At 71.4% G+C, this 57,671-nt stretch carries 51 protein-coding genes, 1 tRNA gene and 1 pseudogene (2 of these 53 cut by a window edge); 27 read left to right on the top strand and 26 right to left on the bottom strand.

Annotated features, from left to right (window positions below; all coding sequences use genetic code 11):
* From pulA to ABT369_RS40100, 7 genes are all read left to right on the top strand, one after another.
* Positions 1-5,375, top strand: the 3' portion of a protein-coding gene (gene pulA / locus ABT369_RS40070) for a pullulanase-type alpha-1,6-glucosidase (protein WP_350620537.1). 364 nt of this gene lie to the left of the window's left edge; only the last 5,375 of its 5,739 coding nucleotides appear in the window; its start codon lies off the left edge, out of view; it ends in the stop codon at positions 5,373-5,375.
* 29 nt (positions 5,376-5,404) lie between these two features.
* Positions 5,405-5,632: a hypothetical protein gene (locus ABT369_RS40075; RefSeq protein WP_350620538.1), complete on the top strand. Its 228-nt coding sequence runs from the start codon at positions 5,405-5,407 to the stop codon at positions 5,630-5,632.
* Positions 5,633-5,700: 68 nt separating this feature from the next.
* On the top strand, positions 5,701-6,102 hold the full coding sequence (locus ABT369_RS40080; protein ID WP_350620539.1) for a hypothetical protein: 402 nt from the start codon (positions 5,701-5,703) through the stop codon (positions 6,100-6,102).
* 251 nt (positions 6,103-6,353) lie between these two features.
* Positions 6,354-8,984 carry a sensor histidine kinase gene (locus tag ABT369_RS40085; RefSeq protein ID WP_350620540.1) on the top strand — a complete coding sequence of 877 codons (2,631 nt, stop codon included), beginning with the start codon at positions 6,354-6,356 and terminating at the stop codon, positions 8,982-8,984.
* Positions 8,981-9,394, top strand: coding sequence for a roadblock/LC7 domain-containing protein (locus tag ABT369_RS40090; RefSeq protein WP_350620541.1), 414 nt, complete (start codon positions 8,981-8,983; stop codon positions 9,392-9,394). Before ABT369_RS40085 ends, ABT369_RS40090 begins: the two co-directional genes overlap by 4 nt.
* 60 nt (positions 9,395-9,454) lie before the next feature.
* Positions 9,455-10,426: a TAXI family TRAP transporter solute-binding subunit gene (locus tag ABT369_RS40095; protein WP_350620542.1), complete on the top strand. Its 972-nt coding sequence runs from the start codon at positions 9,455-9,457 to the stop codon at positions 10,424-10,426.
* A 79-nt stretch (positions 10,427-10,505) separates the two neighbouring features.
* Positions 10,506-11,462 carry a threonine ammonia-lyase gene (locus ABT369_RS40100; protein ID WP_350620544.1) on the top strand — a complete coding sequence of 319 codons (957 nt, stop codon included), beginning with the start codon at positions 10,506-10,508 and terminating at the stop codon, positions 11,460-11,462.
* Positions 11,463-11,607: 145 nt separating this feature from the next.
* On the opposite strand, the gene ABT369_RS40105 is transcribed toward ABT369_RS40100, so the two are convergent.
* Positions 11,608-13,686 (bottom strand): S9 family peptidase, encoded by a 2,079-nt coding sequence (locus tag ABT369_RS40105; RefSeq protein WP_350620546.1) that lies wholly within the window; start codon positions 13,684-13,686, stop codon positions 11,608-11,610.
* 335 nt (positions 13,687-14,021) lie between these two features.
* On the opposite strand from ABT369_RS40105, the gene ABT369_RS40110 reads away from it, so the two are divergent.
* Both ABT369_RS40110 and ABT369_RS40115 read left to right on the top strand, forming a co-directional pair.
* Positions 14,022-14,828, top strand: coding sequence for an alpha/beta hydrolase family protein (locus ABT369_RS40110; RefSeq protein ID WP_350620548.1), 807 nt, complete (start codon positions 14,022-14,024; stop codon positions 14,826-14,828).
* A gap of 191 nt (positions 14,829-15,019) precedes the next feature.
* Positions 15,020-16,246: an FAD-binding oxidoreductase gene (locus tag ABT369_RS40115; protein ID WP_350620550.1), complete on the top strand. Its 1,227-nt coding sequence runs from the start codon at positions 15,020-15,022 to the stop codon at positions 16,244-16,246.
* Here ABT369_RS40115 and ABT369_RS40120 read toward each other — a convergent pair.
* Genes ABT369_RS40120 through ABT369_RS40130 form a run of 3 tightly spaced genes read right to left on the bottom strand, consistent with a single transcriptional unit; the run spans position 16,243 to position 18,548 of the window.
* The gene (locus ABT369_RS40120) at positions 16,243-17,502 is read right to left on the bottom strand and encodes a hypothetical protein (RefSeq protein WP_350620552.1); all 1,260 of its coding nucleotides are present in this window, start codon (positions 17,500-17,502) and stop codon (positions 16,243-16,245) included. The two genes, ABT369_RS40115 and ABT369_RS40120, sit on opposite strands and share 4 nt — an antisense overlap.
* Before the next feature lies 1 nt (position 17,503).
* Entirely contained in the window at positions 17,504-17,998 is a 495-nt protein-coding gene (locus tag ABT369_RS40125) for a SigE family RNA polymerase sigma factor (RefSeq protein ID WP_350620554.1), read from the bottom strand.
* Positions 17,999-18,047: 49 nt separating this feature from the next.
* Positions 18,048-18,548: a GNAT family N-acetyltransferase gene (locus ABT369_RS40130; protein WP_350620556.1), complete on the bottom strand. Its 501-nt coding sequence runs from the start codon at positions 18,546-18,548 to the stop codon at positions 18,048-18,050.
* Positions 18,549-18,638: 90 nt separating this feature from the next.
* Between ABT369_RS40130 and ABT369_RS40135 the strand changes: the two genes are divergently transcribed.
* From ABT369_RS40135 to ABT369_RS40165, 7 genes are all read left to right on the top strand, one after another.
* Positions 18,639-18,884: an acyl carrier protein gene (locus ABT369_RS40135; protein ID WP_350620558.1), complete on the top strand. Its 246-nt coding sequence runs from the start codon at positions 18,639-18,641 to the stop codon at positions 18,882-18,884.
* Complete coding sequence (locus ABT369_RS40140) at positions 18,868-19,608, top strand: SDR family NAD(P)-dependent oxidoreductase (RefSeq protein ID WP_350620560.1); 741 nt, start codon at positions 18,868-18,870, stop codon at positions 19,606-19,608. Before ABT369_RS40135 ends, ABT369_RS40140 begins: the two co-directional genes overlap by 17 nt.
* Entirely contained in the window at positions 19,605-20,957 is a 1,353-nt protein-coding gene (locus ABT369_RS40145) for an AMP-binding protein (protein ID WP_350620562.1), read from the top strand. The genes ABT369_RS40140 and ABT369_RS40145 overlap by 4 nt, the downstream gene beginning before the upstream one ends.
* Complete coding sequence (locus ABT369_RS40150; protein ID WP_350620564.1) at positions 20,954-22,003, top strand: LuxE/PaaK family acyltransferase; 1,050 nt, start codon at positions 20,954-20,956, stop codon at positions 22,001-22,003. The genes ABT369_RS40145 and ABT369_RS40150 overlap by 4 nt, the downstream gene beginning before the upstream one ends.
* Positions 22,004-22,014: 11 nt before the next feature.
* A complete protein-coding gene (locus ABT369_RS40155; RefSeq protein WP_502891878.1) occupies positions 22,015-23,235 on the top strand; it encodes an acyl-CoA reductase in 1,221 nt (406 codons plus the stop codon).
* A 15-nt stretch (positions 23,236-23,250) separates the two neighbouring features.
* Complete coding sequence (locus ABT369_RS40160) at positions 23,251-24,180, top strand: glycosyltransferase family 2 protein (RefSeq protein WP_350620566.1); 930 nt, start codon at positions 23,251-23,253, stop codon at positions 24,178-24,180.
* A 202-nt stretch (positions 24,181-24,382) separates the two neighbouring features.
* Positions 24,383-24,610, top strand: a complete 228-nt coding sequence (locus ABT369_RS40165) for a hypothetical protein (protein ID WP_350620568.1) — start codon at positions 24,383-24,385, stop codon at positions 24,608-24,610.
* An 18-nt stretch (positions 24,611-24,628) separates the two neighbouring features.
* Here ABT369_RS40165 and ABT369_RS40170 read toward each other — a convergent pair whose 3' ends face one another.
* The 7 genes and pseudogenes from ABT369_RS40170 to ABT369_RS40200 form a co-directional block, all read right to left on the bottom strand.
* Complete coding sequence (locus tag ABT369_RS40170; RefSeq protein WP_350620569.1) at positions 24,629-25,390, bottom strand: 2-phosphosulfolactate phosphatase; 762 nt, start codon at positions 25,388-25,390, stop codon at positions 24,629-24,631.
* 6 nt (positions 25,391-25,396) lie between these two features.
* A pseudogene (purL, locus tag ABT369_RS40175) lies at positions 25,397-27,757 on the bottom strand (phosphoribosylformylglycinamidine synthase subunit PurL); the annotation flags it as partial.
* 14 nt (positions 27,758-27,771) lie between these two features.
* Positions 27,772-28,452 carry a phosphoribosylformylglycinamidine synthase subunit PurQ gene (gene purQ, locus ABT369_RS40180; RefSeq protein WP_350620571.1) on the bottom strand — a complete coding sequence of 227 codons (681 nt, stop codon included), beginning with the start codon at positions 28,450-28,452 and terminating at the stop codon, positions 27,772-27,774.
* Complete coding sequence (gene purS, locus ABT369_RS40185; RefSeq protein ID WP_350620573.1) at positions 28,449-28,715, bottom strand: phosphoribosylformylglycinamidine synthase subunit PurS; 267 nt, start codon at positions 28,713-28,715, stop codon at positions 28,449-28,451. The genes purQ and purS overlap by 4 nt, the downstream gene beginning before the upstream one ends.
* 177 nt (positions 28,716-28,892) lie before the next feature.
* Positions 28,893-30,323 carry an adenylosuccinate lyase gene (purB, locus tag ABT369_RS40190; protein WP_350620575.1) on the bottom strand — a complete coding sequence of 477 codons (1,431 nt, stop codon included), beginning with the start codon at positions 30,321-30,323 and terminating at the stop codon, positions 28,893-28,895.
* Positions 30,324-30,336: 13 nt separating this feature from the next.
* Positions 30,337-31,920 (bottom strand): hypothetical protein, encoded by a 1,584-nt coding sequence (locus ABT369_RS40195; protein WP_350620577.1) that lies wholly within the window; start codon positions 31,918-31,920, stop codon positions 30,337-30,339.
* 29 nt (positions 31,921-31,949) lie between these two features.
* Positions 31,950-33,248 (bottom strand): acetyl-CoA C-acetyltransferase, encoded by a 1,299-nt coding sequence (locus tag ABT369_RS40200; RefSeq protein ID WP_350620579.1) that lies wholly within the window; start codon positions 33,246-33,248, stop codon positions 31,950-31,952.
* Between the two features lie 91 nt (positions 33,249-33,339).
* Here ABT369_RS40200 and ABT369_RS40205 point away from each other — a divergent pair, with 91 nt between their 5' ends.
* Genes ABT369_RS40205 through ABT369_RS40225 form a run of 5 tightly spaced genes read left to right on the top strand, consistent with a single transcriptional unit; the run spans position 33,340 to position 39,329 of the window.
* Positions 33,340-34,653 (top strand): 3-oxoacyl-ACP reductase, encoded by a 1,314-nt coding sequence (locus tag ABT369_RS40205; protein ID WP_350620581.1) that lies wholly within the window; start codon positions 33,340-33,342, stop codon positions 34,651-34,653.
* Positions 34,653-35,510: a MaoC family dehydratase gene (locus tag ABT369_RS40210; protein WP_350620583.1), complete on the top strand. Its 858-nt coding sequence runs from the start codon at positions 34,653-34,655 to the stop codon at positions 35,508-35,510. The genes ABT369_RS40205 and ABT369_RS40210 overlap by 1 nt, the downstream gene beginning before the upstream one ends.
* 4 nt (positions 35,511-35,514) lie before the next feature.
* Positions 35,515-37,731, top strand: a complete 2,217-nt coding sequence (locus ABT369_RS40215) for a hypothetical protein (RefSeq protein WP_350620585.1) — start codon at positions 35,515-35,517, stop codon at positions 37,729-37,731.
* Between the two features lie 15 nt (positions 37,732-37,746).
* Complete coding sequence (rffA, locus tag ABT369_RS40220; RefSeq protein ID WP_350620587.1) at positions 37,747-38,931, top strand: dTDP-4-amino-4,6-dideoxygalactose transaminase; 1,185 nt, start codon at positions 37,747-37,749, stop codon at positions 38,929-38,931.
* Positions 38,928-39,329: a GtrA family protein gene (locus tag ABT369_RS40225; RefSeq protein ID WP_350620589.1), complete on the top strand. Its 402-nt coding sequence runs from the start codon at positions 38,928-38,930 to the stop codon at positions 39,327-39,329. The genes rffA and ABT369_RS40225 overlap by 4 nt, the downstream gene beginning before the upstream one ends.
* On the opposite strand, the gene ABT369_RS40230 is transcribed toward ABT369_RS40225, so the two are convergent.
* From ABT369_RS40230 to ABT369_RS40240, 3 genes are all read right to left on the bottom strand, one after another.
* Entirely contained in the window at positions 39,326-40,033 is a 708-nt protein-coding gene (locus ABT369_RS40230) for a hypothetical protein (RefSeq protein ID WP_350620591.1), read from the bottom strand. The genes ABT369_RS40225 and ABT369_RS40230 overlap by 4 nt on opposite strands.
* 916 nt (positions 40,034-40,949) lie before the next feature.
* Positions 40,950-41,501 carry a helix-turn-helix domain-containing protein gene (locus ABT369_RS40235; RefSeq protein ID WP_350620593.1) on the bottom strand — a complete coding sequence of 184 codons (552 nt, stop codon included), beginning with the start codon at positions 41,499-41,501 and terminating at the stop codon, positions 40,950-40,952.
* 311 nt (positions 41,502-41,812) lie between these two features.
* Positions 41,813-41,903, bottom strand: a tRNA-Ser gene (locus ABT369_RS40240).
* A gap of 181 nt (positions 41,904-42,084) precedes the next feature.
* Here ABT369_RS40240 and ABT369_RS40245 point away from each other — a divergent pair.
* Positions 42,085-42,648 (top strand): hypothetical protein, encoded by a 564-nt coding sequence (locus ABT369_RS40245; protein WP_350620595.1) that lies wholly within the window; start codon positions 42,085-42,087, stop codon positions 42,646-42,648.
* A 7-nt stretch (positions 42,649-42,655) separates the two neighbouring features.
* On the top strand, positions 42,656-43,609 hold the full coding sequence (locus ABT369_RS40250; protein WP_350620597.1) for an NAD(P)H-quinone oxidoreductase: 954 nt from the start codon (positions 42,656-42,658) through the stop codon (positions 43,607-43,609).
* Here ABT369_RS40250 and soxR read toward each other — a convergent pair.
* The gene (gene soxR / locus ABT369_RS40255) at positions 43,606-44,031 is read right to left on the bottom strand and encodes a redox-sensitive transcriptional activator SoxR (RefSeq protein WP_350620667.1); all 426 of its coding nucleotides are present in this window, start codon (positions 44,029-44,031) and stop codon (positions 43,606-43,608) included. The genes ABT369_RS40250 and soxR overlap by 4 nt on opposite strands.
* Complete coding sequence (locus ABT369_RS40260; protein WP_350620599.1) at positions 44,028-44,735, bottom strand: glycosyltransferase family 2 protein; 708 nt, start codon at positions 44,733-44,735, stop codon at positions 44,028-44,030. Before ABT369_RS40260 ends, soxR begins: the two co-directional genes overlap by 4 nt.
* 102 nt (positions 44,736-44,837) lie before the next feature.
* Between ABT369_RS40260 and ABT369_RS40265 the strand changes: the two genes are divergently transcribed.
* The gene (locus tag ABT369_RS40265) at positions 44,838-45,215 is read left to right on the top strand and encodes a PPOX class F420-dependent oxidoreductase (RefSeq protein ID WP_350620601.1); all 378 of its coding nucleotides are present in this window, start codon (positions 44,838-44,840) and stop codon (positions 45,213-45,215) included.
* A 109-nt stretch (positions 45,216-45,324) separates the two neighbouring features.
* On the opposite strand, the gene ABT369_RS40270 is transcribed toward ABT369_RS40265, so the two are convergent.
* Positions 45,325-45,534, bottom strand: coding sequence for a BldC family transcriptional regulator (locus ABT369_RS40270; protein ID WP_223099768.1), 210 nt, complete (start codon positions 45,532-45,534; stop codon positions 45,325-45,327).
* A gap of 574 nt (positions 45,535-46,108) precedes the next feature.
* A complete protein-coding gene (locus ABT369_RS40275; RefSeq protein WP_350620603.1) occupies positions 46,109-46,948 on the bottom strand; it encodes a DUF8083 family protein in 840 nt (279 codons plus the stop codon).
* A 146-nt stretch (positions 46,949-47,094) separates the two neighbouring features.
* On the opposite strand from ABT369_RS40275, the gene ABT369_RS40280 reads away from it, so the two are divergent.
* Positions 47,095-48,153, top strand: coding sequence for a Glu/Leu/Phe/Val dehydrogenase dimerization domain-containing protein (locus ABT369_RS40280; RefSeq protein WP_350620605.1), 1,059 nt, complete (start codon positions 47,095-47,097; stop codon positions 48,151-48,153).
* 230 nt (positions 48,154-48,383) lie between these two features.
* Positions 48,384-48,608, top strand: coding sequence for a DUF3073 domain-containing protein (locus tag ABT369_RS40285; RefSeq protein ID WP_350620607.1), 225 nt, complete (start codon positions 48,384-48,386; stop codon positions 48,606-48,608).
* Between the two features lie 305 nt (positions 48,609-48,913).
* Here ABT369_RS40285 and amcA read toward each other — a convergent pair whose 3' ends face one another.
* The 5 genes from amcA to ABT369_RS40310 all read right to left on the bottom strand — a co-directional run bounded on the left by amcA (position 48,914) and on the right by ABT369_RS40310 (position 53,725).
* A complete protein-coding gene (gene amcA / locus ABT369_RS40290; RefSeq protein WP_350620609.1) occupies positions 48,914-49,123 on the bottom strand; it encodes a multiple cyclophane-containing RiPP AmcA in 210 nt (69 codons plus the stop codon).
* On the bottom strand, positions 49,107-50,213 hold the full coding sequence (gene amcB / locus ABT369_RS40295; RefSeq protein WP_502891879.1) for a cyclophane-forming radical SAM peptide maturase AmcB: 1,107 nt from the start codon (positions 50,211-50,213) through the stop codon (positions 49,107-49,109). The genes amcA and amcB overlap by 17 nt, the downstream gene beginning before the upstream one ends.
* A gap of 167 nt (positions 50,214-50,380) precedes the next feature.
* Positions 50,381-51,535 (bottom strand): phosphoribosylformylglycinamidine cyclo-ligase, encoded by a 1,155-nt coding sequence (gene purM, locus ABT369_RS40300; RefSeq protein ID WP_350620611.1) that lies wholly within the window; start codon positions 51,533-51,535, stop codon positions 50,381-50,383.
* Positions 51,536-51,582: 47 nt separating this feature from the next.
* Positions 51,583-53,145, bottom strand: coding sequence for an amidophosphoribosyltransferase (gene purF, locus ABT369_RS40305; protein ID WP_350620613.1), 1,563 nt, complete (start codon positions 53,143-53,145; stop codon positions 51,583-51,585).
* A gap of 226 nt (positions 53,146-53,371) precedes the next feature.
* Positions 53,372-53,725, bottom strand: a complete 354-nt coding sequence (locus tag ABT369_RS40310) for a sterol carrier family protein (RefSeq protein ID WP_350620614.1) — start codon at positions 53,723-53,725, stop codon at positions 53,372-53,374.
* Positions 53,726-54,039: 314 nt separating this feature from the next.
* Here ABT369_RS40310 and ABT369_RS40315 point away from each other — a divergent pair, with 314 nt between their 5' ends.
* Positions 54,040-56,214 carry a carboxypeptidase-like regulatory domain-containing protein gene (locus ABT369_RS40315; protein ID WP_350620616.1) on the top strand — a complete coding sequence of 725 codons (2,175 nt, stop codon included), beginning with the start codon at positions 54,040-54,042 and terminating at the stop codon, positions 56,212-56,214.
* 52 nt (positions 56,215-56,266) lie between these two features.
* Here ABT369_RS40315 and ABT369_RS40320 read toward each other — a convergent pair whose 3' ends face one another.
* From ABT369_RS40320 to ABT369_RS40330, 3 genes are all read right to left on the bottom strand, one after another.
* Positions 56,267-56,431 (bottom strand): hypothetical protein, encoded by a 165-nt coding sequence (locus tag ABT369_RS40320; protein ID WP_350620617.1) that lies wholly within the window; start codon positions 56,429-56,431, stop codon positions 56,267-56,269.
* Between the two features lie 18 nt (positions 56,432-56,449).
* Positions 56,450-56,623, bottom strand: a complete 174-nt coding sequence (locus ABT369_RS40325; RefSeq protein WP_350620619.1) for a hypothetical protein — start codon at positions 56,621-56,623, stop codon at positions 56,450-56,452.
* Between the two features lie 411 nt (positions 56,624-57,034).
* On the bottom strand, positions 57,035-57,671 hold the 3' portion of the coding sequence (locus ABT369_RS40330; protein ID WP_350620621.1) for an anti-sigma factor RsbA family regulatory protein. 287 nt of this gene lie beyond the right edge of the window; 637 of the gene's 924 nt are visible here — the last part of the coding sequence; its start codon lies beyond the right edge, outside the window; it ends in the stop codon at positions 57,035-57,037.

Below are 57,671 nucleotides of genomic sequence, written 5' to 3' on the forward strand. Positions count from 1 at the left end.
TCCAGGGCCTCGGCACCACCGCGATCTGGCTCGCGCCGGTGTTCAAGAACCGTCCGGTGCAGGGCAGCGGGGCGGACGTCTCGGCCGGATACCACGGCTACTGGATCACCGACTTCACCGCGATCGACCCGCACTTCGGCACGAAGGACGACCTGAAGGTCCTGACGAAGAAGGCGCACGACCGCGGGATCAAGATCTATCTCGACGTCATCACCAACCACACGGCCGACGTCATCCGCTACGCGCAGAACCAGACCACGTACCGCGACAAGACCGACTACCCGTACAAGGACGCCGCTGGCAACAAGTTCGACGATCGCAACTACGCCGACGGCACGCACGGGTTCCCGCCGGTCAACGCGCAGTCGTTCCCGTACACGCCGGTGTTCCCGAGCGCGGCCGACCAGAGCGCGAAGAAGCCGGCGTGGCTCAACGACCCGACGATGTACCACAACCGCGGCGACTCGACGTTCAGCGGGGAGAACGCGGAGTACGGCGACTTCTTCGGCCTCGACGACCTGTGGACCGAGCGGCCCGAGGTCGTCAAGGGCATGACGAAGATCTACTCGGACTGGGTCAAGGACAGCGGCATCGACGGCTACCGCATCGACACCGCCAAGCACGTCGACATGCAGTTCTGGCCGCAGTTCGTCCAGGGGGTCGACGCCGCGGCCGACAAGGCCGGGAAGCCGGACTTCTTCATGTTCGGCGAGGTGTACGACGCGAATCCGGCGTTCGACTCGCGGTACGTGCGCCAGGGCCGGCTGCCGGCGACGCTGGACTTCCCGTTCCAGCAGGCCGCGGCCGACTTCGTGGCCAAGGGCGGCTCGGGCCAGGAGCTCGCCGACATGTACGCCCAGGACGACATGTACACGTCGGCCGGCACGAGCGCGCAGTACCTGCCGACCTTCCTCGGCAACCACGACATGGGCCGCATCGGGTACTTCGTCGCGACCGGCGGCACCGACCCGGCCACGCACCTGCGCCGCGACGAGCTCGGGCACGAGCTGATGTTCCTCACGCGCGGCCAGCCGGTCGTCTACTCCGGCGACGAGCAGGGCTTCACCGGCGCCGGCGGGGACAAGGACGCGCGGCAGGACATGTTCGCCACGAAGACCGCGGACTACCTCGACGACGACCTGCTCGGCACCGACACCACCCACGCCGTGTCGCACTACGACACCAGCCACCCGATCTACCGGACCATCGCGAGCCTGGCCGACCTGCGGGAGCACAACCCGGGGCTGCGCCAGGGCGCGCAGGTGACGCGGTACGCCGACCAGAACGTCTTCGCCTTCTCCCGCATCGACCCGGATCAGCGGGTCGAGTACGTGGTGGCGAGCAACAACGGGGCGGGCACGAAGACGGTCACGATCCCGACGTACATGGCGAGCACCACGTTCGACCAGATCTACCCGAGCACCGGCCCGATCGCCGCGACCGCGGGCAACGGCGCCCTGCAGGTGAGCATTCCGCCGCTGAGCACGCTGGTGTTCAAGGCCCGCGGCCGGCTCGCGAAGCCGGCCGCCAAGCCGCAGGTCACGCTCGCCGTGGACCCCGCGCCGGCCGGCGTCGCGCAGGTCAGGGCGAGCGTCACCGGCGACCCGCTGGCGAGCGTCACGTTCGCGGCCCGGGTCGGCGACGGCGCCTGGCAGCTGCTCGGCACCGATCAGGCCGGCCCGTACGCGGCTTACCACGACCTCGACGGGCTCGCGGCGGGCACGAAGCTCGAGTACAAGGCGGTGGTTCGCGACGGCTCCGGCCGTACCGCCGAATCGAAGATCACCACCAAGGTCGGCACGCCGCCGAGCGCCACGACGCCCGACTACGCCGTCGTGCACTACCAGCGACCGGCGGGCGGCTACGACGACTGGAGCCTGTACGCCTGGGGCGACATCCAGGATCCGATGACCTGGCCGGCCGGTGCCCCATTTGCGGGAGAGGACTCGTACGGACGCTTCGCATGGGTCAAGCTGAAGCCGGGGGCATCCACCATGGGCTTCCTGGTCGTCGACCACAACGGCGTGAAGGACGTCGAGGCCGACCGATCGCTCGATCCCACGAAACATCCGGAGATCTGGCTCAAGCAGGGAGATGCGACCATCTACACCTCCGAGGCGGCCGCCACCGGCAGCGTTTCGATCCACTACGGGCGCGCGGACGGCGACTACACCGGCTGGGGTCTGCACCTGTGGGGCGACGGCCTCACCGCCGGCACCGCGACCGACTGGGCGAGCCCGCGCAGCCCCGACGGCGTGGACACGTTCGGCGCCTACTGGCACGTGCCCGTCGCCGACGCGAGCAAGCCGGTGAACTTCATCGTGCACAAGGGCGACACCAAGGACCCGGGCCCGGACCAGTCCGTGCTGCCCAGCGCCCAGGGCGAGGCCTGGGTGCGCTCGGGGGAGGCGACCGTGCACCCGACCCGCGCCGCGGCCGAGCACTCGGCGGTGCTGCACTACCGCCGCCCGGCCGGCGACTACGACGGCTGGGGCCTGCACGTGTGGACGGGCGCGGCGACCGGCACCGACTGGGGCAGCCCGCTGCCGCCGTCCGGCACCGACGCCTTCGGGGTGACGTTCACCGTGCCGCTGGCCGACAACGCGCCGCTGCTCAACTACATCGTGCACAAGGGCGACACCAAGGACCTGCCCACCGACCAGGCGCTGGACCTCGTCAACGTCGGGCACGAGGTGTGGATCCTGTCGGGGCAGGAGCGGTACCTGCTGCCGATCCCGGCCCAGGGCACGCCCGACACCGACGTCACCAAGGCCAAGGCCGTCTGGATCGACCGGAGCACGGTCGCGTGGCGGGCCGGGCCGACCGACGGGCACAGCTACGAGCTGTGGTCCGCGCCGGCCGGCGGGCTCAAGGTCGTCGACGGGCAGGTCATCGGCAACGGCACCAGGCTGGCGATGAGCGCCGTGCCGGGCAACCTCACCGAGACCCAGCGGGCGAAGTTCCCGCACCTGTGGGCGTACCAGGCCTTCCACCTCGACGGCGACCGCAACGCGTTCACGGCCGCCCTGCGCGGGCAGGTCGTGGCCGTCGAGCGCGACGCGGCCGGCCAGGTCACCGAGGCGACCGGGGTGCAGCTGGCCGGGGCGCTGGACGACCTCTACGGCGCCGCCCTCAGCGCCCGGCTCGGCCCGGCGTTCGACGGCGGGCGGCCGGGCGTGAGCGTCTGGGCGCCGACCGCGCAGACCGTGTCGCTGGAGCTGTACGCCGACCTCACCAAGGCGCCGCAGGTCGTGCCCATGCGCCGCGACGAGCGCACCGGCGTGTGGTCCGCGAGCGGCGACAAGAGCTGGAAGAACGTCTACTACAAGTTCCGGGTCACGGCCTACCAGCCGGCGATCCACGCGGTCACCACGGCGAGCGTCACCGACCCGTACTCGGTGTCGCTGTCCGCCAACGGCACCCACAGCCAGCTCACCGACCTGACGGACGCGACCCTGCGCCCGCCCGGCTGGAACGACCTGCGCAAGCCGCCGGCCCCGGCGCGCCCGCAGATCACCGAGCTGTCGGTGCGCGACTTCTCCATCGCCGACACCACGGTGCCAGCCGCGCAGCGCGGGACCTACCTCGCCTTCGCCCAGCCGCAGTCGGCCGGCATGCGGCACCTGCGGGAGCTGGCCCAGGCCGGCACGTCGTACGTGCACCTGCTGCCGGTCTTCGACATCTCCACGATCCCCGAGGTGCGCGCCGAGCAGGCCCAGCCGCCGTGCGACCTCGCCGCGCTGCCGCCGGACTCCTCGCAGCAGCAGGCGTGCGTCGCACAGGTGGCCGACCGGGACGGCTACAACTGGGGCTACGACCCGTTCCACTACAACGCGCCCGAGGGCTCCTACGCGACCGATCCGCAGGGCACCCCGCGGATCACGCAGTTCCGCCAGATGGTCGCCGGGCTGAACACCGCGGGCCTGCGCGTGGTCATGGACGTCGTCTACAACCACACCACGGCAGCGGGCACCGACCAGTACTCGGTGCTCGACCAGATCGTTCCGGGGTACTACCAGCGGCTGCTCGACGACGGCACCGTCGCGAACTCCACCTGCTGCGCCAACACCGCGCCCGAGAACGCGATGATGGGCAAGCTCGTGGTCGACTCGATCGTGCAGTGGGCCAAGCAGTACAAGGTCGACGGCTTCCGCTTCGACCTGATGGGGCACCACCCGAAGGCGAACATTCTCGCCGTCCGCGCCGCGCTCGACCAGCTGACGGTGGCCAAGGACGGGGTCGACGGCAAGAAGATCCTGCTGTACGGCGAGGGCTGGAACTTCGGCGAGGTCGCCGGCGACGCGAGGTTCGTGCAGGCCACCCAGGCCAACATGGCGGGCACGGGCGTGGGGACCTTCAACGACCGGCTCCGCGACGCGGTGCGCGGCGGCGGCCCGTTCGACGGCAACCCGCGGGTGCAGGGCTTCGCCACCGGGCTGTACACGGACCCCAACGGCGACCCGGTCAACGGCACCGCCGCGGAGCAGAAGGCGCGGCTGCTGCACTACCAGGACCTGATCCAGGTGGGGCTGACCGGGAACCTGGCGGCCTACGAGTTCACCGACTCGACCGGGCACCGGGTCACCGGCGCGCAGGTCGACTACAACGGCTCGCCGGCCGGGTACACGCGCTCGCCGAGCGAGGCGGTGACGTACGTCGACGCGCACGACAACGAGATCCTCTACGACGCGATGGCCTTCAAGCTGCCCACCGGCACGACCGCCGAGCAGCGCGCCCGGCTGCAGGTGCTCGCGCTGGCCACGACGGTCCTCGGCCAGGGCACCGGCTTCGTCACGGCCGGCTCGGACCGGCTGCGCTCCAAGTCCCTGGACCGCAACTCGTTCAACTCCGGCGACTGGTTCAACCAGATCCGCTGGGACTGCGCCGACGGCAACGGCTTCGGGGCCGGGCTCCCGCCGGCCGCGGACAACCAGGACAAGTGGCCGTACGCGCAGCCGCTGCTGGCGAACCCGGCGCTGGTGCCGGACTGCACCGCGGTCGACCTGGCCTCGGCGGGCTTCCAGGAACTCCAGCGCATCCGGGCCGGCTCGCCGGTGTTCTCCCTCGGCACCGCGGCGCAGGTCCAGCAGCGGCTGAGCTTCCCGCTCTCGGGCGCGCAGGCCACCCCGGGCGTGATCACCATGGTGCTCGACGCCCGCGGGCTGGACGGGCACCGGAAGTCCATCGTGGTCGTCTTCAACGCCGGCGCCACGGCCACGACCCAGACCGTGCCGGGCTACCGCAATGCGCACGTCTCGCTGCACCCGGTCCAGGCCGCCTCGGCCGATCCGGTGGTCCGGCAGTCCACATTCGACGGTGTGCACGGATCGTTCACCGTCTCGGCACGCACGGTGGCGGTGTTCGTGGAGGAATGAGATCCGCGCGGGAGGGTATCCATCTCCGCATGAGTCGATACCGCAACCGCGTCCTGAAGGCGACGGCCGCAATGTGGCTGCTCGTCCTGCTCGCCGACGCCGGCTGGGTGGCGACCTCGCGCGCCGCCCTGACCGCGGCGACGGTCCTGGCCGTCTGCGTGGTCCTGTCCGCCGCGCTGTTCTACAAGTTCATGCAGAACCTGCGGGATGACGAACCGGTCCCGGCGCGCGTCCGCAGTAACGACCGGCGCCGCTGATCCCGTAAAGCTTCGCTTAATCCGCGCAAAAGGCTCAACCCCGTCCCGCCGATGCCGTTGGGACGGTCGTGAAGTCGCTCGTGGCCGCGGTGCTGATCGGCGGCGCGGCCCTCGGGCCGACCCCGCCGCCCGGTCCGCCGCTGCCCGGTCCGCCGCCGATCCTGGAGCCCGTCGGCCCCTCGGTGACCCTGCCCGGCCTCACCGCGCTGCCCACCGAGCCGGGCACACTTCCGCCGGTCGCGACCCCTCAGGTGCCCTCCGGCCGCCCGCCCGCGTCCTCGGCGGCGGCCTCCGCCGGCGCGCCCGCCGCGACCGTCGCGCCGAGCGCCGGCGCGGCCTCGCCGAGCCCCGCCTCCGTGCAAGTGTCATCGACCGGCTCCGGCCGGTGGATCGTCCTCGGGATCGTTCTGGCGCTCGCCGCAGCTGTCACCTGGCTCTTTGTGCGACGTCGTCGTCACGCACAGTCATAACGACTCGGCCGTTCGGCTAAGGACTCTTTAGGGATCCGACCTCTTCCAGTAGCGTGCCTGATCGTGTTCCGTAGTGGATCCCACTTTGACGCCGATGCGTTGGAGCGCTCTCTCCGGCACGCTCCGTTATGGAGCCGCTACTTTTAGGAGGCCAGGCGGTGGCAGGCAGCGGCACGTCGCGCGCCCCGGTGCCGCGTCACGGCGTCACCTCTGGCGGACCGACTCGCCGCACGGCGGGCACGGACACCTCGGTGGCCGGGCACCGGCGGGGCGGCGGTCCCCGTGCGGGCCTGCTCCAGTCCGTCCGCGCCCAGCTCCTCGCGCCGATCGTGGTCGCGATGGTCGGCCTCATCGCCCTGGGCAGCATCCAGGTCACCAACGCGGTCAACTCGGCCCGCGACGCCGGCAACGCCCGGACGCTGAGCATCACGGCCACCAGCGCCGTGCTCTTCGTCCACGAGATCGAGCGCGAACTCGCCGAGACCGGCGCCCTCCGCCAGCGCGGTGGGCAGGCCGGCGCCACCCTGGTCACCGCCCAGCGGGCGCGCACCGACCAGGCCGCCTCGCGATTCTTCGCCGACGCCGCCAAGGCCGTCGACGCCGTGCCCGCCCTGTTCGACCGGGTGCGGGTGGCCGGCGAGAACTACGGCCAGCTGGGCTTCACCCGGGCTGCGATCGACAACGGTACGGCCACGATGGTGCTGGTCACCGACGTCGTCTACGGCGGTCTGGCCGACGCGCTGCTGGCCGTCGCCGACGCCGTCCCCGGCCAGATCGAGGACATCGAGCTCTCCAACGCCGCCCGCGCCCTGGCCGCCAGCGCCTTCGTCGAGCACTACGCCGCCGTCAAGCGCGACCTGCTGCGCACCATCTTCAGCCGCGCCAACCTCCAGCCCGGCGACCTGGGCAACCTGGCGCTGGTCGAGGGCGCGCGCGGGCAGCGCGAGGCCGAGTTCCGCCGGGTCGCCACCGGTGAGGAGCTGGCCCTCTACACCAGCCAGGTCCGCGGCACCGACGTGGACAACGCCGACGGCATGAGCGCCAAGGTGCGCGACGCCGAGCGGGACCCGGGCGGGCTCAAGGTCGACGCCGACGCCTGGTTCGTCGCGCAGAGCGGCGTGATCCGGCGCGTCAGCATCGTCTCCGTCGAGATCGCCGACCGGCTCGACGCGCGCGCCGAGCAGATCGCGCTCAGCGCCTCCCGCCGGGCCTGGGCGACCGGTCTGCTGACCGCCCTGCTGGCCCTCGGCGCCCTGGCCATCGCGATCGTGCTGGCCATCCGCACCGCCCGCCGGCTCAACCAGCTGCGCGGCGCGGCGCTGCAGGTGGCCCGCCGCGACCTGCCCGACGCGATCAACTCGGTCTCCGCCGGCACCGCGGCCCCGGCCCCGTCGCTCATGGAGAGCGGACAGACCGCGGCCGAGGTCACGCGCGGCATCGCCGCCCTCAACGACGAGGTCGGCCAGGTGGCCGAGGCGTTCGGCACCGTGCACCGCACCGCCCTGCGCCTCGCCGGCGAGCAGGCCGAGCTGCGGGTCGACGTCGCCCGCATGGCCGAGGTGCTGGCCCGGCGCATCCGGACCCTCATCACCCGCCAGCTGCGGCTGCTCGACGAGTTCGAGCGCGACGAGACCGACCCGGACATGCTGGCCCGGCTCTTCGCCCTCGACCACCTCGCCGCCCGCCTGCGCCGCAACGGGGAGAACCTGCTGGTCCTCTCCGGCGGCGAGCCCGGCCGCCCACAGACCGCGGCCGTCGGGCTCGGCGCGGTCATCACCGCCGCCGCGTCCGAGATCGAGGACTTCGCGCGGGTCGAGTTCCAGCCGGCCGACCTGGCCATCGCCGGCCCGGTCGTCGGTGACCTCGTGCACCTGCTGGCCGAGCTGCTCGAGAACGCGACCGCCTTCTCGCCGCCGACCGAGCCGGTCACCGTCGACGCGCGCGCCACCGGCAACGGCGCCATGCTCCGCGTGCACGACCAGGGCATCGGCATCCTCCCGGCCCGCCTCGCCGAGATCAACTCCCGGCTGGCCGTGCCGAGCGTCCTGAGCAGTGCCGCCGCCGGCACCATGGGCCTGCACGTGGTCTCCCACCTCGCGGCCCGCCACGGCATCCGCGTCCAGCTCTACGCCACCGGCAACGGCTCCGGCACGGTCGCCTACGTCGAGCTGCCGCACCGGCTGCTCGAGCAGGTCGCGGCCCTGCCGGTCGGCCGGGGCGCGCCGACCGAGACGATCCCGGCGGTCCAGCCGCCCGCGGCCCGGCCGGTGCAGGTGCCCTCGACCGTCGGCGCACCGCTCGGCCGCCCCGAGCCCGCGGTCGCCGCCGCGGCCCCGCACATCCCGCAGCAGCGCCGGCCCGAGCCCTCCGCCCCACCGGCCCCCGCTCCCGCCGGCGCCGGTGCCGGTGCGGGCGGGGCGGCGCCCTGGTTCCGTCCCTACCTGAGCAGTGGCAACTCCGGTGCCGGCGGGTCCGCGACCCCGCCGCCGGCGCCGCCGCGGGTCCAGCCGGGCGGACACACCCCGCCGCGCGGCGTGGCCCAGGTGGCCGTCACCCCGTCCCCGGCCACCCAGCCGGTCCGGCCGCCGCAGTACACCGCACAAACCACCTGGGGATCCCCCGGCACTTGGCCGCCACGTCCGGGGAGCCCGTCCAGTGCCGGAGGTGGCTCGATGCCGGAGCAGGATCAGGACAATCTTCCCCGCCGCCGTCCCGGCGCCCAGTTGGTGCCGGGATCCGTCGAACCACCTGCCGAGAGCCGCAGCGCCGCGGCGGTCGACCCGGAGCAGATCCGCTCCCGGCTGTCCGCGTTCGCGGAGGGCGTCTCGGCCGCCGCACGTCGCACCAACAGCACAGCCCCAGGAACAAAGGACTCGTCATGATGCCTCAGCAAACCCACGGCGCCGGACAGCTCGACTGGCTGATGGTGAGCTTCGCGCGCCAGGTCCCGGACGTGGCTCACGCCATCACCGTGTCCGGCGACGGGCTGCGCCTGGCCGCCTCGGCCGACCTCCCGATCGATCAGGCCGATCACCTCGCGGCCGTGATCAGCGGGCTGGCCAGTCTCGTGTTCGGGGCCGCCCGGGTCATGCAGGCCGGCAACGTGCGCCAGACCATCGTCGACATGGACGGCGGCGTCATGATCGTGATGGCCGTCGGCGACCGCGCGCTGCTCGGCGTCCTCGCGGCGCCCGGCTGCGACCTCGGCCAGGTCGGCTACGAGACCGCGATGCTGGTCCACCGCGTCGCCGACGCGCTCGACCCCCTGCCCCGCGACGCCCTGTCCCGCTGAGCCGGTGAGAAGGTCCGCTTGAAGTCCAACGGTGCTCAGCCGTCGCTCAAGGCGTCGTCCTTGAAACGACGGCATCTGGCGTTAGTGCTGGCGGCGGCGATCCTCGCCGTCGCCGGCTGCTCGAGCACGTCCGAGCGCCCCGGCGCCGGGCTGTGGCACGGCGGGCGCCTGTTCATCGCCACCGGCAACACGACCGGTGTGTTCTACTCGCTCGGCGGCGGCTACGCCGACCTGATCACCAAGCACGTGAAGGGCTACGAGGCCCGCGCGGAGGCGACCGGTGCGTCCGCCGAGAACATCCAGCGGGTAGCGAGCGGCGACATGGACATCGCGCTGACGCTGGCCGACACCGCCGCCGACGCCTACGCGGGCAAGGGCGCCTTCGACGGCAAGCCGCAGAAGGTCGTGGCCCTGGCCCGGATCTACAAGAGCTACGAGCACCTGGTGGTGCGCCGGGCCGCGGGCATCACGAAGTTCTCGGACCTGCGCGGCAAGCGGGTCTCGACCGGCTCGCAGGGCTCGGGCGCGGACGTGCTGGCCGGGCGCATCCTCGCCGCCGGCGGGCTCAACCCCGACGCCGACGTGGTGCGCCAGCGCCTGTCGCTGCCGGAGACCACGAAGGGCATGCTGGCGGGCACCACCGACGCGCTGTTCTTCACCGGCGGCCTGCCCACGCCGGGCATCGCCGACCTGCTCAACACCCAGCCGAACTCGTTCGCGATCATTCCGCTCGGCGAGCTGCTGCAGCCGATGACGCAGAAGTACGGGGCGGTCTACGGCGGCGCGAAGATCCCCAAGGCGGCGTACAACACCGTCTCCGACATCGACACGATCGTCGTGGGCAACTTCATCGTCGTCTCGCCGGACTTGCCCGAGCAGCTCGCGCACGACCTCGCCAAGGTGCTGTTCGAGTACCAGCAGGAGCTGAGCCGGGTGCACCCCGAGGGCGGCAACTTCGACAAGGGCGCCGCCCCGCAGACCGAGCCCATCCCACTGCATCCGGGCGCCGCGCGCTTCTACAGCTCCGGGTAGGTGCGCACGACGTTATGGATCTCTCATTCGGCACAAGGGACGAGGGCGCTCCGGGCCAGGTGATGTCAGGATTGGCGCCGTGACCGCCCTCCAGCAAAACCTCGTTCACCTGGACGACATTCGCGACGCGGCCGCGCGGGTGTCCGGGCTCGTGGTGCGCACCCCGCTGCTGCCCAGCCCCTGGGCCGAGGAACTGTGGCTCAAACCCGAGAGCCTGCAGCCCATCGGCGCGTTCAAACTCCGTGGCGCCACCAACGCGCTGCACCGTCTGGACCTCGAGCGCCGGCGCACCGGCGTGGTCACGCACTCCTCCGGCAACCACGGGCAGGCCCTCGCCTACGCGGGCCGCGCGCTCGGGGTGCCGGTCACGGTCGTCATGCCCGACGTCTCGACCCCGCTGAAGATCGAGGCGACCCGCGGCTACGGCGCCGAGGTCATCCTGGTCCCGCAGTCGCAGCGCGAGATCGAGGCCAAGCGGCTGGTCGAGGAGCGGGGGCTGACGCTCATCCCGCCGTACGACCACCCCGACATCATCGCCGGCCAGGGCACCATCGGGCTGGAGATCTTCGAGGACCTCTCGAACGTCGACGTCGTCGTGGTGCCGGTCGGCGGCGGGGGACTCTCCTCCGGGGTCGCGACCGCGGTCAAGTCGCTCGCCCCGCACGTGGCAGTCATCGGCGTGGAGCCCGCGATCGCGGCCGACGCCGCCGAGAGCCTGGCCGCGGGCATGGTCCGGGTCTGGCCGGTCGAGCGGATGCTCGCCACCGTCGCCGACGGGCTGCGCACGCCGCTGTCCGAGCTGACGCTGGCCCACCTGTCGACCTACCTCGACGCGATCGTGACCGTCAGCGAGGAGGAGATCCTCGACACCGTCCGCACGCTCGCGCGCAAGGCCCGGCTGATCGTCGAGCCCAGCGGCGCGGTGGCGACGGCCGCGGTGCTGCACCGGCGCGACGAGCTGCCGGCGGGCCGGACGGTCGCGGTGATCAGCGGCGGCAACATCGCGCCCGAGCTGGCCGCGAAGCTCTTCGCTTAAGGTTGTCCACAGGCTGTGGGTAATGCCTGTGGGGATCCGCACAGTCACGCCGCGCTCGGACACTCGTTCCGCCGAGTTTTCCACAGGTTGGTGGCGGGTTGTCCACAGGTTGTTGTCCACAGCCTGTGGACAACCCGCTCAGCCGCTAGGCCAGCCCGACCCGATCGAGCAGCCAGGCCACGACGAAGGCCTCCTCGCGCCACGCGTCATAGCGTCCGCTCGGCCCGCCGTGCCCCGCGCCCATCTCGGTCTTGAGCAGCACGTGGGTCGACGGGGACGTCACCCGCAGCCGGGCCACCCACTTGGCCGGCTCGTGGAAGAGCACCCGGGTGTCGTTGAGGCTGGTGACCGCCAGGATCGCCGGGTACGGCACCGCCGCGAGATTCTCGTAGGGGGTGTACGACTTCATGTACGCGTACACCTCCGGATCCTGCAGCGGATTGCCCCACTCCTCCCACTCCGTGACGGTGAGCGGCAGCGACGGGTCCAGGATCGTGTTGAGCGCGTCGACGAACGGCACCTGCGCCACGACTCCGCCGAAGGCCCCCGGCGCCAGGTTGGCCACCGCGCCCATGAGCAGGCCGCCGGCCGAGCCGCCGCGGGCGATGAGCCGGTCCGGCGCCGTCCAGCCGGCCTTGACCAGGTGCTCGGCGCAGGCGATGAAGTCCGTGAACGTGTTCATCTTGGCCAGCATCTTGCCCTCGTCGTACCAGCGCCGGCCCATCTCCCCGCCGCCGCGGATGTGCGCGACGGCGAAGACGACCCCGCGGTCGAGCAGCGACAGGCGGGGGATCGAGAACCACGGGTCCATCGAGGACTCGTAGGAGCCGTAGCCGTAGATCACCGCCGGCGCCGAGCCGTCCCGCAGGGTGCCCTTGCGGGCCACGATGGAGATCGGCACCCGGGTGCCGTCGCCGGCGATCGCCCACTCGCGGTGCTGCTCGTAGCGGGACGCGTCGAAGTCGCCGAGCACCGGCTTCTGCTTGCGCAGGGTCAGCTCGCCGCTGTCGAGGTTGCAGTCGAACACCGAGTCCGGGGTCACCATCGACACGTAGTGCAGGCGGAACGAGGTGGTGTCGTACTCCAGGTTCGCCTCCGGGCCGACCGAGTACAGCGGCTCGGGGAAGGCGATGTCGTAGTGCGCGGCCCCCCGCAGCGGCACCACCCGGATGCCGGTGAGCCCGTCGCGGCGCAGCGAGACCACCAGGTGCCCGGAGAACGCGTCGACCTGCAGCAGCCGGGTGCCGGGCTCGTGCTCGATGAGCGTGGTCCAGTCGCCCGGGTTGTCCACCGAGGTGTAGGCGAGCGCGAAGTCCTCGGCGCCGTCGTTGTGCAGGATCAGGAAGCGGTGGCCGTGGTGCTCGACCGAGTACTCCACGCCCTGCCGCCGGGGCGCGATCGAGCGCGGCGGGGTCAGAGGCGCGTCGGCCGGGATCACCAGCACCTCGCTGGTGACCTTGCTGTTGATGTCGATGAGCAGGAACCGCTCCGAGCGCGTGAGCTCGATGCCGACCCAGAAGCGCTCGTCGGGCTCCTCGAAGACGATCGCGTCCTCGCCGGTCGTGCCCATCGCGTGGCGCCACACGCGGTTGGGGCGCCAGGCCTCGTCGACGGTCAGGTAGAACAGCGTCGAGCCGTCGGCGGACCACGCCGAGCCGTAGAACGCGTTCTCGATGACGTCCGGCCGGTCCTCGCCCGTGCGCAGGTCCTTCACCCGCAGCGTGAAGCGCTCGTCGCCGGAGAAGTCGGTGCTGTACGCCAGCAGCTGCCCGTCCACGCTCAGGTCGAAGGTGCCGAGGGCGAAGTATTCGGAGTCGCCCGCGAGCGCGTTGCCGTCGAGGAGCACCTCCTCGCCGGGCAGCGGGGTGCCGTCGCCGATCTCGGGCGGCGCGTCGCGACCCTCCGCCGCGGGCACCCGGCAGTGGATGCCGTACTGCTTGCCCTCCTCGGTGCGGGTGTAGTACCAGTACCCGCCCTTGCGGGTCGGCACCGAGAGGTCGGTCTCCTTGGTGCGCGACTTGATCTCGTTGAACAGCGTCTCGCGCAGCGGCTCGAGATGGGCCGTCGCCGCGGTGGTGAACGCGTTCTCGGCCTCCAGGTAGGCGACCGTGTCGGGGTCGTCGCGGTTCTGGAGCCAGAAATACTCGTCGACCACGGTGTCGCCGTGGTGGACCCGCTCGTGCGGGACCCGCTTCGCGGCGGGCGGCTGCTCGGTCGTCGTCACACGGCCAAACGTTACCCCCTGGCCCCGGCAGAACCCGCGCGCGGATATGCAACCAAGCGCGTCGTTGGGCGGTCTGTCCATCAAGAGAGAGCGACGCCGGTACCGTCAAGGTCTCGTAGTTCGGGCGAGACCACGGAGGGATGACGGTGCGGCGTCGTGGGGTGTTGCACATCGGGGTGACCGGACTGGCAGCAATGCTGGTCCAAGCGTGCTCCGAGGGTTCGTCGTCGACACCGGGGACGGGGAGCGGGTCCACGGCAGGCGGTTCCGCCTCGCCGAGCGCCGCGTCCCAGGCCGCGTCGACGTTCGATCCCTCGGGGTACGTCCCACCCGCGGTGGCGATCGCGGAGCTCAAGAAGCTCTACAACTATGACAAGGGCTCGACGCTCAACGCGCAGCTCACCGACAGGCGCTCCGGCGACGGAGTGGTCCTCGAGGACATCACGTACTCCGACACGCGCGGCAACGACGAGATCCCCGCGTACGTCGTGAGCGCCGACATCCCCGGCGACACCCTGCGGATGCCCGCCATCGTCTTCGGCACCGGCCCCGACGGGGACCGGGACAAGCTCCTGGCCGAGGCCACCGCCATCGCCAAGATGAAGGCGCTGGTCATGATCACCAGCCTGCCGATCAAGCCGACCGGCGACCCGGCCGCCGACGCGAAGATGGTCGCCGCCGCCGTGGTCGCCCAGCGCCGCGCCTTCGACCTGCTGATCCGGCGCAGCGACTGCGACGGCTCGCGGGTCGGCTACGCCGGGCACCACTCGGGCGCCGCCCTCGGTGCGGTGCTGCTCGGCCTCGAGTCCCGCATCAACGGCGCCGTGCTCGCCAGCGGCACCGGCCGCTTCTCCCGCTGGATGGTGAAGCAGAAGGTGCCGGCCGACTGGCACGCCTACCTCGACTCCCTGGCCCGCTTCGACGCCGGCCCCTACGTCGCCGCCGGGGGCAAGCGCTCCGTCCTGCTGCAGTTCGGCACCCAGGACACCGTCGTGCCCGAGGCTGAGCGGGCCGAGCTCGCCGCCGCGGTCGCCGGCGCCAAGCAGCGCAAGGACTACGACACCGGTCATGACCTGGCCGGGTTCGCCGCGGCCGCCACCGATCGGGCGGCCTTCCTCAAGCAGGTCTTGCGGCTGTCGTAGCGACCCCATACGCTTTCGAACATATGTTCGGTGTCGGTTGGTGCACCATGTGCATCCCATCGGCGTCCGGATGTAGTCGAGCGTGTCATTGGGAATGCCTGGATCATGTTCTTCTCCGGGCTACCGCGAATCCCAGCGACCGATCTTCCCCACGTCCACGGCGGGTGACACCAGGGAAGCGGGAGTTTGCGGTGACGGTGATCGAGGCGTTGGCCGAGGCCTGTGGGCCGGACCACGCGTGGGAGGCAGGGCCGGGCGACACCATCGACGGCGTGCCGGTCGGCTGGGTGGCCGAGCCCGGGGACGCCGCCGGGGTGGCGGCCGTGCTGCGCTTCACGGCGACCGAGGGCCTGTCCGTCGTCGCGTCCGGCGCGGGATCGAAGCTCGACTGGGGCGCCCCGCCGAGCCACGCCGACGTGCTGCTCGACGTCGGGCGCCTGACCGGCGTGCTGGACCTCGCGCCCGACCGGACCGCCGCGACCGTCGCGGCCGGGACGCCGTTGCGGGCGCTGCGCGCGATCCTGCTCAAGGAGGGGCGTCGCCTGCCGCTCGACGTCGGCTCCCCGGGCGCGACCCTCGGCGGGGTGCTGGCCACCAACGAGGCCGGGCCGCTGCGGCACCGCTTCGGCGCCCCGCGCGACCTTGTGTCCGGCGTGCGGGTCGCGCTCGACGAGGGCAGCCTCGAGCGCTCGGTCGACGGGCGGGATCTGACGCCGTACGTCTGCGGCTCCTACGGCACCCTGGGCGTGATCACCGAGGCGACCGTGCGGCTGGAGCCGATCCCGGCCGCCCGCGCCTGGGTCGTGCGCCCGGTGTCGACTCCCCGGGAGGTCCAGCAGCTCACCGAGGCCCTGGTCGCCTCGCCGCTGGAGCCGGCCGCGATCGAGGCCGACCTGCCCGGCGGCGCCGGGGTCCGCCCGGCCGAGCTCGCCGCGCTCTTCGAGGGCGACGAGGCGTTCGTCGCGCACCGGGCCGAGTCGGCCGCGAAGCTCCTCGGCGGCGGGGCGAGCGTCGAGCCGCTCCCGCCCGCGTGGTGGGGCCGCTACCCGTTCGCGGCCGAGGACGTCGGCCTCAAGATCTGGGGGCGCTCGAGCGAGCTCTTCGCCGTCGTGTACGCGCTGCGGGACGCGGCCGGCGTCCCGGTGCCCGTGCGCGGGTCGGTGGGCCTGGGCGTCGCGCACGTGGCGCTGCCCGACACCGTCACCCCGGAGCGGCTGGACGGCATGCTGACCGCCGCCCGCACCGTGCTGCTGGCCCGTGGGGGCGGCGGCTGCACCCTGCTGCGGGCCCCGCTCGACCTCCGCGAGCTGGTGGAGAGCTACGGCCCCGAGCCGTTGCCGGGCACGGCGGCCCGGCTCAAGCTGGCCCTCGACCCCGAGGACCGGCTGGCGCCGGGCCGCATCCCCGATCTGTCCTAGTGGCAGTTCCAGACCACGGCCTGCGAGTCGTTGTCGGTCTTCCAGGCCTGGCCGGCGATCGTCCGGCCGTCGTCGCTGAGGGCGGCGGCCGAGTTCGGCCTCTCCTTGCTCGGGCCGAGGATCGCCGGCAGGACGATGCGCTGGTCGCCGGCCAGCAGCACGGCCCGTCCGTCGGCGGTTCCCCCGATCACGAAGCCCATGCCGTTGACCGGGCCCGCGGGGGGATCGACGCCGGCCAGGACCTCCACCGTGTTCGTCATGAGGTTCCAGAGCACCGGCTTCGCGGCCGCGGAGGGCATCCCCACGAGCCCGGTCGCCCAGCCCGCCCGGGCGTAGTAGACGACCGAGCTCGGGCCGGGCCGCCCGTCGCCGCTCGGTGAGGTCGACGTGCCCGCCGGGAGCGGCAGCTGCCTGCCGGTGCCGTCCGAGGCCCACACGTAGGGCCACTCCTGCTGGCCGACGACGATCGAGCCGAGCACGTTGCCGAAGTCGTCCATGGTCCGCCCCTGGCCGCTGCGCGCGCCCGCCGGCAGCGGCAGCTCCACGGGCGCCGTGGCGGTGTTGCGCCACACGACCGGCCGGCCGCCCCGGGTGCCGGCCACCACGCCGTCGCCGTTGATCGCGTTGGCAATGGCGTTGTCGCCCCCGGGAAGCAGCACGACCTCGTCGTCGTCGCGCAGCAGCCAGGCGGCCAACTTGTCCCCGATGATGGAGCTGCCGACCGCGTCGCCGTCGTTGTTGACCGCGTTGACCTTGGGCTGGCTGCCCTGGACGGCCACGGTGGCCGGCTGGCCGGCCCGCCAGCGCACGACCCGCATCTCGTTGCCGGGCAGGAGCAGTCGGCCGAAGTGCACCTTGCCGTCGGGCGAGCCGGCGGTCACCAGCGTCGGCTCGCCGCCCGACGACGGGGACGGCAGCTCGTGGACGTTGCAGCTGGTGGGCGGCTCCGCGTAGGGCGGTGGCGCCGCGACCGACCGCTTCGGCTGCGGACCCCGGGAGACGCCGGTCGCGGGCGCCGGCGGATCCTGGCCGGGGGGCGCGGACTCGTCGCGGGTCAGGGCCAGCGCGGCCGGCACCGCGACCACCACCGCGACGGCGACGGCGATCCCGCTCACGAGCGCGGCGCGGCGGGCCGAGCGCCGGCGGCGGCCGTCGCGCACGGCGGCGGCGACGTCGACGCGGGGCGGCCGGGGCGCCTCGGCGGACAGGCCGGCCCGGAACAGGTCGCGGGCGTTGTGCTCGTTCAGGTCCGCCATCTCAGCGCTCCTCGGTCAGGACGGCGACGGTCTGCTCGCCGAGCAGCCGGCGCAGGGCCGCCAGTCCGTGGGCGGTCTGGCTCTTGACCGTGCCCTCGGCCACCCCGAGGATCTCGGCCACCTCGGCGACGGGCAGGTCGTAGAAGAACCGCAGCACCAGCACCGCCTGCTGGCGGCGGGGCACGCGGGCGAGGGCCTGACGCACGGCCGTCCGCTCGTCCCGGTCGTCCTCGGGCGAGATGCGTTCGGGGGGCGCCGCGAACAGCCGCACCCGCGACCACGCCAGTCGGCGCTCGTCGATGAACGTGTTGACGAGCATGCTGCGGACGTACCGATCCAGATGCTCCGCCCGCCGCACCTTCGCCCACTTCACGTAGAGCGTGGTGATGGTCTGCTGCACCAGGTCATCGGCCCGATGCGCGTCGCCGCTGAGCACGTAGGCGAGGCGGTGCAGGGCCGGCAGCCGGGCCGTGACGTACTCGACGTAGTCGTCCATCCCCTACCTCCCAGGAAATCGTCTTCCCTGAGACGGGTGCGGCGAAGGCTCAGGTTGTACGCGACTTTTCCGTCCACACGACCAGCTGCTCGGTGCCGTCGATCTCGGTGGTGTACCGCCGCGACGGCACCTCCACGAAGCCGAAGCGCTTGTGCAGCGCGATGACCGGCTTGTTCCACGCGAGCGTCCGGCCGCCGAACGCGCGCAGGTCCATCTCCCCGAACGCGTAGGCGACCGCCGCCTTCTCCAACTCCATCCAGGCCGGCAGCAGCTCGGCGCGCGCCTCGAGGCCGTCGACGTCGAGGAAGAAGCCCCATTCGGCGGTACGGCCGGCCGGATCGTGATCGTTGAAGGTCACGACGCCGCAGTCCCGCCCCCGATAGGAGAAGATCAGCACCCGCCGGGCCGGGTCCGAGCACACGTTGCCCCACCACTGGGCGTGCCCCTCGGGCGTGATGAACGCCGTGTAGATGCTCGCACCCCTGGTCTTCGGGTGGTTTCGCCAGCTCCGGATCGTCTCCACGTCGGACTCGCGGGCCTCGCGCAGCACCTTCGGGACCTCCTGGGTCGTTGAACCGCATGACGATCCGTACAACTCGCGCACCACCCTCAGGGATGCGCCGACCCCGAAGGACCGCCGATGAGCAACCTCGACCGTCTCCGCGCCGCGTTCCGCACGGCGCTGGGCCTGCCGGAGGACCTCGACGTCGACCGGCTGGAGTACCGCGGCATCGAGCAGTGGGACTCGCTGGCGCACCTGACGCTGATCGCCGAGATCGAGGACGCCTTCGACGTCATGATCGACACCGACGAGGTCATCGACCTGAGCTCCTTCGACAAGGCCGTCGAGATCCTGGGGAAGCACGACGTTGCGCTCGCCGGCTGAGCACACGCGGGTCGCCCTGGTCACCGGCTCGTCCCGCGGGATCGGCCGGGCGATCGCCGCGGCCCTGGCCGCCGAGGGCTACCAGCTCGTGCTGCACGGGCGCGAGGAGGGCTCGGCCAAGGCCGCGGCCGAGGCGATCCCGGGCGAGCACCTGCTCGTGCACGGCGACGTGAGCCGCCCCGAGGACGTCGCCGACATGGTCCGCGCCGTCTTCGAGCGCCACCGCCGCCTCGACGCGCTGGTCGTCAACGCGGGCGCGCACGAGGCCGGGCTGCTCGGGATGATGGGCGCCGAGGCCGTCGACCGGCTCTTCGCCGTGAACGCGGCCGGCGCCGCGCACACGTTGCAGGCGGCGGTGAAGCTGCTGCGGCGCGGTACGACTCCCGCCGTCGTGCTCCTCGCCTCCGTCATGGGCACGTCCGGCGCCGCGGGCCAGGCGATCTACGGCGCCTCGAAGGCCGCCGTCGCCGGGCTCGCACGGGCCGCAGCCAAGGAGCTCGGGCCCGCGGGCATCCGGGTCAACGCGGTCGCGCCCGGGTTCGTCGAGACCGACATGCTCGCCTCGCTGGACGAGGCCGGGCGGGCCGAGCGGATCGCGGCGACCCCGCTGCGCCGCCTGGGCCGGCCCGAGGAGGTCGCCGACGTGGTCGCGTTCCTGCTCTCGCCGAAGGCCCGGTTCGTCACCGGCCAGGTCATCGGCGTCGACGGAGGGGTGGTCGTATGACGACCCTGCGGCATCCGAACGCGCGGATCATCGACGCGGCGACCGGGGACGTGGTGCGGGACCTGGTGCGGCCGGGGCTCTTCGACGGCGTCCCGCCCGGCGTGGTGCTCCTGCGCATGCCGACCACGGTGGAGGCCGTGGTCCGGTACGTGACCGCGTTCGAGACCGGGCGCCCCGTCGCCCTGCTCGACCCCGGGCTGCCGGACGAGACCCTGCTGGAGTTCGTCGACCGCTTCGAGCCCGCCGCCGTCCTCGGGCCCGTTCCCGAGGAGCTGCCGAAGTCGTACCAGGCCGTCGCCGACGGCTGGGTGCGCGAGACGCCGCCGGAGACCGCGCCCCACCCGGACCTCGCGGTGCTGCTGGCCACGTCCGGCTCCACGGGCGACCCGAAGCTGGTGCGGCTGTCCCGCCGCGCGGTCCTGGCCAACGCCGACTCGATCATCGAGGCGCTCGGGATCACCGGGGCCGAGGTCGCGATCAGCGCGCTGCCGTTCTACTACAGCTACGGCATGTCCGTGCTCAACACCCACCTGGCCGCCGGGGCCACGCTGGTCGTCGAGCCCGAGGGGCTGCTCGGCCGCGGGTTCTGGCCCGCCATCGACAGCCTCGGGGTGACCTCGCTGGCGTTGGTGCCGTCGCAGTACGAGATGCTGGTCCGCCTGCGCTTCGACCCCGCCCGGCACCCGGCGCTGCGCACGCTCACCCAGGCCGGCGGCCGGCTGCGTCCGGAGCTGGCGCGCGACTTCCACGAGCGGATGACGTCGGTCGGCGGGCGGCTGTTCGTCATGTACGGCCAGACGGAGGCCGCCCCGCGCCTCACCACGCTCCCGGCCGGCCGGCTCGGCGAGAAGCTCGGCTCGGTCGGCCCCGCGGTCCCCGGCGGGCGGCTGAGCATCCGGCTCGAGGACGGCACCGAGACCACCGCGCCGGACGTGCGCGGCGAGGTGCTCTACCGCGGCCCCAACGTGATGCTCGGCTACGCCGAGACCGCGGCCGACCTCGCGCGCGGCGACGACCACGGCGGCCTGCTCGTGACCGGCGACCTGGGGCGGCTCGACGCGGACGGGTACCTCTGGATCGACGGGCGCCGCAAGCGCTTCGGCAAGGTCTTCGGGGTGCGGCTCAACCTCGACGACGTCGAGCGGATGCTGCCCGTGCCGGCCGCGGCCGTCTCCGGCGACGACAAGCTGATCGTCTTCGTCACCGACGGGGAGCCGCCGCACCTGCGCCGGACCCTGGCCGACCGGCTCAAGCTGCACTGGACCGGCTTCGAGGTGCGCGCGATCGAGGCGCTGCCGCTGCTGAGCAACGGCAAGGTCGACTACCGCGCGCTGGAGGGTCTGCGATGACCGTCTTCACGCTGCCGGAGCTCGAGAAGGAGGCGCGGCTGCTGCCACGGCTCATCGAGCTGACCGAGCGGCACCGGGTGCGGGGCTCGGCGTACGCCAACATCCTCGCCGCGACCGGGCACCCCACCGGCCGCGTCTACCGCGACACCGCCGAGCTGCCCTGGCTGCCGGTGCGGCTGTTCAAGACCCACGCGCTCAAGAGCATCCCCGACGACGAGGTGTTCAAGGTCCTCACCTCCAGCGGGACCACCGGCGACGTGAGCCGGATCTACCTCGACAAGGCGGCCGCGGCCGCGCAGACCCGGATGCTCGGCGAGACCCTGCAGACCGTGCTGGGCCCGCGCCGGCTGCCGATGCTCGTGGTCGACACCAAGTCGGTGATCAAGGACCGGCGCTCGTTCAGCGCCCGGGGCGCGGGCGTGCTGGGCATGGCCACGTTCGGCCGGGACCACGTCTGGGCCCTGGACGAGGCCGGGCGCCCCGACGCCGAGGCGGTCCGCGGCTTCCTGGCCGCGCACGGGGACAAGCCGTTCCTGGTGTTCGGCTTCACCTTCATGGTGTGGCAGTACCTCTACGAGCTCGCCCGCGACCACCGGCTGGACCTGGCCAACGGGATCCTCGTGCACTCGGGCGGCTGGAAGAAGCTCGCCGACCGCCGGGTGGGCAACGCCGAGTTCCGCCGCGCCTTCCGCACCGACACGGGCCTGACGCGCATCCACAACTTCTACGGGATGGTGGAGCAGATCGGGGTCGTCTACCTCGAGGGGCCCGACGGGGACTCGCTGTACTGCCCCGACTTCGCCGACGTCGTGATCCGCGATCCCGACACCTGGGAGCCGCTGCCGCCCGGCCGCCCGGGGCTGGTCGAGGTGCTGTCGACGCTGCCGGAGTCGTACCCCGGCCACGTCCTGCTCACCGAGGACCTCGGCGTGGTGCACGGCGTCGACGACGGGGCCTGGCCCGGGAAGCGGTTCTCGATCCTGGGCCGCCTGCCGCGGGCCGAGGCGCGGGGCTGCAGCGACACGTTCGTGGGGGCAGTCGTTTGAGCCAGTTCATTGTGAAATTTCCGCATTTTTCGGCCGGCGTCGGCCTGGACACCCTCCTGGCCGAGGTCAACGCCGAGCCGCCGGGCGGGCGCCTGGTCGTCGGCGACGAGCGCATCCGCGACTTCCTGGTCGCGTTCTCCCGCCGCCTGCTGCGCCCCGACTTGGCGCGACGCCACCCGGAGCTGGGCTCGCTCGGCTTCTTCCTGCGCAAGGGCGAGCTGGCGCGGGCGGTGGCCCGCCTCGGCGACGGCGTGGCCGGTCAGCGCCGGGCCCCCCGCGGCCTCGTGCTGCACTTCCCGCCGGCGAACGTGGACACGATCTTCGTGTACAGCTGGGCGCTCTCGGCGCTGGCCGGCAACCACAACGTGGTGCGCATCTCCTCCCGCTCCGCCGGCGCGGCCGACGCGGTGCTGGAGGCGCTCAACGACGTGCTCGCCGAGGCCGATCCGGCCGTGGCGCGGACGCAGCGGATGGTGACGTACGACCGCGACGACACGCTGACCGCGGCCCTCAGCGCGGCGTGTGACCTGCGGGTGCTCTGGGGCGGGGACGCCTCGGTGACCGCGCTGCGCCGCCACCCGATCCGCCCGCTGGCGCGCGAGCTGGCCTTCCCGGACCGCAGCTCGTTCGCGGCGATCTCGGTCGCCGGCTGGCGCTCGGCCCCGGCGCAGCAGCGGCGCGCGGCGGTCGCCGGATTCGCCAACGACCTCTACTGGTTCGACCAGGCCGCGTGCTCCTCGCCGCGGGACCTGTGCTGGGTGGGCGACCCGGCGGACGCCGAGCACGCCCGCGCCGAGTTCACGGGCCTGCTGGCCGAGGAGATCTCGCTGCGCGGCTGGAGGGTCGACCCGGCCATGGCGGTGGAGAAGTACGTGGCCACCTACGGGCTTGCCGCCGAGGGCGCCGCGACCCGGGTCACGTTCGCCGGCAACGCGCTGGCCGAGGTGGAGCTGGCCGGCCTCGAGGAGCTGCAGCGCGGCTGGCTCGGCGCCGGCACCGTCTGCCACGTCACCGTCGGCTCGCTCGCCGAGCTCGCCCCGGCGATCCGGCGCAAGGACCAGACTCTCGCGCACTTCGGCTTCACGCTCGCCGACCTCGACGACTTCGTCACCCTCGTGGCCGGGCGCGGCCTGGACCGGATCGTGCCGTTCGGGCAGGCGCTGACCTTCGCCGGCGTCTGGGACGGCCTCGACCTGCTGCACGAGTTCACCCGCATCATCACGGTCGCTTAATTTTTGGAGCTTCGCGTGTCAGTCTCCGTCGTCGTCCCCTGCTACCGCTCGGCGAGCATCCTGCCGCGGCTGGTCCAGCGGCTGGGCGCGGTCCTGCCGGTGATCGACCCGGTGCACGAGATCATCCTCGTGGTCGACAGCACCGACGCCACCTGGGACGTCGCCCGCGACCTGGCCGCCGAACACCCCCACGTGCAGGCGATCCGGATGGCCCGCAACTACGGCCAGCACAACGCGCTCATCGCCGGCATCCGGGCCGCGTCCTGCGAGCGGATCATCACCATGGACGACGACCTGCAGCATCCGCCGGAGGAGCTGCCCAAGCTCGTAGCCGCACTCACCGACGACCTCGACGTGGTCTACGCGGTCTCCGAGGCCGAGGAGCACGGCCTGCTGCGCAACCTGAGCTCGTGGGGCGCCAAGAACCTGGTGATGGGCCGCACCATGGGCATCCCGAACGCGGACGTCCTCGGCGCGCTTCGCATCTTCCGCACCTTCCTGCGGTCCGGCTTCGACCAGGTGAGCGGCCCGCACGTGTCCGTGGACATCGTGCTGTCCTGGACCACCACCCGAGTCGGTTCGGTCGTGGTACGCATGGACCAGCGCACCGAGGGGCGGTCGGGCTTCACGTTCCGGTCGCTCATGAAGCACGCGATCAACATGATCCTCGGCTACTCCACGAAGCCGCTGCGGCTCGTGACGTACCTGGGTTTCCTCATCGGCGTCTGCGGGGTGCTGCTCACCCTGCGCCTCGTGTGGCTCTACTTCACCGGGGACACGAAGGTCGCCGGTTTCACGACGCTCGCCTCACTGATCACGATCTTCTCGTCGGCGCAGATGATCGGGATCGGGGTGCTGGGGGAGTACCTCGGACGCGTACACGCCCACGGCATGGGCCGCCCGACGTACGTGGTCCGCGAACACTTCCTCAAGAGCGAGGGCTGAGCCCCGATTGTCCTGACGCCGCGCCAGCCGGTCAGGACGTGCTCGCGTCCTCGCGCAGGCACCTGGCGCTCGGGCCGGACGGACCGGTCACGGCGCGGTAGCTGATGCGCCGAGTCGTTCCGGCAACGGCGGCTCGCGAATATCACCGCTGTAGTTCCCAACGCCCACTTGACCAGCGAAAACGCCGAGCGATCATGGCTGCATGGGTGTCGTGCTCCACGCGAACGGCTGGCGGGTCGAGGAGACCGTCGGCGACTTCGACGACAGCGGCCGCCGCACCTGGTTCGAGGCGGTCTCCCCGCTGGGCGCCCGGTCCTTCGTGACCGTCGCCGGCTTGCAGCGACTCCTGCACGCACACGGGCTCGACGTCGGCGACCTGCGGATGGTGCCCCCGGACCGGCTCAGCGAGTTCGACGACGGCTGCGAGTAGCCCTCACCGCGACGTCGGCTAGGCGGCCGAGGCGAACGACTCGCCGTCGGTCATGATCGGGACCGTGTGGGAGACGCCCGACTGGGCGGCCAGGCGCACGTCCTCCGAGAAGCCCCGCTGGATCAGCTCCTGCCCGCTCACGCACCGCCGCACCGCCGCCCCCACGTTGCGCACCGCGGCCAAGGCGGCCAAGGAGACCGCGGCCTCCACCGACAGCGGCGCGCCCAGCATCGAGAGTCCGTCGAGCACCGCGGCCGCGCCGAGGAGGTCTTCGACGCACGGGCGCAGGGTGCCGTCCGGCCAGAGCTCGCCCGCCGCGATCACCCCCACCGCGCTCGTCGGGGTGCCGTGGCCGTGGGCGTGCAGCCAGCGGGCCACCGCCGGGGCGTTGCGCAGGCACGCGGCCACCACCGGGACGCCCGTCGACGCCGCGGCCGAGCAGATCGTGGCGCCGTTCGGGGAGGGCAGGACCAGCTGGTCGACCAGCGGGGCCGACTGCAGGGCGGCCGGGGACAGGCTCCAGGGGTGGTCGGCGGTGGTCTGCCGGCGGCCGACCGCCACGGCCGCGCCCAGGCGGGTCGCGTACGCGTGGGCCTGGTCGCTCCAGGGGAACGGGTGGACGCGGATGCCCCGGCTCACCGCGACGTCCACCGCGGTCGAGAAGGACAGCACGTCCACCACCACCAGGACCGAGCAGACGCGGGCCAGTTCGGCCGCGCCCGCTGGGCCCCAGTCGAAACGGGCGCCCGAGCCGGGCTGGCTGTAGACGCCCTCAGCCATTCGAGGTCAGGTCTCGTCGGTGTCTAGCGGGGCGTGCGGCACCTCGGGGGCCTCGATGTTCTCGAAGACGCTGTCGAACTCCGGCGAGGGGGCGCGGTAGGCCGGGGCCTCCGTCGACACCTCGCCGAACAGGGACGGCAGGGTGCCCATCCAGGCGGACCGCAGCTCGTCCAGGGCGATCGTGAACTGGCCGCGGATGTCCAGCGTGCGGCTGCGGCCGTCGACCGAGCCGATCACCGTGGCCGGGAGGCCGTGCTGGGCGCACAGGGCGGTGAACGCCTTCTCGTGGCCGCGCGGGACGGACACCAGGGCCCGGGCCGTCGACTCGGAGAAGAGGGCGACGAACGGGTTCAGGCCCTCCGGCAGGTTGATGTTCGCGCCGCAGTCGTAGCGCAGGGTGGCCTCGACCAGAGCCTGGGCCAGGCCGCCGTCCGAGAGGTCGTGCGCGCTGGACAGGTGGCCGCGCTCGCCCGCCTCGGTCAGGACCGAGGCCAGGATGCGCTCGCGGGTCAGGTTCACGCGCGGGGGCAGGCCACCCAGGTGCGAGTGGGTCACCCAGGCCCACTCGGAGCCCGAGAGCTCCTCCGTGGTCTCGCCCAGCAGCACGATCAGGTCGCTGTCGCCGCCGAAGCCCATCGGGACGCGGCTGCCGACGTTGCCCATGATGCCCAGGACGCCCACGACCGGGGTCGGGTGGATGGCCTGCGTGCCGGTGGAGTTGTAGAAGGAGACGTTGCCGCCGGTGACCGGGATGCCCAGCTCCGCGCAGCCGTCGGCCAGGCCGCGGACGGCCTCGGCGAACTGCCACATGACCTGCGGGTCCTCCGGCGAGCCGAAGTTGAGGCAGTTGGTCACGGCGAGCGGGGTGGCGCCGGACGCGGCCACGTTGCGGTAGGCCTCGGCGAGCGCCAGCTTGGCCCCGTTGTACGGGTCGAGGCGGGCGAAGCGCGCGTTGCCGTCCACCGACAGGGCGACGCCGAGGCCGCTCTGCTCGTCGATGCGGATCACGCCGGCGTTCTCGGGCTGGGCGAGGATCGTGTTGCCCTGCACGTACCGGTCGTACTGCTCCGTCACCCAGCTCTTGTCGCACAGGTTGGGGCTGGCGGCCAGCCGCAGGAGGGTCTCCCGCAGCTCGACGCCGGTGCGCGGGCGGGGCAGCGTCTCGGCGCGGTCGGCCTGCAGCAGAATGAGGTCCGCGGGCTCGCGCATCGGCCGGGCGTACACCGGGCCGTCGTCGACCAGCGACCCCGGCGGCACGTCGACGACGGTCTCACCCTTCCAGGTGATGACCAGCCGGCCGGTCTCGGTGACGGTCCCGATCGCGGTGGCGATGACGCCCCAGCGCTCGGCGACGCGCAGCACCTCCTCGAGCTTGGCCGGGTCGACGATGAGCAGCATGCGCTCCTGCGACTCGCTGGCCAGCACCTCCTGCGGGTCCATCGAGGCCTCGCGCAGCGGCACCGTGTCCAGGTTGATGTCCATGCCGGTGCCGGCGGAGGCGCTGGTCTCGGTGAGGGCGCAGGTCAGACCCGCGCCGCCGAGGTCCTGGACGCCGACGATCAGGTCGCGCTCGTACAGCTCCAGGCAGCTCTCGATGAGGAGCTTCTCGATGAACGGGTCGCCGACCTGCACCGAGGGGCGGCGGGCCGGGCCGTCGGCGTTGAAGGTCGCGCTGGCCAGCACCGACACGCCGCCGATGCCGTCGCGCCCGGTCTTCGCGCCCAGGAGCACGACGATGTTGCCGGGGCCGTGCGCCTCCTTGTTCTGCAGGCGGTTGACCGGCAGCACGCCCACGCAGAGCGCGTTGACCAGCGGGTTGCCCTGGTAGCACGGGTCGAAGACGACCTCGCCGCCGATGTTGGGCAGGCCGAGGCAGTTGCCGTAGCCCCCGACGCCGGCGACGACCCCGGGCAGGACGCGCTTGGTGTCCTCGTGGTCGGCGGCGCCGAAGCGCAGCGGGTCCATCACCGCGACCGGCCGGGCGCCCATGGCGAGGATGTCGCGGACGATGCCGCCCACGCCGGTGGCCGCGCCCTGATACGGCTCGACGAAGCTCGGGTGGTTGTGCGACTCGACCTTGAAGGTGACCGCGATCTCGTCGGAGATGCGGATCACGCCCGCGTTCTCGCCGATGCCCGCGAGCATCAGGTCGGACTTGGGGGCCTTCTCGCTGAACTGGCGCAGGTGGACCTTGCTGCTCTTGTACGAGCAGTGCTCACTCCACATGATCGAGTACATCGCCAGCTCCGACGTGGTCGGGCGGCGGCTCAGGATCGAGCGGATGCGCTGGTACTCGTCCTCCCGCAGACCCAGCTCCTCATAGGGCTGCTCGTCGTCCGGAGTCTTGGCGGCCTCATCGACGGTGTCGAACGTTTCCGCGGTCATACACGGGCTCCAAGGTGAGCGAGCACGGACGTGAAGATGCCCAGCCCGTCGATCGAGGGACCGGTCAGCACCTCCACCGCGTGCTCCGGGTGGGGCATGATCCCGACGACGTTGCCGGCTGCGTTGCTGATCGCCGCGATGTCGTGCAGCGAACCGTTGGGGTTTCCGCGGATGTACCGCGCGACGACCCGCCCCTCCGCCTCGAGCTCGTCCAGGGTCCGCGCGTCGGCCATGTAGCAGCCCTCGCCGTTCTTGACCGGGATGACGATCTCCTGGCGCGGCTGGAAGCCGACCGTCCACGCGGTCGTGTTGTTCTCGATCCGCAGGCCCTGGTCGCGGTTGCGGAAGTGCAGGTGCTGGTTGCGCGTGAGCGCGCCCGGCAGCAGGTGGGCCTCGCAGAGCACCTGGAAGCCGTTGCAGATGCCGAGCACGGGCAGCCCTTCGCCGGCCGCCTTCACGATCGAGTCCATGACCGCGGAGAACCGGGCGATGGCGCCGGCGCGCAGGTAGTCCCCGTAGGAGAAGCCGCCTGGCAGGATGACGGCGTCCACCCCGTAGAGGTCGCCGTCGGCGTGCCACAGCGGGATGGCCGCGGCCCCGGCGAGGTGCACGGCACGGGCGGCGTCGCGGTCGTCGAGCGAACCGGGGAACGTGACGACCCCAATGCGGGCGGTCACTGCTCCTCGACCTCCGCCGGCTCCGGCTGCTCCTCGACCCGCAGGGTGAAGTCCTCGATCACGGGGTTGGCGAGCAGCTTGTCGGCGATCTCACGGGCGCGGTCGAGGTCCGCGGAGCCCGCGAACTCGATCTCGATCCGCTTGCCGATGCGCACGGAGGCGACATCGTCCACGCCGAGACGCGGAAGCGCGTTCGCGACGGCCTGACCCTGCGGGTCGAGGATCTCCGGTTTGAGCATGACGTCCACCACGACGCGGGCCACGGGGCACTCCTGACGTTGAGTCGGGCGCTCGAGGGCGAGCGACACGAGCCTACCGGGCGGGGCTCCGCCGCAGATCACCGCCCGTGTCACACGGTTCGGACGACCACGCGGCGAAGCCCTAGAGAACATCGCCCGACTCGCATCTTACCGATCCGCCGAGAAGCCCAAGATCGACGCTCAGAGGATGGGAGGTGGCACGTAAGCACCCGCCGAAGGGTGGGCCGCCACGACCGCCGAGACCTGCTCGACGATGGCCGCCACCTGGGCCGATGCCGCTCCGACGAACGCTGACGGGTCGGCCACGAGGGCCTGCACGTCGCCCGTGGACAGCCGCAGCCGCTCGTCGCCGGCCAGCCGGGTAAGGAGGTCGTTGTCCTGGATGCCCTTTTCGCGCATGGCGAGCGCCACGGCGACGGCGTGCTCCTTGATGGCTTCGTGAGCATCCTCACGGCCGACGCCGCGCCCGACAGCCGCGACGAGGACCCGGGTGGTGGCCAGGAAGGGCAGGTACCGATCCAGCTCCCGCGCCACGACCGCCGGATATGCGCCAAACTCGTCCAGTACCGTCAAAAACGTCGCAAACAACCCGTCGACCGCGAAGAACGCGTCCGGCAGCGCCACCCGCCGCACGACCGAGCACGACACGTCGCCCTCGTTCCACTGGTCGCCGGCCAGCTCGCCGACCATCGACAGGTAGCCGCGCACGATCACCGCGAGCCCGTTGACCCGCTCGCAGGAGCGCGTGTTCATCTTGTGCGGCATCGCCGATGAGCCGACCTGGCCCGCCTTGAAGCCCTCGGTGACCAGCTCGTAGCCGGCCATCAGGCGGATCGTGGTGGCCAGGCTCGACGGGCCGGCGACGGCCTGGGCCAGCGCGGACACCACGTCGAAGTCCAGCGAGCGCGGGTACACCTGGCCGACGCAGGTCAGCACGTTGCGGAAGCCGAGGTGCTCGGCCACCTTCCGCTCCAGCTCGGCGACCTTCCCCGCGTCGCCGCCGAAGAGGTCGAGCTGGTCGGCCGCGGTGCCGACCGGGCCCTTGATGCCGCGCAGCGGATAGCGCTCGATCAGCTCGTCCAGGCGGCGGTACGCGATGAGCAGTTCCTCGGCCGCGGAGGCGAAGCGCTTGCCGAGCGTCGTGGCCTGCGCGGGCACGTTGTGCGAGCGGCCGACCATGACCAGCTCGTCGTACTGCTTCGCCCGCGCCGCGAGCCGGGCCAGCGTCGCCACCATCCGGTCCCGGACCACCTCGAGGGAGATCCGGATCTGCAGCTGCTCGACGTTCTCGGTGAGGTCGCGGGAGGTCATCCCCTTGTGGATGTGCTCGTGCCCGGCCAGCTCGGAGAACTCCTCGATGCGGGCCTTCACGTCGTGCCGGGTGACCCGCTCGCGCTCGGCGATCGAGACCAGGTCGACGTCGTCGAGGACCCGCTCGTAGGCCTCGACGACCCCGTCCGGCACCGCCACGCCGAGGTCGCGCTGGCCCTTGAGCACGGCGAGCCAGAGCCGGCGCTCCAGCCGGACCTTCTCCTCGGGCGACCAGACCTCGACCAGCTCGGGCGAGGCGTAACGGGCGGCGAGCACATCGGGAATCCGCGCTTTGTTCACGCCTCCATTGTGACTACGTCCGCGGCGGGTGATCACGCTCGGGCTGGCCGTAGTGCAGAGCGACACGGTCGGCGTACAGCAGCTGGGCCGCGAGCCCGAGCACCAGGAACAGCAGCAGCATGGGCAGCGGCAGGAGCCGGGCCAGCGGCAGCTCGTCCAGGTGGCGGCCGTACTGCTGCATCGTGATCATCACCGCGTAGGTCCCGGTCGGATGGGTGTTGGTGCCGTTGACGAAGGGCCACAGCGCGTCCTGCGCCTGCACGAACCAGGTCGCCAGGTAGGCGATCCCGAGCATCGGCAGCCCGGGCCAGATCACCGACCACCAGGAGGCCGGCCGCCCCTCCTGGTGCAGCACCTCCCGGCGCAGCGCCTGGCCGCGGAACAGCATCGCCAGCAGGATGAGCGCCGGGATGGTCACCCGCGACGGCGGGACGAGGGCGAGGAACGTGTTGAGCCGGCCGGCGGTCGCCCCCGCGGCGTACTCCCGCAGCACGAGCGGCCCGACCCCGACGAACAGGAACAGGCCGAACGGCAGCAGGAGCAGCTCGCTGTAGCGGCCGAGGGGGCGCAGGCCGCTGATGCCGAACGCGGCCAGCCCGGCCACGGTCACCCCGATGAGCGTGGAGATCAGGGGCGGCAGCCACGTGTTGGCGAAGGTCGCCGGGAGCTTGTCGTTGTCGTCGGTGATGCGGCTCAGCCAGGGCCAGATCCCGATCAGGGTGACGACGAGCACGATGAGCAGCAGGCCGCCCAGCGGGCCCCAGCCCCAGGCGCGCCCCTCGCGGACGACGCCGGTGACTTGGCCGGTGACTTGGCCGGTGACTTGGAAGCGCAGGTTGGTCACGATGATCAGGACGGTCGCGGCGGCGCCGAGCAGCATCAGGGGCACCAGCAGGACCGACGAGATCGCGGTGGCGACGCCGAAGTTGAAGTTGACGAATCCGTACCGCGTCATCTGCAGCACCGGCGAGGCCTCCTGGAAGACCTGCGCGAACGCGAACTCCTGCAGGGCCAGGCCGATCACGGTCAGCACGGCCAGCAGTCCGCCGAGGACCACCCCGGGCCACGGGCTGCGGCCGCTGCGGAAGGCGGCCAGGTAGAGCAGGGCGGCGGCCGCCGTGACGACGCCGAAGGTGCCCAGCCAGAAGGCCGAGAGCTGGGAGTGCCCGTCGGCGAAGTGCGCGACCGCGATGCCGAAGGGCGTGAACGCGACCAGCGGAAAGGTCAGCAGGCCGCGGGCGACCCAGCGGCCCGTGCGGCCGGTGGTCTCGGCGGCCCAGGCCACGGCCGGGGCGACCACGACCACGGCGAGCAGCGGCAGGAGCGCGAGCAGCAGCGTGGTGCCGATCGCGCCGCCCAGCCCGTTCTCGAACGCCTTGCGGTAGTTGTCGAACCCGACGGATTCGCCCGTCGCGTCGCCGGAGAACGTCCGCAGGCCGCTGAGCCGGTTGAACGAGCTCTTGAAGGTCCAGAACACGGGCTCGACGTAGGAGGTGATGAGCAGCACCAGTGCCGGGAGCACCAGTACGAGGCCGACGACCACCTGCCAGGCGGGTCGGGGGGTGGCCGGGCGCAGCATCGTGGGCTGGACGGTCATGCCGTCGATGCTATGGGCCCGGCGCACTTTCAGCGCGTCAAGATGGCCGTGACGCCCTGGCCGCCCGCCGCGCAGATGGAGATCAGGCCGCGCCCGGAGCCCCGTTCGGCGAGCAGTTTCGCGAGGGTGGCCACGAGCCGGCCGCCGGTCGCGGCGAAGGGGTGCCCGGCGGCCAGGGACGAGCCGTTCACGTTGAGCTTCGCGCGGTCGATCGCGCCCAGCGGCTCGTCGAGGCCGAGGCGCTCCTCGCAGAAGCGCGGGTCCTCCCAGGCCTTGAGGGTGGCCAGCACCTGCGAGGCGAAGGCCTCGTGGATCTCGTAGTAGTCGAAGTCCCGCAGCGTCAGGCCGGAGCGGGCCAGGAGCCGGGGTACCGCGTACGCCGGGGCCATGAGCAGCCCGTCCTGCCCGCTCACGAAGTCCACGGCGGCCGTCTCGGTGGCCCCGAAGTACGCCAGCACCGGCAGTTTGCGCGCCTTCGCCCAGGCCTCCGAGGCCAGCAGCACCACGGCGGCGCCGTCGGTGAGCGGCGTGGAGTTGCCGGCCGTCATGGTCGCGGTGGGGCCGCGCCCGTAGACCGGCTTGAGCCCGGCCAGCTTCGCCGGCGACGTGTCCGGGCGCAGGTTCTGGTCGCGGGCGAGGCCGAGGTAGGGCGTGACGAGGTCGTCGAAGAACCCGCGCTCGTAGGCGGCGGCGAGCCGCTGGTGCGAGGCCAGCGCCAGCTCGTCCTGCTCCTCGCGGCCGATGCCGAACTCGGCCGCGGTCAGCGCCGCGTGCTCGCCCATCGACAGCCCGGTGCGCGCCTCGGCGTTGCGCGGAATGTCCGGTTTGAGCTGCGCCGGGCGGAACCGGCTCACCGCGCGCAGCCGGGCGCCGAGCGAGCGGGAGCGGTTGAGCTCCATCATGATCCGCCGGGCGTCCTCGTTGACGCCGAGCGGCGCGTCCGAGGTGGTGTCGACGCCGCCGGCGATGCCCACCTCGATCTGCCCGAGGGCGATTTTGTTGGCGACCAGGATCGCCGCCTCGAGCCCGGTGCCGCAGGCCTGCTGCACGTCGTACGCCGGGGTCCGCGGGTCGAGCCGCGAGCCGAGCACGGATTCCCGTGTCAGGTTGAAATCGCGGCTGTGCTTGAGCACCGCACCGGCGGCGACCTCGCCCAGCCGCTCACCCGCGAGGCCGAAGCGGGCCACGAGCCCGTCTATGGCGGCGGTCAGCATGTCCTGGTTTGATGCAGTGGCGTAGGCGCTGCCCGAGCGGGCGAAGGGGATGCGGTTGCCGCCGACGACCGCGACTCGGACGGGGGGTTCCGAGGGGGCATTCGAGGGGGCCATCGGAGTCTCCTTCTCGACGGGGCAGGGCATTCTGGCGCTACCCTACTCATGAGTAGGTTAGCGCGCGGAGTTGTGACTGGGGAGGCACGCAATGACCGATCGCTACGCGACCTTCGCCCACTCGGGCGCCGGGAGGTTCCTGGTCAGACGCCTCGGCCTGCCGGATCCGCCGCCGCTTCGCCGCTTCCGGGCCGGGGAGGGACTCGGGCCGGTCACCCTCGGCGGCGACGGGCGGCTGGCCGAGCCGACCCGGCACATCCTCGACAAGCTGCCGACCGTCCTCGGCGACGGCGAGCGGCCCGCCGCGCTCATCTTCGACGCCACGGGCATCACCGACAGCGCCGGCCTGCGCGCGCTCTACGAATTCTTCCACCCGGTGATCCGCTCGCTGCGCCCGTCGGGCCGGGTGATCGTGCTGGGCAGTCCGCCCGAGCTGTGCACGAGCGCCCGGGAGGCCACCGCGCAGCGGGCGCTCGAGGGGTTCGTGCGCTCGGTCGGCAAGGAGATCGGCCGCGGATCGACGGCCCAGCTGGTCTACGTGGCGCCGGGGGCCGAGGAGGCGACCGAGTCCACCCTGCGCTTCCTGCTGTCGGGGCGCTCGGCGTACGTCTCCGGCCAGGTCATCCGCATCGGCCCCGCCGCCGTGGACGTGCCCGACGACTGGGACCAGCCGCTCGTGGGCCGCACCGCCGTGGTCACCGGGGCCGCCCGCGGCATCGGCGCGGCCATCGCCGAGGTGCTCACCCGCGAGGGCGCGCACGTGGTCTGCCTCGACGTGCCCGCGGCCGGCGAGGAGCTGGCGCGGGTCGCCAACGAGCTGAAGGGCACCGCGCTGCAGCTGGACCTGACCGCCGGGGACGCCCCGCGCCGGCTCGCCGACTTCATCGCCACCCGGCACGTGCACGCGGACATCTTCGTGCACAACGCCGGGATCACCCGGGACAAGACCCTCGGGCGCATGGACGAGGGGCAGTGGGCCTCGGTGATCGACGTGAACCTCGCCGGCCAGGAGCGGATCAACGACGTGCTGCTCGCCGAGAACCTGCTCGGCGGCAACGGCCGGATCGTCTCGGTGTCCTCGGTCTCGGGGATCGCCGGCAACCGCGGCCAGACCAACTACGCCACCTCGAAGGCCGGCGTGATCGGGCTGGTGCAGGCCAGCGCGGGCGCGGTCGCCGAGCGCGGGCTCACGATCAACGCGGTCGCGCCCGGCTTCATCGAGACCAGGATGACCGCGGCCATGCCGATGTTCGTGCGCGAGGGCGGCCGGCGGCTCAACAGCATGTCCCAGGGCGGGCTGCCGGTCGACGTGGCCGAGACGATCGCCTGGCTGGCCCACCCGGCGTCCGGCGGGCTCAACGGCAACGTCGTGCGGGTGTGCGGGCAGAGCCTCCTGGGGGCCTGATGGAGACCACCGTCCTCGCGGCGCCGCCCCGGCTCGGCCCGCTCTACCGCGCCGCCGCCCTGCGCCGGCCCCGCGGCGGCACGCTTCCCGAGCGGGAGCTGCGCCTCGACGAGGTGCGCGTCGACCTCGCGCACCTCGCGGAGTACGACCGGGCGTGCGGGTTCCGGCTGCGCGACGAGCTGCCGGCGACCTACCCGCACGTCCTCGCGTTCCCGCTCGCCCTCGCGCTCATGACGGCCGCGGACTTCCCGTTCCCGGTGCTGGGCGTGGTGCACGTGGCCAACGCGATCGAGGTCCTCCGCCCGCTGACGTCCTCGGACGCGTTCTCCTTGTCGGTACGCGCCGAGGACCTCCGCCCCCACGAGCGCGGCACGCAGTTCGACATGGTCGCGACCGCCTCGATCGCCGGCGAGCCCGTCTGGCACGGGCGGTCGACGTATCTGCGCCGCGACGGGAGCAGGTCGGACCGGAAGGACACGGCCGAGCCCCCGAAGCCCCCGCAGCCCACCGCGGTCTGGCGCGTGCCGAGGCGGACGGGGACCGACTACGCGGCCGCGTCCGGGGACCGCAACCCGATCCACACGAGCCGAATCCTCGCCCGCGCGTTCGGCTTCCGCTCCACCATCGCGCACGGGATGTGGACGAAGGCCCGGTGCCTGGCCGCGCTCGAGGGCCGCCTGCCGGAGCGGTACACGGTGTCGGTCCAGTTCAAGCGCCCGATCCTGCTGCCCGCGACCGTGGCGTTCTCGGCGCGTGACGGGCAGATCGCCGTACACGATCGGGGGACAGGGGCGCCGCACCTCACCGGCACGATCGTTGAACCCCGCTGTGCAGACGCTGACGAGGGCGCCCGCTGAGCCCGTGAGCGCGGCGCCCAAGGGTGCGCTCTCCGGGCGGCTCGCGGGTCCGGCCCTGCTGCTCGCGGCCGCGGTCGCGGTGCTGTGGTTCTACCGTGTCCCGCCCCTGAGCACCGCGCTGTTCGGGCTGTACGTCGCGCTCGGCATCGCGCTCCCGGGGACCCTCTGGTGGCGGCTGCTGCGCGGCGGGCCGTCCTGGTTCGGCGGGGACGTGGCCGCGGGGCTTGTCGTGGGGTACATCGGCGAGGTCTTCTGCTATGTCCTCGCCCGGCTCATCGGGGCCCCGCTCCTGGTGCTGGTCTTCCCGCTCGGCACCGTCGCGCTCTTCGCCGCCGCGCCGGGCCTGCGGCGGCACCTGCGCCGCGACCCGCACGCCGAGCGCCCGCCCGCCCTGTGGGTGTGGGCGATGACCGCGCTCTCGGGGATCACGCTGGTCTGGAGCGTCAAGTTCTTCCGGGTGTACGGCCTGAGCTACCCCGCCAACGCCTCGCCCGACACCGACAGCCCGTTCCACCTCGCGCTGGTGGGCGAGGCCAAGCACCACATGCCGATGACGATCCCGTGGATTCAGGGCGAGCCGCTGCTGTACCACTGGTTCGTCTACCCCGAGATGGCCGCGACGAGCTGGGTGACCGGCATCGAGCCCAACGTGCTGCTGCTGCGCCTGTCGATGCTGCCCATGCTCATGGCGTTTCCGGTGCTCGTCGCGCTGCTCGCCCGCCGGGTCATCGGCGGCTGGTGGCCCGGCGTCGCCGCGAGCGCCATGACGCTGCTCGTGCTCGCCCCCAACCCGTACCAGTGGCAGCTCAACGCCTTCTACCGCGACCTCGCCTTCAGCGGCTTCGACGACGGCGCCTACCTGCGCCAGACCGCGTGGACGGGCCCGACCCAGACCTTCGGCGCGCTGCTGTTCGTCCCGGTGCTGCTCGTGCTCGCCGATCTGCTCCAGGGCGCGGGCGGGCGGCGGCAGTGGCTGCTCTTCGCCGTGCTGCTCGCGGGCGTGACCGGCGGCAAGGCGACCTACCTGCCCCTGCTCGCCGCCGGCCTCGCCCTGCTCGTGCTGGTCAAACGGTTCCGTCACCGCGCCGCGCTGGTCGCGCTCGGCGTCACCGTCGCCGCGATCGTCGCCGCCCAGGTGCTGCTGTTCGGCTCCAGCAGCCAGGGCACGCGGCTGGCGCCGCTGACCGACGTGGTCACCGGGGGCATCGGGGTGACGACGGGCTTCAGCACCGACCGGGTGCCGTGGAAGCTCCTGGTGCTCGCCGGCCTGACGGTGCTGTGCTGGGCCGCGATGTGGGCGGGCATCGGCCGGCTGCGGCGCCCGTCGCCGGCCCTGATCGTGATGCTCGGCATCGGCATCGCGGGCGCGGCCGCGACGATGCTGCTGGGCCAGGACGGCGACTCGCAGCGCTACTTCCTCGAGTCGGCGCGCCCGTACCTGTGCATCGCCGCGGTGGCGGGCCTGTCCCGCTGGCGGGTGCTGACGGTCTCGGCCGTGGCCGGGGTGATCATCATCCAGGTCGTGCAGTCGCTCGGGCGGGACAGCATTCCTCGCAACGGCTCGGTCTGGGATCTGGTGCTGCCGTACGCGGCCCTGGCTCTGGTGCTCGGGCTTGCGTACGGGGTGACGACATGTCCGCCGCTCCGCGACGGACATGTCGGACATTTCGTAATATTGGGGCTAGTGCTGGGCTTCGGGGTGAATACCAGCGTGCAGCACTTCGTGCTCATCGCGGCGGAGTCGCGGCAGAGCGGCCTGCGGGATGTGGTGCGCAGCCCGCGGTACATCAGCCAAGGCACTTTGGAAGCGGGTCGCTGGCTGCGGGATCACTCCAGCCCCGCGGATCTGGTCGCGACCAATGCGCACTGCCTGCCGTTCGACGGCCGGTGCAGCAATCTCCACTTCTCGATGACGGCGTACTCCGAACGGAGGATGCTCGTCGAGGGCTGGGGCTTCTCCACCACCGCGCACGAGCGCGCCGACGAGCTCGGCATGTGGTCCGGAGCGGTGCCGTACTGGAAGCCCGAGGTGCTCGCCGCCAACGACGCCGTGTTCGCGGATCCGAGCCCCGAAAATGTGGACGTTCTTCGCAATCGCTACCGAGTCCGGTGGCTGTTCGTTGATGAAACGCAGAGCAGCGTTTCGCCGCGACTTGCGACCTTTGCGAAGTTCCGCTTCCGGTCCGGGGTCTGCGTGGTGTACGAGCTGCCCCGTTCCTGACGTTAGGTAGGCGCTTTGAAGGCAACGAAGCAACTCGCCGTCCCGTTCAACAAGGGGTACCTGACCGGAGCCGAGCCCGCGTACCTCCAGCAGGCGATGGCGAACGGCCCGATGACGGGCGACGGCCCCTTCACCAAGCGCGCGAACCAGCTGCTGAACCAGATCATCGGCGCCCGGCACACCCTGTTGACGACCTCGTGCACGCACGCCCTGGACATGACCGCGCTGCTGCTCGACCTCGGCCCCGGCGACGAGGTCATCCTGCCGTCGTTCACCTTCTGCTCGACCGCGAACGCGTACGCCCTGCGCGGCGCCCGCCCGGTCTTCGTCGACTGCCGGGCCGACACCCTGAACATCGACGAGCGCCTGATCGAGGCGGCCATCACGGACCGCACGCGCGCGATCGTCGTCGTGCACTACGCGGGCGTGGCGGTGGAGATGGACGCCATCATGGCCCTGGCCCGCCGCCACGATCTGGTGGTCATCGAGGACAACGCGCACGGCCTGGGCGGCACCTACCGCGGCCGCAACCTGGGCTCGATCGGCGAGCTGGCCACGCAGAGCTTCCACGAGACCAAGAACATCCACTGCGGCGAGGGCGGCGCCCTGATCCTGAACGACGAGCGCTTCTACGACCGCGCCGAGATCATCAGGGAGAAGGGCACCAACCGCGGCCAGTTCTTCCGGGGCATGGTGGACAAGTACCGCTGGATGGACCTCGGGAGCTCGTACCTCCCCTCGGACCTGCTGGCCGCGTTCCTGACGGCCCAGCTGGAGCACTTCACGGAGATCCAGCGCCGCCGCATGCACGTGTGGAACAGCTACCACAATCGCCTGGCCACGTGGGCCGTGGAGCACGGCGTGATCCAGCCGACGGTCCCGTCCGACAGGACCCACCCCGCGCATCTGTACTACCTGTTGCTCCCGGACCTGCAGAGCCGCTCGGCGATGCTGGGCCACCTGCTCGAGCAGGGCGTGCTGGGCACCTTCCACTACCAGCCCCTGCATCTGGCGCCCGCCGGCCGGAAGTACGGCCGCACCGACGGCTGCCCGGTGACGGAGGACGTGGCGGATCGCCTGCTGCGCCTGCCGCTCTACGCCGGCATGGACGACGACGACATCGACCTCGTCATCAGGGCGGTGGAGTCGTACCGCCCGGTGCGCCGAACCCCGCACCCGGCCGCGGCCTGCCCCAAGTGACCACGACGGTAGAACGAGTCCTGACCGACCGCCGCGTGCGATACGTGGCGGTCGGCGCCGTCTCGTCGGCGGTGTACTACGCCCTGTTCACCGCGATCTACCTGACCACGCGCGACCACCTGCACTACTTGGCCATCCCGGTCCTGGCCAACTTCGGCTGCGCCCTGGCGACCTATCCGCTGCAGCGCCGCTGGGTCTTCCAGTCGAAGGGCCCGGTGGTCTCGGGCTTCCTGAAGTTCTACGTGATCTGCCTGTGGGCGCTGCTCTTCACGTACGCGGGCCTGCCGTTGCTGGTGGAGCTGGCCCACATCCCCGTCCTGGCGGCGCAGGCCATCCTGATCGTGACGGCCCCCCTCATCAACTACCAGCTGAGCAAGTGGTGGGCCTTCCGCCGCTAGCCGACGTCGCAGTAGACCGCGATCTGCGTCCGGCGCGCCTCGATCCCGTCCGGCACGTGCCGCCCCGCGACCCGATCCCCGGCGTGGGTGCCGGCGCAGTATTCGCCGTTGTAGGCAACGGCCTCGCCCCCGACGATCGCCCCGCCGGCATCGCGGTACACGATCGCGCCGCCGGAGGCGGAAAGCCCACGACACGGCGCCGTGGCGAGGTTGGCGGGCATCAGAAAGTCGGGCGGACTCGGCCCGTCAGCCTCGGCGAGCACGTCATAGCGGTGGAACAAGGGGTTGTACCGCTCGACCTTCACCCAGCGCCCACCCTGAACCACAGTGTCGACTCGCGCGACGGCGATGCCTTGCTCCGGCCGCACGTCGATCACTGCTCCTACGGGCAGCCCAGCCCCGGGCAACACCACGGGCAGCAACCGCGGCGCGAGGGCAGCCACCTCCCGACCACCGGCGTCGACCAGCTTGAAGGTCACCGTTGCTCGATACGCGGCCGGCCCGGAGGCACGGTTCGCGACGATCGCGCCGACGCTGAACGTCCACGGGCCGAGCTTGCTCATGCCCTGCTCCGCCACGAGCAACGCGTTCGTCGGCGGCGCGTCGGCGTCCCTCGGGGCCGAGGCCGAACAGCCGGCGGCTGTCGCCGAGCGGGACCACCAGAACCAGACTGCACCACCGATCAGCAGTGCGACGGCCACCATCGCGGCCCCGAAACGCCCCCGTGTCATGGTGTCCAGGCTTCGCCTCGCTGGGGCGACGGACAAGAAGCAATTCGCGCCTGTGGATAACTCCGAGAAGACGCAGCTGGCAAACCCGCGCGGCAGCCGGAGCTGCTGGAGGAGTTCTACGGCGCGGCGGGTGGTGCCTGGAGGCAACGCCGAACACTTGCTGGAGAGCGAGTTTGCTCGGGATTGGCTGATTGGGCTGCAGTTAGCCAGCCTCGATCCGCCACGCCACACTTAACCGAGGGCGAGCAAGCTCATCAGTCCTTCGGTTCTCCCGGCGGTCAACGGGACCCGTTATGACTCTCCGGTCCACTTAGCATGCCAATAACCGACAGGGATCCGGAAGGCGTTCATTGTCGGCAGCACGCCTGGCTGACGGTTAGTCGCTGAATTTGAACTGGTACTCAAGCGCGGCCAGGGCCGCTCGGATAGCGAATCGACTGACTTCGAAAGGCTGGCCCGAGTCGTCGATGCGATGTGGAGATCGTGTTGTTCCGCGGGCAGCCCCGTCTACACCATAGTGCAAGACCATGTATCGAGGAGATATTTCGGCGCTTAGTCGACGCCGTTGGAGTCTTCATCGTTGTCGTTGTCGTTGTCGTTGTCGTTGCCGGGCCAGAACTCGGGATGATCGTTGAATATTAATGACGTGAGACGTGGCCTTCAGCGAAGAAGGTTCGAATCTGTGAGGTGAGGCGCTCCGCAGATTCGAGTGATCGCTTTCCTTCGCGAACGATCACCTGTTGCCACTCATCAAGAAGGTCATCCGACCACAAGAACTCGTGGATTGCATCTTCGGCAAGGGTCAACATGATGTCCATAAGGGATAACGGAAATAGGACGTTCGTGTCGACAAAAACTCGCGTCAAGGCTAACCGATCCTCGCGGAGGCTTAATAGGGGTAGTCTTCCGATTCGATCAGCTCGGCTATGCGGTCATTTCCAGTACGGCGGCGTTCGCGTCGCTCCTGAAATGCCAATACGTCGGCTAGCTTAACTACTCGATGATTACTGTTGGGCAATCGTTCGAACGGAATTTGGCCATGATCGAGTAGTCGCGCCACGAAGGGACGCGACAGCCCGAGCATCTGGCCCACCTCCGCGGGCGTAAGGAGGCTCTCCGAGGCAAGGATCGTCACCGAGTGACCAGCCGACAACTCTTCTGCGGAGGCGCGCAAGATTTTTGCCAACGGCTCGGGCAGCACAACTTCAGTGCCGCCGGGTAGGCGCACACTCACTTCGCCCCCGTGGGCTACGGCCGCGCTCACTTGAGCGACGGTGTCATGATCATGGGCACTGGCTTCGACCTTCGTGGCAGCGCCGAGGACGCTAGATCTAGTCACCGAATCACCGGCCTTCCGTATCGGTAATAACTGTAACCTGCCGCGGTTTATGCTGGCCAGCCTCGCGTCCTGCCGGTGATCGGCGAGCACGATCGGTCGCACGGCGGTTCATGCCTGGGCCGGTGCTGTGGCCAACAGCTACCGATCGCGGACTTCGCAAGCCCCACAGCGCTGTCGGTTGGCAGCGAAGCTTGGCCAGGTGCATCGACAGTCAAAGGCGGGCGGGTGGCAGCGGGTACAGGCGCACTACAACGTCAGGCTGGCGAAGAACCGGGAGGCTGGGTGGCTGGTCTCATCCACGGCTCATCCACAACCAGCGGTCCGTAGCCGGTTCGAGTGGGACTCAGTCACAGAGATCGACGACGCCCGCTGAGTTGCGTTCGCGCTGGTCAACGGGCGTTCTAGCTGAGCTTTGGCGGAGGGCGTGGGATTCGAACCCACGGAGACGCGGAACGCCTCACCGGTTTTCAAGACCGGCGCCATCGGCCACTAGGCGAGCCCTCCAGCGGAACGACGCTAAGTGTGCCAGATCCCCGCCCGCGCGTGGCACGTCACCCACGTGAGGGACGTCGTTCGGGCGAACGCGTGCCGGTGAACCCCCGAACACGGCCGGGCAAATGCCGTCCAAGCGGGCGTGAGCTGCGCAGACTCGAAAGGCAGGTTGCTGCGACGGGGGGATGGGACCGTGCACCTCTTCTTCAACGATCCGCGGGACGGGTGCGTCACTCGGCACCGCCGTATTGTCCGGCCCTCGCTCGCCGCGCTTGTTGTCGGGGGAGTCGGGGTTGCGGCGCTCGGGGTCGTCATCGGGTCGGCGGGGTACGACACCAAGGGGAGTGGCGGGCCGCCCCGGGCCGAGGGTGGGGGGTTTGCCGTGCCGGCCGCGACCGGCAGTGCGCGTGGGGCCAACGCCAGTGGGCCGCTGGGGATGAGTACCGTTCCCGCCGCCCCTGTGCCGATTCTCGACCTTGGGGTCACGCCCAGCCCCGCGGCTCCGGCGGCGGTGCAGACGCCGGGTGAGAAGAGGAAGGCCGTCGTGCGGGTCGAGCGGACCACGCCGCGGCCTAAGGCGCCGGCCGCGACGGCGGCTCCGGCGCCCGTGCCGGTGGTGGTCGTGACCGAGGAGCCCGTTGTCGAGGAGCCCGAGCCCACCGAGGAGCCGGTCGACGTCGACGAGCATCAGGGGCGGCATCGCTGGCATCAATGGGGTGACGGCCACCGGTGGCGGCCGTGGTGGGAGCAACGATGATGGAAGCGTGCATGCGATCACGATCGAGCGGCCCGGTGGACCCGAGGCGCTGCGGTGGAGTGAGGTTCCCGATCCGGCCGCGGCCGACGGCGAGGTACTGATCGAGGTGGCGGCCGCCGGCGTCAACCGCGCCGACGCGCTGCAGCGGCAGGGGAACTATCCGCCGCCCAAGGACGCTCCTCCTTACCCGGGGCTCGAGGTCTCGGGGCGCATCAAGGCGGTCGGCGACGGGGTGCACGGGTGGCACGCCGGGCAGGAGGTGTGCGCGCTGCTCGGGGGTGGCGGCTACGCGCAGCTCGTGGCCGTCCCCGCGGCTCAGGTGCTGCCGGTGCCCAAGGGCGTGGACCTGGTCGACGCGGCTGGGCTGCCCGAGGTGGCCGCTACCGTCTTCTCCAACGTGGTCGACCTGGCCCGGCTCAAGCCGGGGGAGACGCTGCTCGTGCACGGCGGCGGGAGCGGGATCGGGACGTTCGCGATCCAGCTGGGCAAGGCGCTCGGCGCCGAGGTCGTGGCGACGGCGCGGGCGGCGAAGCGGGAGCGGCTGCTCGAGCTCGGCGCGGACCGCGTGATCGACTACCGGGCGGCCGACTTCTCCAAGGAGGTCCAGGCCGACGTGGTGCTCGACATCATGGGCGGCTCATACCTGAAGCAGAACGTCGACGCGCTCAAGGTCGGCGGGCGGCTCGTGGTGATCGGGCTGCAGGGCGGGCGTCGCGGGGAGCTCGACATGGGGCAGCTGCTCACCAAGCGGGCCCTGGTCGCCGGGACCACGCTGCGGGCGCGCTCGTCCGCCGAGAAGGCCGGGATCGTCCGCGGGGTGCGCGAAGAGGTCTGGCCGCTGGTGGACGAGGGCATGATCCGGCCGGTGATCCACCAGCGGTTCCCGATGACCGAGGCGGCCGCGGCCCATCGGCTGCTCGAGTCCAACGAGCACGTCGGGAAGATCCTGCTGACGAACTAGGGGCGGATGAGCACGACCGGGCCCGTGCCCTTCGCCGCCAGGCGGTCTTCGGTGTTGACCAGCGCGCACGTCTTCAGGGACAGGCAGCCGCAGCCGATGCACCCGGTGAGCGTGTCCCGCAGCCGCTCGAGCAGCTGGATCTGCTCGTCGAGGTGGGAGCGCCACCCGGCGGAGAGCCGGGCCCAGTCCGCCTTGGTGGGCGTGCGGTTGGCCGGCAGCGAGGCGAGCGCCTCCTTGATCGTCTCCAGCGGCACGCCGACCTGGGCGGAGATGCGGATGAAGGAGACGCGGCGCAGCTGGGAGCGCTCGTACCGGCGCTGGTTGCCGCCGGTGCGAGTCGCGTGGATCAGGCCGAGCTTCTCGTAGAACCGCAGCGCGGACGGGGCCACGCCGCTGCGTGCGGAGAGCTCGCCGATGCTCAGGAGGTCCCGATGGTCCGGGACGGCTTGCGCATGCGTTCGCGGGACAGGATCCACAGTGCCTCGACCCCGTCCTTCCAGGTGATCTTCTTGCCCTCTTCGCGGGTGCGGGCGCGGTAGCTGATCGGCACCTCGTAGGGCCGGTGCCGGTTGCGCAGCAGCTTGCCGGTCACCTCGGCCTCCATGCCGAAGCCGGCCGAGCGCACCTGGAGCGAGCGGTACAGCGAGACGGGCATCAGCTTGAAGCACGTCTCCAGGTCGCCGAGGTAGCAGTTGTAGAGCATGTTCGCGGCGGTCGTGACGGCCTTGTTGCCCATCACGTACCAGAACGAGAAGGAGCTGTGCGAGCCGAAGGTCCGGTTGCCGTAGACGACGGTCGCGCGCCCGTCGAGCACCGGCTCGAGCAGCTTCGGGATGTCCTGCGGGTCGTATTCGAGGTCGGCGTCCAGGATGACCATGTAGTCGCCGGTCGCGTTCTCGACCGCGGTCTTGATCGCCGCGCCCTTGCCCCGGTTGCGCGGGTGCACGACGACGCGGAGCCGCTCGTCGGTGAGCCCGTGGAGGATCTCGGCCGTCCGGTCGCGGCTGCCGTCGTCGACGATCACCAGCTCGATCTCGGTCGGGTAGTCGACGTCGAGGGCCTGCTTCACTGCGTCGGCAACGCGGACTTCCTCGTTGTAGACGGGCATCAGGATCGACAGCTTCATCACGAACTCCGGGGGCGTTTTGGCTGGACCATCAGACTAGCGGCCCGTCACCCGGGCGTGTGACCCTCCCGCGGAGGAGGGCCCGCTCGTACCTTGGTGCTTATGACGACGGTGGAACGGTTGGGCGAGGAACAGTATCTCCTGGTGACGACGTTCCGCCGGGACGGTACACCAGTGCCGACCCCGGTGTGGGCCGCGCGCGACGGGGACGCCCTCATGGTGTGGACCGTGAACGACTCCGGCAAGGTCAAGCGCATCCGCCGCGACGGCACGGTCACCGTCGCGCCGTGCACGGTGCGGGGCAAGGCGACCGGCCCGGCGGTCCCGGCGCACGCGACGCTGCTCGGCCCGGAGGGCGGCGCGGCCGCGCGCGAGCTCATCAAGCGCAAGTACGGCCTGAAGGGTCGGCTGTTCGTATGGGCGAGCATCCGCCGCCGGGGCGCCGATGCCACCGTCGGGGTGCGGATAACACTGTCCTGAAGGCTGAAAAAGCAACGCGCTCGGATCACCGGGGGGTGACGATCCGAGCGCGTTGCGGTAATAAGCCGTGTTGTTTGGCGCAGGAGGACGACGCGAGGTACTGTCTGCGTCAGTCGCCCGTGCGTTGCGTGGGAATTTGGCCCTGGAGCAGGGCTCGCACCTCGGACTCCCGGTAGCGACGGTGGCCGCCAAGCGTTCGAATCGCGCTCAGCTTGCCCGCCTTCGCCCACCGGGTGACGGTCTTCGGGTCGACGCGGAACATCGACGCGACCTCAGCCGGCGTGAGCAACGGCTCAGGTTCATGCGTACGAGATGGCATCGGTCACTCCTCCACAGGTACCCAGGAACGCCGGCCGGGGTCCCGCCGGTCGACGCGTTTCCTATGGTCCGGCTAGTCCCCGATGTCCGACATGGGCCGAACGGCTGAAGGTCCCTGTATGGACGGATGATGAATAAGTGAATTTTCCGATTTTGACACCGCAAAACCGGATAAATTCGGACTCATTTTGACGGAGGGTGAGCGATCCACCACGAATCTAGCTCACTCTCCGGGGTGATGGGTAGCTCACAAACACCCTTGTATTAGGCATAACGGACACGGACGTGGTGCGATTCGGTTGCGAAGGGTGACACCCGATCGGGTGGTGGACGAAGCGGACATTTAGCTTCGTCAACATCCATGGCTCGGGTCCGCGTCAGTCGCAGACCGTCGCTCCCGCCAGACAAAGGGCGGCCCCGAGGGCCTTCGGCCGGAGGGGGCCGCCCAGCCAGGTCCGCGGTGGCAGGAACGAGGAGCGGGTCGGACGGAGGGCTGAGCGCGACCAGCGCCGAGCGGTGTCTGGCGGGAGCAACGGTCCGCACCCCGACGGACCCGAGTCATGGACCGGAAGGCCCTAGTTGCAGCGCTCCAGCAGCTGCACGGAGCGCCAGCGCTCAACGAGCTTCTCGTAGACCTCGGTCGCCTCGTCGGCGTCGCCGCGCGCCACGTTCGACAGGCCGGCCGACACCAGCCCCGGCGAGTCGTCGGCCGCCAGCGCGTCGTCCGACATGAGGTTGACCAGGCCGCCGTAGTCGAGCTCCACGATCGAGCGCGAGTGGAACTCCTCCAGCCAGCGGGCCGTCTCCTCGACGGCGACGGTGATCGGGGCGTCGCCCATCGCCCGCCGCAGCACCGCGTAGGCGCGATGTGCGCGGCGGCGGGCCTTTGAGATCTCGGTGCGGTAGCGCAGGACCCGGCGGCCGGGGCGCAGGGACAGCTCGCGCTCCTCCAGGTCGACGAAGACGAACCAGCGCAGCGGCACGCCCCAGGTGGCCACCTGCTCGTGGACCCGCGGCAGGCCGCGCTCGAGGACGTGGTCGCCGCTGCGCCAGTCGTCCACGATCGTCTGGGCGAGGCCGGCCAGCACGGGCGGCACGAACGCGTCCGCGATGATGCTCGGCACGCCGTCGCGCGCCGTCAGCGCCGCCTCGGCGACCCGGATGCGCAGGTTCCAGGGGCAGACGAGCAGCGTGTCGTCGGCCTCGAGGACGTAGGCCTCCTCGGGCAGGGCCGGCAGGCGGGTCCACCCGGCGCCCAGCGCCTCCAGGACCGTGGTGCGCTGGCGGACGGGGCCGTCGGACAGTGCGACGGCGCGGCCCTCCTTGACGTAGCGACGCCAGTACAGCTGGTGGTCGCGGTCGAAGGCAGCCAGCGGCTCATACACCCGCAGGTATGACGCGAAGAGCGACGGCACGGGCCGATCGTCGCACGAAACGGCCGAAAGACGCGAAGGTGCCCTCGAACCGGCGGCCAGGTGTCGGCGTTAGGGTCGAGTCACCGCACTGTCGTGAACGGCCCCGTCTCACGAGGACGGGCCGCGATTTGCCTCCGGGAGCATCCATGGGCGTCTTCGAGACCAGCCACGAACAGGTCGTGTTCTGTCACGACCAGCAGTCCGGCCTGCGGGCCATCATCGCCGTCTACTCCACCGCGCTGGGACCGGCGCTCGGCGGCACACGCTTCTACCCCTACGCGTCCGAGGACGAGGCCCTGCACGACGTGCTGGAGCTCTCGCGGGGCATGGCCTACAAGAACGCGCTCGCCGGCCTGGACCTCGGCGGCGGCAAGGCCGTCATCTGGGGCGACCCGGACAAGGACAAGAGCGAGCCGCTCCTGCGCGCCTACGGCCGCTTCGTGCAGTCCCTCGGCGGGCGGTACTACACCGCCTGCGACGTGGGCACCTACGTGCGGGACATGGACGTCGTGGCGAAGGAGACCCGCTTCGTCACCGGCCGCTCGGAGTCCCACGGCGGCGCGGGCGACTCCTCGGTGCTCACCGCCTACGGCGTCTTCCAGGGCATGCTGGCCGCGGCCGAGCACCGCTGGGGCGCGCCGACGCTGGCCGGCCGCCGGGTCGGGATCGCGGGCCTGGGCAAGGTCGGCAAGCACCTCACCAAGCACCTGCTGGACGACGGCGCCTCGGTGGTCGCCACCGACGTGTCCGAGCGGGCCCGGGACTGGGCGCGGGAGACCTATCCCCAGGTCGACCTGGTCGACGGCAACGACGACCTGATCGCCGCCCCGATCGACGTCTACGCCCCGTGCGCGCTCGGCGGCGCGCTCAACGACGACTCCGTCCCGCTCCTGCGCGCCAAGATCGTCGCCGGCGCGGCCAACAACCAGCTGGCCCACCCCGGGGTCGAGAAGCTCCTCGCCGAGCGCGACGTGCTCTACGTCCCCGACTACGTGGTGAACTCGGGCGGGGTCATCCAGGTGGCCGACGAGATCGAGGGCTTCAACTTCGCCCGGGCGAAGGAACGTGCCGGACGGATCTACGACACCACGAAGCAGATCCTGGAGCTCGCCTCCGTCGAGGGCGTGCCCCCGGCGCTGGCCGCCGACCGACTCGCCGAACGGCGGATGGCCGAGGTCGGAAGGCTCCGTACCATCCTGGTGTAGCCATGTGCGGGAGCTCGCGGCGGGCGTGACGACCCGTCGACCGCGGTGGTGCTTACCCGGCGGGTACCCGACCGGTCCGGTCGGGTAAGCAACGCCACCGAAATGGTCGGCAGGGGCGAGATGCCGAAAGGTGCCCTCGACATGTACCGTAAGAGCCACGAGAGATGCCTGACGTTGTCGGGGCCTGCCGGTAATGGCTGCCCCGTAATTCTGTGCGAGGGGGTCGAGCCATGGGGCGCGGCCGTGCGAAGGCCAAGCAGACTAGGGTGGCCAGGGAGTTGAAATATCACTCGCCTAACACCGACCTCGAAGCGTTGCAACGAGAGCTCGCGGCGGGCAGCCCTAAGTCAAGCGACGACTACGCCGAGTATGACGGGGTCGACGAAGAGGCTGACGACGAGGACGACTACGACGACTCCCCCAGCGACGGTGATTGGCGCTCACGGGGTCGTTGACCATCGCGCGCCCAGTCTGGCTCGAACGACTCTGCGCGTCGACTCAGACCGGGCGTAACCCGGCTCACGGGCACGTGGACAACCACGTGCCCGAGTCGTGTCCACAGCACCCGCACGGCGGTCGTTCTCTCGACGGCCCGCCATGCGGGTGTCTCGGCGTAGCCATCGCCCGAGTGAGTTCCCACCCGCTCGCGGCAACCGGAGGCGGTGCAGCGGTGCACCGCCTCCAGTGTGGGTGGACCCTGCGTCGGGGCCGTGGTCCTTACATCCGGCACCGTGCGTCGATGCCGCCTGCCCGCATACGGCTACCTGGGACGGTTGTTCCAGTTGTAGAACGTCGGGATGTTCTCGAAGTGGTTCCACGCGCACACGGCGCTGGTGCCCTCCGGGTCCGTGGTCTCGGCACGGGCGGCCCGCGCGGCGGCGGCCTCGTCCAGCAGGGTTCTCAGGCCGTCGGCGGCCCGGTGAACGCGCTCGGCGACGGTGTCGACGGCTGGGTCAGCGTGCTCCGGCATGGTCCAGCACTCCCTCCAGAAGGCGAATCTTGCTGTTTCGGCAGTGATTCGTCTCGGTACCGTCGAATCTGCCGTGCTCGAAGTAGCGGTTGGCCGCGTGCGCGCCGCCGCAGAACCCGAAGTAGGGGCAGCTGCGGCGGCAGGCCTCGACGCCGTTGAGGTACTCGCCGATCCACGGGGCCGAGCCCGCCGCGCCGGCCAGGATCTCCGCCAGCGGGGTCGTCAGCACACTGCCCGAGGAGAAGTCGCCGTACCGCGGGTCGGTGAAGCCGGCCAGCTCGGGCGAGAGCAGGAAGACGCGCCCGTCCGCGGCGATGGTCGGGATGGGGTCGAGGGCACCCGGCAGCAGCCCGTCCGCGCGGTGGTCGAGCACGGCGCCGGCGTACCGCAGCGTCCACTCGATCTCGCGGACGTGGATGCGCGGATCGCGGCGCCACGCGGCCACGAGCTCGGCCCAGAAGGAGCGCACGGCCTCGTCGGCGAACGCGTTCGCCCGGGCGTTGACGCCCTCCTGCTCCTCGATGTTGATGCCCAGTACCTCGCAGCCGAGGTCCAGGAAGTACTCGTAGAGCTCCGCGGCCAGCCCGGGCCGGGGCTCACTGACCACGCAGAGCGCCGAGAAGGGCACCCCGTGGCGGCGCAGCGCCTCGATGCCGTGCTGGATCGCGCGGTACGCCGGAATGCCCCCACGGTTCACCCGCTGCCCGTTGCGGGCCTCGGGCCCGTCGACGCTGACGCTCACCCGCATGTCGTGCTCGGCGAAGAACTCGCACCAGGCGTCGTCGATGAGCGTGGCGTTGGTCTGCACGTGGTGCTCGACCCCGGCGAACGGGGCCATGAGCCCGGCGAGCGTGTCCCGGCCGGCCGCGAGGGGCTCGCCCGCGTGCCAGACCACGGAGAAGCGCCGGTCGGCGGCCGCCCAGGGGTTCACCGAGGCGGCGACCGCGGCGGCCACGGCCGGGCTCATCCGCTCGTTACGCGCGCGGAATGGCAGGTAGCAGTACGTGCAGTCGAGATTGCAAAGGGTCGTCGGCTGCATGACGACATACCCAGGGATCGGCGAGATGCCCTGCATGCCGCTCCACGACACCGCCCCCTCCTCCTTTTGGGCGTAGGGACGTGTCGCTTCAGCCTAGGTCCATCGCGGCGCCGCGGTAAGCCCCAGTTGATCGACTACGTGAATTCGCACATTCCGACACATACAGAAACGCGGACGGGGGCGGTGCCGGTTGCACCACCCCCGCACGAAAGACCGGGTCAGCCGCGAGTGTGCGAGCCGACCATCTGCACGGTGCCGGTGCCCTCGATGACCTCGCCGACCTGCCAGGCGTCGAGGCCGCGGCCGGCCAGGAAGGCCAGGGTGCGGTCGGCGTCCTCGGCGGAGACCACGGCCATCATGCCGATGCCCATGTTGAAGGTGCTCTCCATCTCGGTGTCGTCGATGCGGCCCTTCGTGTGCACCAGCTCGAAGATCGGCTGCGGGCGCCACGTCGAGCGGTCCACGACGGCGTCGACGTGCTCGGGCAGGACCCGGACCAGGTTGCCCGGGATGCCGCCGCCGGTCACGTGCGCGTACGCGTGGATGTCGGCCTCCTTGATGAGGTCGAGGCAGTCCTTCGCGTAGATGCGGGTCGGGGTGAGCAGCTCCTCGCCGAGCGTGCGCTGCTGGCCGAACTCGTCGATCACGCTGTCCAGGCGCATCCGGCCGGCGCCGAGCAGCACGTGGCGGACCAGGGAGTACCCGTTGGAGTGCAGGCCCGTCGAGCGCAGCGCGATGACGGCGTCGCCGACCTCGACCCGGTCGCGGCCGAGGATCGCGTCCTCCTCCACGACGCCGACGCCGGTGCCGGAGATGTCGTACTCGTCCGGCCGCATCACGCCCGGGTGCTCGGCGGTCTCGCCGCCCAGCAGCGCGCAGCCGGCGTAGCGGCACCCGTCGGCGATGCCGGCGCCGATCTCCGCCACCCGGTCCGGCACGACCTCGCCGCAGGCGATGTAGTCGAGCAGGAACAGCGGCTCGGCCCCGCACGCGACGAGGTCGTCCACGACCATGGCGACGAGGTCGATGCCGACCGTGTCGTGGATGCCCATGGCCTGGGCGATCGCCAGCTTGGTGCCGACGCCGTCGGTCGAGGAGGCGAGGATCGGGCTCTTGTACTTCTTGAGGTCGAGCCGGAACAGCCCGGCGAACCCGCCGATGTCGCCCATCACCTCGGGCCGGTGCGTGCGGTGCACCTTCGTGCGCAGCAGCTCGACGGCCTTTTCGCCGGCGTGGATCGACACACCCGCGTCCGCGTAGGTCACGGTCTTGCGGCGGCTCCGGCCATTGCCGGCGGTCCACAGTTGCCGCTCGGGGGTGCTGCCCTGACCGGACTTCCCGGTCTCGTCGGCGCGCTCGTCCACGTGCGTCACTTTCTCCCCTTTGATTGCCTCTGCGGGCGGCTTTGATGGGTGGGCGGTCACGGGCGCAGCAGTGCGCCGGAACCTCCGACGCTGGCGGCGACGCTCGGGACACCGTCAGCGGTGGTCGGCGCGGCCCCCGCGGCGCGCGCGACACCTTCCAGGACGTGCTTGCCGATCACATTGTCGGCCGGAAGCTCGATCGGATACTGCCCGTCGAAGCAGGCGGCGCAGAGCCGGCTGGCGGGCTGCTCGGTGGCGGCGATCAGGCCCGGCAGCGACACGTAGCCGAGGGAGTCCGCGCCGATCGAGCGCCGGATGCCCTCGAGGTCGAGCCCGTTGGCCAGCAGCTCCGCGCGGGTGGCGAAGTCGATGCCGTAGAAGCAGGGCCACTTCACGGGCGGCGAGGAGATCCGCACGTGCACCTCGATGGCGCCGGCCTCGCGCAGCATGCGCACGATCGCGCGCTGGGTGTTGCCGCGCACGATCGAGTCGTCGACGACGACGAGGCGCTTGCCCCGCACGTTGTCGCGCAGCGGGTTGAGCTTGAGCCGGATGCCCAGCTGGCGGATGGTCTGGGACGGCTGGATGAAGGTCCGGCCGACGTAGGCGTTCTTGACCAGGCCGTGGCCGAACGGGATGCCGGACTCCTGGGCGTAGCCGATCGCGGCCGGCGTGCCGGACTCGGGCACCGGAATGACCATGTCGGCCTCGACGTGGTGCTCGCGCGCCAGGGTGCGCCCGATCGCGACCCGGGCCGCGTGCAGGTTGCGGCCCGAGATGTTGGTGTCGGGGCGGGCGAGGTAGACGTATTCGAACAGGCACCCCTTGGGATCGGGCGTGCCGAAGCGGCTCGAGCGCAGCCCGTGCTCGTCGATCGCGATGAGCTCGCCCGGCTCGATCTCGCGCACGACGCTGGCGCCGCAGATGTCCAGGGCGGCGGTCTCGCTCGCCACGACCCAGCCGCGCTCGAGGCGGCCGAGCACCAGCGGGCGCACGCCGTTGACGTCGCGCGCGGCGTAGAGGGTGTCCTCGTCCATGAAGACGAAGCTGAACGCGCCGCGCAGCGTCGGCAGCACCTCCATGGCGGCGGCCTCGACGGAGAGGTCGGGCCGCGCGGCCAGCAGCGCCGTCACCAGGGCGGTGTCGTTCGTCGCGTTGATCGCGTCCGGCTCCATGTCGGGCAGCTCGGCCACCCGGCGGGCGAGCTCCGCGGTGTTGACGAGGTTGCCGTTGTGGGCCAGCGCGATGGTGGTGCCCGCCCGGTCGTCGCCGGCGCGGGTCGAGCGCAGCGTCGGCTGCGCGTTCTCCCACGTGGAACCGCCGGTGGTCGAGTAGCGCGCGTGGCCGATCGCGATGTGGCCGCGCAGGCTCGCCAGTGTCGGCTCGTCGAAGACCTGCGACACCAGGCCGAGATCCTTGTAGACCACCACACCGGATCCGTCGGACACCGCGATGCCGGCCGCCTCCTGGCCACGGTGCTGCAGTGCATACAGCCCGTAGTAGGTCATCTTGGCGACCTCTTCGCCCGGCGCCCAGACGCCGAACACACCGCACTTGTCCTGGGGACCTGGACGCTGGGGGTCGAGCTCGTGGCTCAACCGGCCATCGCCTCGGGGCACTTGCCGCTCCTGTCGTCGCAGTTGCCATGGGGGTGGCTGAAGTGAGGACGGTGGGTGGGTGTCGGCGAGATGGCTATTTGGTTGACATCTGCCATCCGACCGCGGGCTGGTCGACGCCACACGCTGGGTCGCCGTCGCAGGGGCCAGTGTACGCGAGGTTTCCGGCATGACGCAGAGCGACGAATCGAAGCCCTTCGGTGACTCGACTGTGTGCCGATTCGCCGGGTTACAAGGGCAGATAGGCGGATAAATCCGCCCGAACCCCGCTCGCGCGAATCTTCCCGGCCGTGACGGCTTCATGCCACGATTTCCGACCCGTGGCGATCTCGATCCACGTGACCGGGTTGGTCTCGACGACGTTGGGTGGCGTACCTCTCGTATGTCTCGGCCCCTCGATGCACTGAATCGCGCCGTACGGGGGAACGCGCACCTCCACCGAACGTCCGGGTGCTCGTGTCCGCAGGTTGGCGAGGAGTTCCCGGACGGCGTCGCGAACCGCGATCCGGTCCGGAGCGGCTCCGTCGTTCAGGGCATCAAGGACGGATTGCACCGTGTCGGAATATCGGTGCGGAGTGGACATAGCCGGACGATACGACCGCTTGTATCGAGCTGGCAACACGACGCGGGTTTCGCCGACCCCTGCGGACAGGGCATAGTTTGCTGCGGCGCACCATGCAAGGCGAGTCTCGCTCGCATGTTGGACCATAGACAGACATGCTCGGCAGCGACGCTCGGGTGAAAGTCAAGATCCGGAGGGGTGTGGACGTGACCGCGCACCGACGAACCCTGCTCCTCAGAGCGGGGACGGTGGCTGTTCTGGCTGCAGGCGCTCTGATCGGCATGGCGGCACCGGCCTACGCCGACGCCACCGTAGTGATCAGTGGCGCCCCAGATGTGACACTGACCGTAGGCGGCGGAGCGCAGACCGTCAATGTTCAGATCAAGAACACCGGCGATACGCCTCAGCTGACGCCGGTCAAGCTCACGATCGACATTCCCAGCGACCTCGGCCTCACGATCTCGAGCAAGCCCGGCGGCTGCGACGGCAGCGGCACCCACCTCACCTGCACGGTCGACGGGCCCCTCGCGAAGGACGCGACCAAGAACCTGCCGGTCGGCATCGCCCCGCCGGCGCAGAGCTCGATCCCGGCCGGGCAGAGCAAAAAGGGCAGCGGCCAGGTGATCATCACCGACGGCGGCTCCGACACCAAGGGCTTCAACGCCACCCTCAACGCCCAGGCCGCCGCGCCGACGACGCAGGCCGCGCCGACCACGGTCACCGAGGTCTCCGGCACCATCACCGACTCGCAGACCGGCAAGGGCATCAGCGGCGCCACCGTGGTCCTCGCCGACGGCAGCGGCAAGGAAACCCAGATCACGTCGGGCTCCAGCGGCTCCTTCAAGTTCACCGGCAGCGAGAACAAGCCGATCGCGCCCGGGGCGATGACGATCACGGTCGGCGCGGGCGGCTACGAGAACTCCAGCCCCAAGTCGGTCACCGGCACGGCCGGCAAGGCCACGACCGGAGTCAAGATCGGGCTCGTGGTGCTCGCCGACACCGCCTCGGCGGCCCCGCTGCCGAGCGCGAACGACGGCGCGTTCGCCGACGGTCAGTCGGCCGGCGGCGTCGTGCCGCAGAACACGGCCACCAACAACGCCTCCAACAACAGCGGCGGCGGGGTCTCCTGGATCCTGATCGCGCTCGGGGTGCTGCTGGTCGGCTTCGGCATCGTGGCGATCGTGCTGCTCCTGCGCCGCCGCGGCGATGACGACGACGAGCCCGAGGACGAGCCCGCGCCGCGCCGCGGCGCGCCCGGCGTGCGCCCCGGCTACGGCGGCCCGCAGGCCGCCCCGACGATGGTCGGCGCGATGGGCCCGGCCCCGACGATGATCAACCGGGGCGGCAACAACGACGCCACCGCGATCGTGCGGCCCGGCCAGGTCTTCGACGACGTTCCCCCGGACCCCTACGGCGCGCCGATGCCCGGCCCGGGCGGCTACCCGTCCGCGGGCGGCTACGACGACCGTGCCGGCTTCGCCAGCGGCGGATACAACGGCGGCGGGGCCAACGGCTACGGCGGGCAGCAGGCGCGCCCCGCCCCGGGCCCGGCGGTCGACCCGTACGCCCCGGACTACAACGGCGGCGGGGGCGGCGGCTACGCGGACTCGACCCAGCGCTACGAGCCCGGCGGCAACGGCTACGGCGGCGGGAACAACGGCTACAACAACAACCCGGCGACCGGCGGCAACAACTACGGCGGCGGCCAGGGCGGCTACGGCGGGAACAACGGCTACGACGGCGGGGCGCAGGGCGGCTACGACGGCGGGGCGCAGGGCGGCGGCTACGGCGGCGGCCAGCGTGACCGCGGCGGCTACGAGGGCCCGCCCACGACCATCGGCGGCTTCGGCGGCGGCGACCACGGCGGTTACGACGGCCCGGCGGCCGGCGGCGGCTACGGCCCCGGCGGCGACCGCGGCGGCTACGGCCCGGGCAACAACGGCGGCGGTGGCGGCGGATACGACGACCGAGGCGGCTACGGCCCCGGTGGCGGCGACCGCGGGGGCTACGACGGCCCGTCGGCGGGCGGCGGCTACAACCCGGGCGGCGACCGTGGCGGCTACGGCCCGAACGGCGGCGGTGGCAGTGGTGGCGGTGGAAACAACGGCTACGACGACCGCGGCGGCTACGGCCCCGGCAACGGCGGTGGCGGCGGGTACGACGACCGCGGCGGCTACGACGGCCCGTCGGCGGGTGGCGGCTACAACCCCGGCGGCGACCGCGGCGGCTACGGCCCGAACGGTGGCGGCGGCGGTGGCGGGGGCTACGACGACCAGCCCTACGCGGGCCGGGGCGGCTACGGCCCCAGCGACCGCGGCGGCTACGAGCCGGCCTCGGGCTACGAGCGCGACGGCTACGAGCGGGTGCCGGAGCCCCCGCGGGCCGGTAACGGCTACGGCCCGAACGGCGGCGGCGGAGGCGGTGGCGGCGAGTACGACCAGCGCGGCGGCTACGGCCCGAACAACAACAACGGCGGCAATCGCCGCTCGCTGGACTGGCTGGACGACTAGCCGGCGGAATAATTGAAGAGGGGCGGCCCGGGTGGCCGCCCCTCTTGCTGTCTCAGGCATCCTCGGCGGAGTCGCCGTCGCCGTCGGTGGCCGGCTCGGCGTCAACGCGGTCCCGCAGGTCGAGGTCGTTGCGCGTGTTGCGCAGATCCACGGCGTGCCGCGGAACGTACTCGTCCTCGTCCGGGCGGCGCAGAACCTTCGTGTGGCGTCGCATCATGTGCAGGTATCCCCGTGGCTATGTGATGGTGGGTGTGGCGGCGCGGCAGGCGGCGTCGAGCTCCAGGCTCAACGGCGCCGAATGCCGCGGGTGCGTCACCCGGAGCCAGCGCACCTTGCGCAGCATCCGGATCGCCGGGCCGGCAGCCCGGTGCCGTGCAACGTGGCCGATGCCGCTTCGTTGAAAACTCACGCTACTGAGTGTGCGGGGACGGACACGGGTTCGTTAGACCACGAACAGTCCGGAGACGGCGACCGTCCGGATTCCCCTGGAAGTAGGTGAGTACCCATTCTCGGCGGGCTGAGTAGGCCTCGCTCAGCGCGACGATCTCGATTACTCAAGCGCCGCCACCGTCAATCCAATGGGGTACGCCGTACGCCCGCCCGAAGCGAGCAGGTCCGGTGATGGCGTCCGCGTCCGGGCCGGTGCAAAGGTGAGGGCAATACCGAAATGGTCAGCCGAAAGGGGTTGGTGCGGATAGCGGTTCACATCTCGTGTGCTGGGGGTGGCCCACGAGAGGAATGGATGGGCGGCGGTGTCCGCGCGGGGTGCCGCCGCCCATTCGTTCACCGATTCGGCGAGTTCAGGAGACTTCAGAAGGCTTCAGGAGGCACGGCGCATGTGCAGGCGGACCGTCGTTCCCGGGCCGCCGGTGCGCATTTCGAGCAGATCGCAGATCTGGCGCGCGATCCAGAGGCCGTGGCCCTGGCCGGCCTGCGGATCGGAACGCAGGAATCCGAGGAAATTGTCCAGCGCCCGGCCCTGGTCGACGATCTCACAGATGACCCGGCGATCGGTCGCCCAGAGGCGCACCTCGCCCCGGCCGGCGCCGTGGCGGACCGCGTTCGTGGCGACCTCGTTGACCGCGAGCGTGAAGTCGTCGAGGCGTTCGGCCGGCACGCCGAGGCGCACCGCGTGGTCGGCGATGAACTGCCGTACCGATGCCATTTCCGTGAAATCGGGGAGCCATTCGACGTCCCGATCGGGGCGCGGCAGCAGCGCGGTGTTGTGCTCGGCGTAATAGGAGGCCGGGTCGGCGAAGGTAGCGCTGACCTCGCTCTGCTCGCCGATCGCGAGCGCCGGGTGAGTTCGCCGGGCGTCGTCGACGATCGCGGTCGGCAGGGTCCGGGTGTTGTACCCGCACACCAGCCACGCCCGCGAGTCGGCGAGGGCGACGTTCATGACCGACTCGTACCGGCCCCACTCCGACGTCTCGAGCGGGTCCAGCCCGGACCAGACC

The organism is Dactylosporangium sp. NPDC000244 (assembly GCF_040300725.1).
Taxonomy (GTDB): domain Bacteria; phylum Actinomycetota; class Actinomycetes; order Mycobacteriales; family Micromonosporaceae; genus Dactylosporangium.

Excerpts from the sequence above, each read along its gene's own strand:
- ABT369_RS40170 (WP_350620569.1), bottom strand. The coding sequence starts at position 25,390 with ATGGCTGAGGGCGTCTACAGCCAGCCCGGCTCGGGCGCCCGTTTCGAC.
- ABT369_RS40125 (WP_350620554.1), bottom strand. The coding sequence starts at position 17,998 with ATGGACGACTACGTCGAGTACGTCACGGCCCGGCTGCCGGCCCTGCAC.
- ABT369_RS40120 (WP_350620552.1), bottom strand. The coding sequence starts at position 17,502 with ATGGCGGACCTGAACGAGCACAACGCCCGCGACCTGTTCCGGGCCGGC.
- ABT369_RS40280 (WP_350620605.1), top strand. The coding sequence starts at position 47,095 with ATGGGCGTCTTCGAGACCAGCCACGAACAGGTCGTGTTCTGTCACGAC.
- ABT369_RS40205 (WP_350620581.1), top strand. The coding sequence starts at position 33,340 with ATGACCGATCGCTACGCGACCTTCGCCCACTCGGGCGCCGGGAGGTTC.
- ABT369_RS40265 (WP_350620601.1), top strand. The coding sequence starts at position 44,838 with ATGACGACGGTGGAACGGTTGGGCGAGGAACAGTATCTCCTGGTGACG.
- ABT369_RS40165 (WP_350620568.1), top strand. The coding sequence starts at position 24,383 with ATGGGTGTCGTGCTCCACGCGAACGGCTGGCGGGTCGAGGAGACCGTC.
- ABT369_RS40210 (WP_350620583.1), top strand. The coding sequence starts at position 34,653 with ATGGAGACCACCGTCCTCGCGGCGCCGCCCCGGCTCGGCCCGCTCTAC.
- ABT369_RS40310 (WP_350620614.1), bottom strand. The coding sequence starts at position 53,725 with ATGTCCACTCCGCACCGATATTCCGACACGGTGCAATCCGTCCTTGAT.
- ABT369_RS40320 (WP_350620617.1), bottom strand. The coding sequence starts at position 56,431 with ATGATGCGACGCCACACGAAGGTTCTGCGCCGCCCGGACGAGGACGAG.
- ABT369_RS40270 (WP_223099768.1), bottom strand. The coding sequence starts at position 45,534 with ATGCCATCTCGTACGCATGAACCTGAGCCGTTGCTCACGCCGGCTGAG.
- ABT369_RS40075 (WP_350620538.1), top strand. The coding sequence starts at position 5,405 with ATGAGTCGATACCGCAACCGCGTCCTGAAGGCGACGGCCGCAATGTGG.
- ABT369_RS40200 (WP_350620579.1), bottom strand. The coding sequence starts at position 33,248 with ATGGCCCCCTCGAATGCCCCCTCGGAACCCCCCGTCCGAGTCGCGGTC.
- ABT369_RS40150 (WP_350620564.1), top strand. The coding sequence starts at position 20,954 with ATGACCGTCTTCACGCTGCCGGAGCTCGAGAAGGAGGCGCGGCTGCTG.
- ABT369_RS40285 (WP_350620607.1), top strand. The coding sequence starts at position 48,384 with ATGGGGCGCGGCCGTGCGAAGGCCAAGCAGACTAGGGTGGCCAGGGAG.
- ABT369_RS40145 (WP_350620562.1), top strand. The coding sequence starts at position 19,605 with ATGACGACCCTGCGGCATCCGAACGCGCGGATCATCGACGCGGCGACC.
- ABT369_RS40260 (WP_350620599.1), bottom strand. The coding sequence starts at position 44,735 with ATGAAGCTGTCGATCCTGATGCCCGTCTACAACGAGGAAGTCCGCGTT.
- ABT369_RS40135 (WP_350620558.1), top strand. The coding sequence starts at position 18,639 with ATGAGCAACCTCGACCGTCTCCGCGCCGCGTTCCGCACGGCGCTGGGC.
- ABT369_RS40090 (WP_350620541.1), top strand. The coding sequence starts at position 8,981 with ATGATGCCTCAGCAAACCCACGGCGCCGGACAGCTCGACTGGCTGATG.
- ABT369_RS40195 (WP_350620577.1), bottom strand. The coding sequence starts at position 31,920 with ATGACCGTCCAGCCCACGATGCTGCGCCCGGCCACCCCCCGACCCGCC.
- ABT369_RS40230 (WP_350620591.1), bottom strand. The coding sequence starts at position 40,033 with ATGGTGGCCGTCGCACTGCTGATCGGTGGTGCAGTCTGGTTCTGGTGG.
- amcA (WP_350620609.1), bottom strand. The coding sequence starts at position 49,123 with ATGCCGGAGCACGCTGACCCAGCCGTCGACACCGTCGCCGAGCGCGTT.